The 57,671-nt window shown below is 38.5% G+C and carries 50 protein-coding genes, 1 pseudogene and 1 riboswitch (1 of these 52 running past the window's edge); of the genes and pseudogenes, 32 read left to right on the forward strand and 19 right to left on the reverse strand.

What is annotated here, in order from left to right; genetic code table 11:
• Positions 1-127 precede the first annotated feature (127 nt).
• On the reverse strand, positions 128-1,618 hold the full coding sequence (lysS, locus tag E0E02_RS03575; protein WP_074481456.1) for a lysine--tRNA ligase: 1,491 nt from the start codon (positions 1,616-1,618) through the stop codon (positions 128-130).
• Positions 1,619-1,819: 201 nt separating this feature from the next.
• On the opposite strand from lysS, the gene E0E02_RS03580 reads away from it, so the two are divergent.
• Entirely contained in the window at positions 1,820-2,731 is a 912-nt protein-coding gene (locus E0E02_RS03580; RefSeq protein WP_074560677.1) for an HAD family hydrolase, read from the forward strand.
• A gap of 43 nt (positions 2,732-2,774) precedes the next feature.
• On the opposite strand, the gene E0E02_RS03585 is transcribed toward E0E02_RS03580, so the two are convergent.
• The 6 genes from E0E02_RS03585 to pepF form a co-directional block, all read right to left on the reverse strand.
• Complete coding sequence (locus E0E02_RS03585; protein ID WP_039696539.1) at positions 2,775-3,398, reverse strand: histidine phosphatase family protein; 624 nt, start codon at positions 3,396-3,398, stop codon at positions 2,775-2,777.
• Between the two features lie 24 nt (positions 3,399-3,422).
• Positions 3,423-3,908, reverse strand: a complete 486-nt coding sequence (locus E0E02_RS03590; RefSeq protein WP_133017861.1) for an aminoacyl-tRNA deacylase — start codon at positions 3,906-3,908, stop codon at positions 3,423-3,425.
• A 79-nt stretch (positions 3,909-3,987) separates the two neighbouring features.
• Positions 3,988-4,977 (reverse strand): peptidoglycan recognition family protein, encoded by a 990-nt coding sequence (locus E0E02_RS03595; RefSeq protein WP_133017862.1) that lies wholly within the window; start codon positions 4,975-4,977, stop codon positions 3,988-3,990.
• Between the two features lie 59 nt (positions 4,978-5,036).
• Positions 5,037-5,894, reverse strand: a complete 858-nt coding sequence (locus E0E02_RS03600) for a glycoside hydrolase family 25 protein (RefSeq protein ID WP_133017863.1) — start codon at positions 5,892-5,894, stop codon at positions 5,037-5,039.
• A 147-nt stretch (positions 5,895-6,041) separates the two neighbouring features.
• Entirely contained in the window at positions 6,042-6,521 is a 480-nt protein-coding gene (locus E0E02_RS03605) for a glutathione peroxidase (protein WP_133017864.1), read from the reverse strand.
• Positions 6,514-8,313, reverse strand: a complete 1,800-nt coding sequence (gene pepF / locus E0E02_RS03610; protein WP_133017865.1) for an oligoendopeptidase F — start codon at positions 8,311-8,313, stop codon at positions 6,514-6,516. Before pepF ends, E0E02_RS03605 begins: the two co-directional genes overlap by 8 nt.
• 312 nt (positions 8,314-8,625) lie before the next feature.
• Here pepF and ppc point away from each other — a divergent pair, with 312 nt between their 5' ends.
• The 4 genes from ppc (at position 8,626) to tpiA (ending at position 15,258) form a co-directional block, all read left to right on the forward strand.
• On the forward strand, positions 8,626-11,448 hold the full coding sequence (gene ppc / locus E0E02_RS03615) for a phosphoenolpyruvate carboxylase (RefSeq protein WP_133017866.1): 2,823 nt from the start codon (positions 8,626-8,628) through the stop codon (positions 11,446-11,448).
• 114 nt (positions 11,449-11,562) lie between these two features.
• The gene (locus E0E02_RS03620) at positions 11,563-12,846 is read left to right on the forward strand and encodes an FtsW/RodA/SpoVE family cell cycle protein (protein WP_074564110.1); all 1,284 of its coding nucleotides are present in this window, start codon (positions 11,563-11,565) and stop codon (positions 12,844-12,846) included.
• 267 nt (positions 12,847-13,113) lie between these two features.
• On the forward strand, positions 13,114-14,310 hold the full coding sequence (gene tuf, locus E0E02_RS03625) for an elongation factor Tu (protein ID WP_074481466.1): 1,197 nt from the start codon (positions 13,114-13,116) through the stop codon (positions 14,308-14,310).
• Positions 14,311-14,499: 189 nt separating this feature from the next.
• Positions 14,500-15,258: a triose-phosphate isomerase gene (gene tpiA / locus E0E02_RS03630; protein ID WP_009854602.1), complete on the forward strand. Its 759-nt coding sequence runs from the start codon at positions 14,500-14,502 to the stop codon at positions 15,256-15,258.
• A gap of 99 nt (positions 15,259-15,357) precedes the next feature.
• On the opposite strand, the gene E0E02_RS03635 is transcribed toward tpiA, so the two are convergent.
• The 4 genes from E0E02_RS03635 to E0E02_RS03650 all read right to left on the reverse strand — a co-directional run bounded on the left by E0E02_RS03635 (position 15,358) and on the right by E0E02_RS03650 (position 20,088).
• Entirely contained in the window at positions 15,358-16,593 is a 1,236-nt protein-coding gene (locus E0E02_RS03635) for an aminoacyltransferase (protein ID WP_133017867.1), read from the reverse strand.
• Positions 16,593-17,807 carry an aminoacyltransferase gene (locus E0E02_RS03640; RefSeq protein WP_074564107.1) on the reverse strand — a complete coding sequence of 405 codons (1,215 nt, stop codon included), beginning with the start codon at positions 17,805-17,807 and terminating at the stop codon, positions 16,593-16,595. Before E0E02_RS03640 ends, E0E02_RS03635 begins: the two co-directional genes overlap by 1 nt.
• Entirely contained in the window at positions 17,807-18,616 is an 810-nt protein-coding gene (gene yidA, locus E0E02_RS03645; protein WP_074564106.1) for a sugar-phosphatase, read from the reverse strand. Before yidA ends, E0E02_RS03640 begins: the two co-directional genes overlap by 1 nt.
• Before the next feature lie 170 nt (positions 18,617-18,786).
• Positions 18,787-20,088 (reverse strand): HD domain-containing protein, encoded by a 1,302-nt coding sequence (locus tag E0E02_RS03650; protein WP_133017868.1) that lies wholly within the window; start codon positions 20,086-20,088, stop codon positions 18,787-18,789.
• A 95-nt stretch (positions 20,089-20,183) separates the two neighbouring features.
• Here E0E02_RS03650 and E0E02_RS03655 point away from each other — a divergent pair, with 95 nt between their 5' ends.
• From E0E02_RS03655 to ftsX, 7 genes are all read left to right on the forward strand, one after another.
• Positions 20,184-21,062, forward strand: a complete 879-nt coding sequence (locus E0E02_RS03655) for a sulfite exporter TauE/SafE family protein (RefSeq protein ID WP_133017869.1) — start codon at positions 20,184-20,186, stop codon at positions 21,060-21,062.
• Between the two features lie 70 nt (positions 21,063-21,132).
• Entirely contained in the window at positions 21,133-21,519 is a 387-nt protein-coding gene (locus tag E0E02_RS03660) for a DUF1934 domain-containing protein (protein ID WP_133017870.1), read from the forward strand.
• Between the two features lie 226 nt (positions 21,520-21,745).
• The gene (locus E0E02_RS03665; RefSeq protein ID WP_074564099.1) at positions 21,746-24,427 is read left to right on the forward strand and encodes a cation-translocating P-type ATPase; all 2,682 of its coding nucleotides are present in this window, start codon (positions 21,746-21,748) and stop codon (positions 24,425-24,427) included.
• Between the two features lie 97 nt (positions 24,428-24,524).
• Positions 24,525-25,172, forward strand: a complete 648-nt coding sequence (locus E0E02_RS03670; RefSeq protein ID WP_133017871.1) for an HAD family phosphatase — start codon at positions 24,525-24,527, stop codon at positions 25,170-25,172.
• A 378-nt stretch (positions 25,173-25,550) separates the two neighbouring features.
• A protein-coding gene (gene prfB / locus E0E02_RS03675; protein ID WP_133017872.1) for a peptide chain release factor 2 occupies positions 25,551-26,646 on the forward strand; the annotation gives its coding sequence in 2 pieces (ribosomal slippage) (positions 25,551-25,622 and positions 25,624-26,646; 1,095 coding nt in all).
• 47 nt (positions 26,647-26,693) lie between these two features.
• Complete coding sequence (gene ftsE / locus E0E02_RS03680) at positions 26,694-27,386, forward strand: cell division ATP-binding protein FtsE (protein WP_074481476.1); 693 nt, start codon at positions 26,694-26,696, stop codon at positions 27,384-27,386.
• The gene (gene ftsX / locus E0E02_RS03685; RefSeq protein WP_039696556.1) at positions 27,379-28,308 is read left to right on the forward strand and encodes a permease-like cell division protein FtsX; all 930 of its coding nucleotides are present in this window, start codon (positions 27,379-27,381) and stop codon (positions 28,306-28,308) included. The genes ftsE and ftsX overlap by 8 nt, the downstream gene beginning before the upstream one ends.
• 33 nt (positions 28,309-28,341) lie before the next feature.
• Here ftsX and E0E02_RS03690 read toward each other — a convergent pair.
• Together E0E02_RS03690 and E0E02_RS03695 are read right to left on the reverse strand one after the other, a co-directional pair.
• Positions 28,342-29,060, reverse strand: a pseudogene (locus tag E0E02_RS03690) (alpha/beta hydrolase).
• Positions 29,057-29,698 (reverse strand): MBL fold metallo-hydrolase, encoded by a 642-nt coding sequence (locus tag E0E02_RS03695; protein WP_133017874.1) that lies wholly within the window; start codon positions 29,696-29,698, stop codon positions 29,057-29,059. Before E0E02_RS03695 ends, E0E02_RS03690 begins: the two are co-directional and overlap by 4 nt.
• 125 nt (positions 29,699-29,823) lie before the next feature.
• Here E0E02_RS03695 and E0E02_RS03700 point away from each other — a divergent pair, with 125 nt between their 5' ends.
• The 6 genes from E0E02_RS03700 to E0E02_RS03725 all read left to right on the forward strand — a co-directional run bounded on the left by E0E02_RS03700 (position 29,824) and on the right by E0E02_RS03725 (position 36,283).
• Positions 29,824-32,307 (forward strand): bifunctional DnaQ family exonuclease/ATP-dependent helicase, encoded by a 2,484-nt coding sequence (locus E0E02_RS03700; RefSeq protein ID WP_133017875.1) that lies wholly within the window; start codon positions 29,824-29,826, stop codon positions 32,305-32,307.
• A 30-nt stretch (positions 32,308-32,337) separates the two neighbouring features.
• Complete coding sequence (locus E0E02_RS03705; RefSeq protein ID WP_074560656.1) at positions 32,338-32,808, forward strand: DUF5590 domain-containing protein; 471 nt, start codon at positions 32,338-32,340, stop codon at positions 32,806-32,808.
• On the forward strand, positions 32,805-33,986 hold the full coding sequence (locus E0E02_RS03710; protein ID WP_074564087.1) for a pyridoxal phosphate-dependent aminotransferase: 1,182 nt from the start codon (positions 32,805-32,807) through the stop codon (positions 33,984-33,986). Before E0E02_RS03705 ends, E0E02_RS03710 begins: the two co-directional genes overlap by 4 nt.
• Position 33,987: 1 nt before the next feature.
• A complete protein-coding gene (locus E0E02_RS03715; RefSeq protein WP_133017876.1) occupies positions 33,988-34,431 on the forward strand; it encodes a protease inhibitor I42 family protein in 444 nt (147 codons plus the stop codon).
• 18 nt (positions 34,432-34,449) lie between these two features.
• Positions 34,450-35,796: an asparagine--tRNA ligase gene (asnS, locus tag E0E02_RS03720; RefSeq protein WP_039696562.1), complete on the forward strand. Its 1,347-nt coding sequence runs from the start codon at positions 34,450-34,452 to the stop codon at positions 35,794-35,796.
• A 202-nt stretch (positions 35,797-35,998) separates the two neighbouring features.
• Complete coding sequence (locus tag E0E02_RS03725) at positions 35,999-36,283, forward strand: hypothetical protein (protein ID WP_074965161.1); 285 nt, start codon at positions 35,999-36,001, stop codon at positions 36,281-36,283.
• Between the two features lie 36 nt (positions 36,284-36,319).
• Here E0E02_RS03725 and E0E02_RS03730 read toward each other — a convergent pair whose 3' ends face one another.
• Both E0E02_RS03730 and E0E02_RS03735 read right to left on the reverse strand, forming a co-directional pair.
• Positions 36,320-36,877 carry an ECF transporter S component gene (locus tag E0E02_RS03730; protein ID WP_133017877.1) on the reverse strand — a complete coding sequence of 186 codons (558 nt, stop codon included), beginning with the start codon at positions 36,875-36,877 and terminating at the stop codon, positions 36,320-36,322.
• A gap of 3 nt (positions 36,878-36,880) precedes the next feature.
• A complete protein-coding gene (locus tag E0E02_RS03735) occupies positions 36,881-37,864 on the reverse strand; it encodes a nucleoside hydrolase (protein ID WP_133017878.1) in 984 nt (327 codons plus the stop codon).
• A gap of 109 nt (positions 37,865-37,973) precedes the next feature.
• A riboswitch (PreQ1 riboswitch) is annotated at positions 37,974-38,017 on the reverse strand.
• 156 nt (positions 38,018-38,173) lie between these two features.
• On the opposite strand from E0E02_RS03735, the gene E0E02_RS03740 reads away from it, so the two are divergent.
• Positions 38,174-38,554, forward strand: coding sequence for a RidA family protein (locus E0E02_RS03740; protein ID WP_006532694.1), 381 nt, complete (start codon positions 38,174-38,176; stop codon positions 38,552-38,554).
• A gap of 77 nt (positions 38,555-38,631) precedes the next feature.
• On the opposite strand, the gene E0E02_RS09550 is transcribed toward E0E02_RS03740, so the two are convergent.
• Together E0E02_RS09550 and E0E02_RS09555 are read right to left on the reverse strand one after the other, a co-directional pair.
• On the reverse strand, positions 38,632-41,208 hold the full coding sequence (locus E0E02_RS09550) for an acyl-CoA dehydratase activase-related protein (protein WP_346503559.1): 2,577 nt from the start codon (positions 41,206-41,208) through the stop codon (positions 38,632-38,634).
• A gap of 12 nt (positions 41,209-41,220) precedes the next feature.
• On the reverse strand, positions 41,221-43,002 hold the full coding sequence (locus E0E02_RS09555) for an acyl-CoA dehydratase activase (RefSeq protein WP_346503581.1): 1,782 nt from the start codon (positions 43,000-43,002) through the stop codon (positions 41,221-41,223).
• A gap of 296 nt (positions 43,003-43,298) precedes the next feature.
• Between E0E02_RS09555 and E0E02_RS03750 the strand changes: the two genes are divergently transcribed.
• From E0E02_RS03750 to E0E02_RS03785, 8 genes are all read left to right on the forward strand, one after another.
• A complete protein-coding gene (locus E0E02_RS03750; RefSeq protein WP_039696567.1) occupies positions 43,299-43,910 on the forward strand; it encodes a TetR/AcrR family transcriptional regulator in 612 nt (203 codons plus the stop codon).
• 72 nt (positions 43,911-43,982) lie between these two features.
• Positions 43,983-44,753 carry a DUF1003 domain-containing protein gene (locus E0E02_RS03755; protein ID WP_039696568.1) on the forward strand — a complete coding sequence of 257 codons (771 nt, stop codon included), beginning with the start codon at positions 43,983-43,985 and terminating at the stop codon, positions 44,751-44,753.
• A complete protein-coding gene (gene rapZ / locus E0E02_RS03760) occupies positions 44,746-45,636 on the forward strand; it encodes an RNase adapter RapZ (protein ID WP_039696569.1) in 891 nt (296 codons plus the stop codon). The genes E0E02_RS03755 and rapZ overlap by 8 nt, the downstream gene beginning before the upstream one ends.
• Positions 45,633-46,610, forward strand: coding sequence for a YvcK family protein (locus E0E02_RS03765; RefSeq protein WP_074626449.1), 978 nt, complete (start codon positions 45,633-45,635; stop codon positions 46,608-46,610). The genes rapZ and E0E02_RS03765 overlap by 4 nt, the downstream gene beginning before the upstream one ends.
• A complete protein-coding gene (gene whiA, locus E0E02_RS03770; protein ID WP_133017879.1) occupies positions 46,607-47,518 on the forward strand; it encodes a DNA-binding protein WhiA in 912 nt (303 codons plus the stop codon). The genes E0E02_RS03765 and whiA overlap by 4 nt, the downstream gene beginning before the upstream one ends.
• A gap of 18 nt (positions 47,519-47,536) precedes the next feature.
• Positions 47,537-48,934 (forward strand): C69 family dipeptidase, encoded by a 1,398-nt coding sequence (locus E0E02_RS03775; RefSeq protein ID WP_133017880.1) that lies wholly within the window; start codon positions 47,537-47,539, stop codon positions 48,932-48,934.
• A 136-nt stretch (positions 48,935-49,070) separates the two neighbouring features.
• Positions 49,071-50,591 (forward strand): zinc ABC transporter substrate-binding protein AdcA, encoded by a 1,521-nt coding sequence (locus tag E0E02_RS03780; RefSeq protein ID WP_133017881.1) that lies wholly within the window; start codon positions 49,071-49,073, stop codon positions 50,589-50,591.
• Between the two features lie 151 nt (positions 50,592-50,742).
• Positions 50,743-51,501, forward strand: a complete 759-nt coding sequence (locus E0E02_RS03785) for a glucosaminidase domain-containing protein (protein ID WP_039696574.1) — start codon at positions 50,743-50,745, stop codon at positions 51,499-51,501.
• 96 nt (positions 51,502-51,597) lie between these two features.
• Here E0E02_RS03785 and E0E02_RS03790 read toward each other — a convergent pair whose 3' ends face one another.
• Both E0E02_RS03790 and E0E02_RS03795 read right to left on the reverse strand, forming a co-directional pair.
• Positions 51,598-51,843, reverse strand: a complete 246-nt coding sequence (locus E0E02_RS03790) for a type B 50S ribosomal protein L31 (RefSeq protein WP_021142736.1) — start codon at positions 51,841-51,843, stop codon at positions 51,598-51,600.
• Positions 51,844-52,001: 158 nt separating this feature from the next.
• A complete protein-coding gene (locus E0E02_RS03795; protein WP_133017882.1) occupies positions 52,002-52,943 on the reverse strand; it encodes a bifunctional oligoribonuclease/PAP phosphatase NrnA in 942 nt (313 codons plus the stop codon).
• A 179-nt stretch (positions 52,944-53,122) separates the two neighbouring features.
• Here E0E02_RS03795 and E0E02_RS03800 point away from each other — a divergent pair, with 179 nt between their 5' ends.
• The 5 genes from E0E02_RS03800 to E0E02_RS03820 all read left to right on the forward strand — a co-directional run.
• Positions 53,123-54,274 (forward strand): iron-containing alcohol dehydrogenase, encoded by a 1,152-nt coding sequence (locus E0E02_RS03800; protein ID WP_074626461.1) that lies wholly within the window; start codon positions 53,123-53,125, stop codon positions 54,272-54,274.
• A 122-nt stretch (positions 54,275-54,396) separates the two neighbouring features.
• On the forward strand, positions 54,397-55,416 hold the full coding sequence (add, locus tag E0E02_RS03805; RefSeq protein ID WP_133017883.1) for an adenosine deaminase: 1,020 nt from the start codon (positions 54,397-54,399) through the stop codon (positions 55,414-55,416).
• A gap of 41 nt (positions 55,417-55,457) precedes the next feature.
• Positions 55,458-55,901 (forward strand): flavodoxin, encoded by a 444-nt coding sequence (locus tag E0E02_RS03810; protein WP_006532664.1) that lies wholly within the window; start codon positions 55,458-55,460, stop codon positions 55,899-55,901.
• A gap of 84 nt (positions 55,902-55,985) precedes the next feature.
• On the forward strand, positions 55,986-57,371 hold the full coding sequence (sufB, locus tag E0E02_RS03815) for a Fe-S cluster assembly protein SufB (protein ID WP_039696579.1): 1,386 nt from the start codon (positions 55,986-55,988) through the stop codon (positions 57,369-57,371).
• An 84-nt stretch (positions 57,372-57,455) separates the two neighbouring features.
• Positions 57,456-57,671, forward strand: partial view of a VTT domain-containing protein gene (locus tag E0E02_RS03820; protein WP_133017884.1) — the 5' end (the start) only. 492 nt of this gene lie beyond the right edge of the window; 216 of the gene's 708 nt are visible here — the first part of the coding sequence; its start codon is at positions 57,456-57,458; the stop codon falls past the right edge of the window.

Consider the following 57,671-nt stretch of genomic DNA (forward strand, 5'->3'; position numbering starts at 1 on the left):
ACTTCAGATTGAATTTTAAAAAATAGCGGAAAATTCTGCTTATTTTCTCTGTTCCTCAGTAAAGATTTTCTCATCATTAAAAAACCACTAGCTATGCCAGTGGTTCTTTTTATAATCTTAACGTAAATTATTTCATTGTAGGGAACAACAATGCGTCGCGGATTGTTGTTGTATCTGTAAGGAGCATGACAAGACGGTCGATACCGATACCAAGTCCACCTGTTGGTGGCATACCGTATTCAAGGGCTTCGACGTAGTCGTAGTCAACACCTGTTGCTTCGTCATCACCAAGTTCTTTGGCTTTAGCTTGTGCTTCGAAACGAGCCAATTGGTCGATTGGGTCGTTAAGCTCTGAATAAGCGTTACCGTATTCTTTAGTCATGATGAAGAGTTCGAAACGGTCAGTGAAGCGTGGGTCTTCTGCATTTTTCTTAGCAAGTGGAGATACTTCAACTGGGTGTCCGTATACGAATGTTGGTTGGATCAATGTTTCTTCAACAAATTCTTCGAAGAAGGCATTGATGATGTGACCAACTGAAGTGAAGTGTTTTTCAACTGGAACGTTTTTCTCTTTAGCAAGTTCTTGAGCTTCTTCAAGAGTCATTTCTTTCCAGAAGTCTACACCGGTAACTTCTTTGATAGCGTCAACCATGTGGATACGTTTGAATGGTTGGTCGATAGCAATTTCAGTACCTTGGTAAGTGATAGGTCCGTTACCGTTAACAGCAGCAGAAGCATTTTGGATGATACCTTCTGTGATGTCCATGATATCTTTGAAGTCAGCGTATGCTTCGTAAAGTTCGATCATAGTGAACTCAGGGTTGTGAGTTGCATCCATACCTTCGTTACGGAAGACACGTCCGATTTCGTAAACTTTTTCCATACCACCAACGATAAGACGTTTCAAGTGAAGTTCTAAAGCGATACGAAGAACCATATCCATGTCTTGAGCGTTGTGGTGAGTGATGAATGGACGAGCAGCAGCACCACCAGCTTCGTTGTGAAGAACTGGAGTTTCAACTTCTAGGAAGCCAAGTCCATCAAGGTAACGACGGATTTCTGAGATGATTTTTGAACGTGTGACAAAGCGTTCGAAGCTTTCACGGTTTGAAATCAAATCAAGGTAACGTTTACGGTAGATTGTTTCAACGTCTGTAAGTCCGTGGAATTTTTCTGGAAGTGGACGAAGTGCTTTAGACAAGTGAGTGATGTGAGTGGCTTTGATTGTCAATTCACCCATGTCTGTACGCATGATTTCACCTTCGATACCGAGGAAGTCACCGAGGTCTGCTTTTTTGAAAATTTGATAGTTTTCGTCACCAACAGCATCTTTACGGACGTAGATTTGGATTTGACCGTCGCGGTCTTGGATGTGTGCAAAACCAACTTTACCTTTACCACGTTTAGTCATTAGACGACCAGCGATAGTAGCTGTTTCGTTAATTTCATGTAATTCTTCTTTGGTTTTGTCAGAGTATTTTTCTTTTAATTGACCAGAAGTAGCTGTGCGTTCAAATCGAGTTCCGAAAGGATCGATGCCTTGTTCAGCCAAAGCTGCCATTTTTTCACGACGCACGATTTGTTGGTCGTTTAATTCTTCGATGTGTTCGTTTGACATGTTTTCCTCCAATATATATTCTTTCCTATTGTAACATAAATGACGCTAGAATTCACTTTATTTTTGCTTGTGTTAGGGTGGCTTTTGGCAAGAAAGTGTTTTCTGGTTGCAGAAATGACTTTAAATGACTTTAATTGAAAAGAAAGCCAAAAAATAGTATAATATGTGACGGTAAAAATAACTTAGAGAGAAAAGAGATTCATGATTACTTCAATTGTTTTTGATGTTGACGATACGATTTATGACCAACAGGCGCCTTATCGCATTGCCGTTGAGAAATGTTTCCCTGACTTTGATATGAGTAAAATCAATCAAGCTTACATTCGTTTCCGTCATTATTCAGATGTTGGCTTCCCACGTGTTATGGCTGGTGAATGGACAACTGAATATTTCCGCTTCTGGCGTTGTAAAGAAACTTTGCTTGAATTTGGTTACCGCGAAATTGATGAAGCGACTGGTGTGCACTTCCAAGAAATCTACGAAGAAGAATTGGAAAACATTACAATGCTTGACGAAATGCGCATGACGCTTGATTTTCTTAAAGAAAAAGGCGTTCCAATGGGAATTATCACAAATGGTCCAACAGAACACCAATTGAAAAAAGTTAAAAAACTTGGTCTTTATGACTACGTTGATCCAAAACGTGTTCTTGTCAGCCAAGCAACTGGGTTCCAAAAACCTGAAAAAGAAATTTTCAACCTTGCTGCTGAGCAATTTGATATGAACCCTGCGACAACACTTTACGTTGGTGATTCTTACGACAACGACGTTGTCGGTGCCTTCAATGGTGGCTGGCATTCAATGTGGTTTAACCACCGTGGACGTAGCTTAAAACCTGGTATCAAACCAGTTTATGACGTGGCTATCGATAACTTTGAACAATTATTTGGAGCTGTAAAAGTTCTCTTTGACCTTCCAGACAACAAGTTCATCTTTGACGTCAATGACAAGAAAAACCCAATTCTTGAAATGGGAATCAACAACGGCTTGATGATGGCAGCAGAACGTTTGCTAGAAAGTAACATGAGTATTGATAAGGTTGTTATCCTACTTCGTTTGGACAAACAACAAGAAAAAATTCTTCGTATGAAATACGCAAGAAACAGTAAATAATCAAAGAAAAGCTCTCCTTATGGAGAGCTTTTTTGTACTTAAATTATTTTTCTTTGTAGTAAGTATCATTCCATTTGATACAAGAGTATTGGTCGAAGTCAAAGGTTTCAATGACGGTAACACTGCCATTGTCCAAGCCACCATTAGAGCGTAGAACCGCAGGCTCATAACCAAGCAAACTTCTGATTGAAGCTGTGAAATTTGCACCGTGTCCAACAAGAAGAACATGTTGGTAAGGTTGGCCTTTCATTGAACGGATAAATCCCTCAACGCGTTTAGTGGTTTGATAAAGTGATTCAGCGTTGAAAATATCGTTGTCAAATTTCGCCAAATTGTGACGGAAGGCATCCATTTGTGTCGGATAGATGTCAGTCATTGTTGAGATTTTACTACCTTCAAGTCTTCCAAGATGCCATTCGCGTAGCGCTGGTTGAAAACTAATCGCTTTTGGATAATTGCTACGTGACATGATGATTTTACAAGTATCACTGGCACGTTTTAAATCGCTGGAAAAGACAGCATCGAATTTGATATCTTTGAGGTAGTCTCCTAATTTTTCAAGATCTCGAACAGATTCTTCCAGTAGTGGGGAGTCGCCATTTGCTCCTTGAAAACGCCCTTCGAGATTCCATTGTGTTTTACCATGGCGTACAAAATAAAATTTCATTCTTGTACCTTCTAATCTAAACCATTATTGGTGTGAGTCGTCGCGTAAGTCAGCAAAGCTTGCACCGACAAAATCAGCCAAGGTTTGGCTGTCGATGCGGATTGAGCGTCCAACTTCACCGGCAGAGACAATCATTGTTCCCATTTCAAGAGCGCGATTATCAATGAAAATTGGGAAATTGTGTTTTTGGTGGATGCCGACAGGATTGTTAGCGCCGTGAATGTAGCCAGTTGTTTTTTGAAGATTCTTTTGTGGAATCATGCTGACTTTTTTATTTCCAGAAACTTTGGCCAATTTCTTTTCGGAAAGGTGTTCGGTGATTTGAACAATTCCGATAAGTGGTCCAGTTTTGTCACCAGTCAAGGCTAGGGTTTTGAAAATATCTGATTTTTCAATGCCTTCAGGTAGCTCGTCTTTCAATGCGTTGATGGCTAAGCTATCGTGTTCAATTTTGGCTTTATCTAAAATTTGGTCGACCAAAGTCTTTTTAAGTTTTGTTTTTTTTGCCATATTCCCTCTCAATCTTTCTATTTCATTCTATTCACCTACTATTGTACTAAAAATAAAAAAAGGTACAAGTTTGCACCTTTTATAGTGTGTTGTAATATGCTTGGACGAGTTCGACAAAATCTTCAACGTCATAGTCACTACCAAAATAATCGTTAGCACTTTCTGACCAATAATCAGTTGGGTCAACATGGTCAGTTCCGCCAAGGTAGTTGCTAACCATTTCGTGTGTCCAAATAGTACCGTCGCCATTTTCTTGACCAAGTGTCACGGGAAGGTCATATTTTTTAAGCATGTAAGCCGTGTAATAAGCAGCGTTTGCTAATTGCTTTGCAAAGCCATCTTGTGAGGTTTCATGTGTTAATTCAAATTGAATGTAGTAAGGATTGGCTTTAGCACCAGCGCCTTGAGCTTCGTAATTTTCATCAGCAATACGAAGAATGCTAGCGTCGTCGATGAAAGAATGGACAAAAATGCCCTCATTATCATAATTTTGAACCATGTAATTCACTTCACTTTGGATGGTTGAATCATCAACGCCAGTATCGTGAATAATGATTCCACGAGGTTTACCATCAGAGGTTTTATAAGCGGTTTGTTCAAAGCTCTTTTCAATACTATCTGTAATCTCGCTGTGTGAATAAGCTAGAGTTTCAGCGATGTATTGGTTGATGGCGTTTGTTTGGCTTAGTGAAATATCTTTGGTGTCGATATAGTAAGTTTCACCATTCATGTCAAATTCTGCAAGGGTAACTTCTTTTTGATTGATTTTAGCCTTGTAATAATAAGCATCGATAGTCAGTTCAGTGTCTTTAGAAAGATTGGTACTTGAACCATTCTTGGTGTAAATGTTGGCTTTAGTATTTGAGACAATGGCCATTTGAGATGTAGTGTAGTTACTAGCTGATGACAAATCTAAGCCGTTATCTAGCGCGTGGGTAATAATTCCCGAAAAGAACAGTTTAGAAAAAATGATTATAAGTGCAGCAAAGGAAATGACTAAAACAGAAATGTTTAGGTAAACTGATTTTTGATGTCGTTTCCTTCGAGAGAGATGTTTCTTTATTGACATGCCTAAATTATAGTTTGATTGGCTTAAAGAAAAATAAAAGGCTAGCAAATGCTAGTCCTTTATTTGTTATCAGCTTTTCCGAAAAGTTTTTCGTACGTTTCTTTTCGATCTTTGGTAACGGCGATTTGGTTTAAATCAAGAGCAGAATCAAATCCGCCGAGGTAACCTTGTGATGTATATTGATGAAGATCGTAATCCAAGTCTGTTTGTGGAGCAGCATCATAGTAACCAGAGTCAGAACCATAAGCAGGAATCCATACGGCATCAAAACCGTCAACAGAGATTTCTTGCTCAGTCATGAAGTAAGTACCAATGTAGATACCAACTTTTTCAGCTCCAAGTCGTTTTAATTCGCTTAAGAATGCCTGTACACCTTTATTCATATCTGACATAGTTGCTTCCTCAACGTCAATCCAGTAGAAAGTAGGTTTGTAAGGTGAAGCATTTTCGTAGAAGGTTCTTGCTTCATTTTTCATTTCCTTGACGCTTTTTCCGAGGGCGTAACTGTAGACGGCTACAGGAACATTTCGTTTTTGAAATTCTTTAATATGTGTCTTAAACGATTTATCGATACCAGTTGTATAGGCAGCGTTGCTATCTTTACTGATTTGTGACCCTCCATAGACACGTACGATAGCACCAGAAATATTTTGAGATAAAGTGTCATAATCAATTTCATTTGGTAGTTGCCAACCTGAAACGTCGATAATCGGATTAAGAACGAATTCTTCATCAGTTTCTGAAGTTGATGTAGTAGTCGGTGTCGTGCTTGAGCTACTCATAGTTGGGATAGAAGCCTTAGCCGAAGCCAGTTGTTGCTTTCGTAAGCCGTCAGAGTGAGCTTTACCAATCACGAGAAGCAGCCCAAACAGGGCAAAGAAAACTACAACAACAATTGGTTTTAATCGTCTTCTCATTAGTCATATTTTAGCGTAAAAAGAATCAAAAATCAAAACAATGATCATTTTGTAATCAATTTGTCATATTTTTTAACAAATTATCTATGGACATTACGAGAGCTAGTAATGCCAGTAAATCCTACGTAAAAAGCTTTTTTAGGGATATTATTTGAAAAGGTTTTCTACTTCTGTAACAATTGTTTCAGGTTCTGTTTTAGCAGAAAAACGTTTGACGACATTTCCGTTTTGGTCAATGAGGAATTTGGCGAAATTCCATTCAATACGTTTGCCAAGAGGACCTTTTGCCTGACTTTTTAGCCAGTCATAAAGTGGATCGGCTTCTTTACCATTGACTTTGATTTTAGCAAAACGTGGAAACGTAGTCTGATAATTTAGTGTGCAGAAAGTGTTGATTTCATCAGCAGTTCCAGGCGCCTGATTCATGAACTGGTTACAAGGAAAATCTAAAATTTCAAAGCCTTTGTCATGATAAGTATCGTAGAGTTTTTGCAAACCTTCGTATTGTGGTGTTAAGCCACATCCAGTTGCTGTATTAACTACCAAAAGAACTTTGCCTTGGTATTTTGAAAGAGAAATATCAGTGCCGTCTTGAGCTTTGACGGTGAAGTCGTAGAGATTAGTCATGGTTGAGCTCCTCTGTGTATGCGATGATTTGGTCGACAGTATCACTTAAGAATTGGATAGTGTCGCGCAGTGGTTGAGCTGTTGAGATATCAGCACCGATTAATTTTGCGGTATCAAGCGGTGTGCGTGAGCCGCCAGATTTTAAGAAATTAAGCCAATCTTTGTCGCCGTTTGGATTGTTTTTCAAGTTAAGGTAACCAGTAGTTGAAATCACCATACCAGCTGAGTAAGTGTAGCTGTAAAGTCCCATGTAGTAGTGGCTTTGACGCATCCAAGTAAGCGCAGCGTCGTCATCAATTTCAACTGCATCACCCCAGAATTGACTTAGGACATCTTTCATAATGCTGTTAAGTTGTTCAGCGCCAAATGTTTTTCCTTCTTCAATTAAGTTGTAAACACGACGTTGGAAAGCAGCTTCCAATAAGTGTGTGATGAAGTTGTGGAAGTAAGTATCTGTCAAACGGTGCGCTAGCGCAAAGCGTTTTTGACGAGGATTATCAAACTGTTTTTCAAGATAATCGCTTAAAAGCAGTTCATTGAAAGTTGATGGGGCTTCAACATAGTAAGTTGACATATGAGTGTTGAAGTAGCTTTGGTTATTGTCTGAGAAGATAAATTGACCAGAGTGCCCGATTTCATGAATAAGTGTGTAAATATCAGACATACGGCCTGTCCAACTCATGAGGATATAGGGGTGAACTTTGTAAGGGTCAGCAGCATAGCCACCAGAATCTTTGTTAGCATTAGCAGCAAAATCGACCCAGCGTTCTTTTCTAAAACGAGAGACTTCGTTTGCATATTCTTCTCCAAGAGGTGCTACAGATTTCATGACTAAGTCATAAGCATCATCAATAGTAACTTCAGGATTAAGTTCAGCATCTAAGTCAAGCTTCCAGTCAGCAAAAGTCATTTTATCAAGACCATTGACTTTGGCAACGTGTTTGAGATATTTTTGAGCAACAGGAGCAAATTCAGTCATGATAAGGTCGATTTGTCGGTCGAACATGGCGCGATCAACCTCTTGTTCAGCTAAAAGATAATCAAAGACTGAGTCATAGCCGCGCATGTCGGCGATGAGTTTTTCAGATTTGACTTGGGCAAGATAAGCGCTAGCAGTGGCATTTTGGTGTTTACGAAGACCAGCTGAGAAAGAGCGAAAGGCTTTTTCACGTACTTCAGCATTTTCGTGGTTTTGATAGAAGTTTTCATAAGTGACAAAAGAATTTTTATAGATTTTGCCGTCAACTTCAAAATCGTCCATTTCAAAGTCACCTGCACGCATCTTAGTGTAAATATCTTGCGGTGCCCCAAAAACTTCGCCAAGGTTAGTCAATGTTTTTTCAACTTCTGGTGAAATAAAGTGACTTTTCTTGATTTTGGCCTGACGAATGGCTGCGCTAAAATGTGGATTCGCTTCAAGAGCATCAAGGATGTCAGAATCAGCAGTCGCAAGAGCAGTGTCAAAGAAGCTGAGCTCTACGTTAGCTTTGGTAAAGAAATCAGCTCCAGCTTTGGCAATTTGAGCAAATTCTTCATTGCTGAAATCTGTCGTTTGTGGCATAAAAGCGTAATTGTCAATGTGACTCATCTCGATGTAGATTTGCTCGATTTCATAAAGCGCACGAGTAAAGTCATCGACAGTTGAAAGTTTATCTTGGTAATTTTTCTTGAAAAGATTAATATCTTCTAGTGTCTTTTCGATGTGACGTAGAAAATCTTCGCGGTCTTGGTAAAGAGCGCTTAAATCCCACAGTTCGTTTTCAGGGAATTCAGAACGGTGTTTTAATTCCATGGTTTTACCTCTTCTTATAACATTATTATGGAACAGTATATCAGAAAAAAGCGGTTAACTGAAAAGAGAGCCACTATTTTTCTAAAAAAATTTTTTTAGCCAAGCTTGTTTTTTAGTAAAGCGGTGACATTGCTTATCTAACAAGCTTTGTCAGGAATTCTTGCTAACAAGTTTCTTTAAAAAAGTCAGAAAATTATATAAAATAATGTGCAATTTATAGAAATTGGGTTACATTTTCCGTAAAAAGTGGTATGATTAAATAGTACGCTTGTAATAAAGGATTAAAATCCGAACAAAAAAGGAGTGAAGAGTGTGACAATCCAAAAACTGGAGAACAATGATACCCAGTCGATCATTACCGAGGAAGTCAAAGTACTAAAAAGCTTACTCGATGAAACAACCCATCAAATGGTTGGTGATGAGGTATTCGCTAAAATTCAAAACATTGTTGAATTGTCAGCAAGTGATGAATACGGCAAACTTGAAGAACTAGTAGCTCAGTTAACCAACGAAGAGATGGTTGTTGTGTCTCGTTATTTTTCAATTTTGCCACTGTTAATCAACATTTCTGAAGACGTTGACTTTGCTTATGAAATCAACTACCAAAATAATACAAATCAGGATTATCTTGGCAAACTCTCTATGACTGTTGACATGGTTTCAGAAAGCGAAAACTCTAAAGAAATCCTTGAAAACGTAAATGTTGTACCTGTCTTGACTGCTCACCCAACACAAGTTCAACGTAAAACGGTTCTTGAATTAACAAACCATATTCACGACCTTTTGCGTAAATATCGTGATGTGAAAGCAGGAGTAGTTAATCGCGATAAATGGTACACTGACTTACGCCGTTACATTGAAATCATCATGCAAACGGACATCATTCGTGAGAAAAAACTTAAGGTAAAAAATGAAATTACCAATGTAATGGAATATTACAATGGATCCTTAATTCAAGCGATTACTAAGTTGACGTCAGAGTACAAACGTTTGGCTGCTGAAAAAGGTATCGACCTAACAAATCCAAAACCTATCACAATGGGTATGTGGATTGGTGGTGACCGTGATGGTAACCCATACGTAACTGCTGAAACTCTTCGTTTGTCAGCTACCGTTCAAAGTGAAGTTATCATCAATTACTACATTGAAAAATTGACAGGTCTTTACCGCACATTCTCACTTTCAACAACGTTGACTAAAATCAGCCCTGAAGTTGAACGTTTGGCAGAATTATCAAGCGATAAATCAATTTATCGAGAAAACGAACCATACCGTAAAGCTTTCAACTACATCCAATCAAAATTGATTCAAACATTGATTGAATTGAAAGCTGGTCCAACTATTTCACGTCGTGCACTTGAAAATAGTAAACTTGGTTCAGACGTTTACGCAAGCACTAACAACGCAAGTGTTATTGCTAAATATTTGCAAAACAAAGTTAATAAAGTTTCATCAGAACTTCAAGATGAAATTCCAAGTTATAAAACTGCTAAAGAATTTAAAGACGACTTGCTCATCATCAAACAATCATTGCTTGATAATGGAGATGATGCTCTCTTGACAGGTGACTTTAGCGAGTTGCTTCAAGCTGTTGATGTCTTTGGCTTCTACCTTGCAACAATCGATATGCGTCAAGATTCAAGCGTCAATGAAGCTTGTGTCGCAGAATTGTTGAAATCAGCAAATATCGTTGACGACTACAGTGCTCTTTCTGAAGAAGAAAAAGTTAAAGTCCTTCTTAAAGAATTGCAAGAAGACCCACGTACATTGTCATCAACAAATGCTGAAAAATCAGAACAACTTCAAAAAGAATTGGCTATCTTCCAAACAGCTCGTTACCTTAAAGATAAATTAGGTGATGAAGTTATCAAACAACACATTATTTCACACACTGAAAGTGTTTCTGATATGTTTGAATTGGCTATCATGCTTAAAGAAGTTGGACTTCTTGATAACCAAAAAGCGCGTGTTCAAATCGTACCACTTTTTGAAACTATCGAAGACCTTGAAAACTCACGTGGTATCATGGAAGAATTCCTTGATTATGATATCGTTCGTCGTTGGGTTACTGCTAATAAAGGTTACCAAGAAATCATGCTTGGTTACTCAGATAGTAACAAAGACGGTGGTTACTTATCATCTGTATGGACACTTTACAAAGCTCAAAATGAATTGACTCGCATCGGTTCAGAACGTGGTATTAAAGTGACATTTATCCATGGTCGTGGTGGTACTGTCGGTCGTGGTGGTGGTCCATCATATGAAGCAATCACATCACAACCATTTGGTTCTATTAAAGACCGCATTCGTTTGACAGAACAAGGTGAAATCATCGAAAACAAATACGGCAATAAAGACGTTGCTTACTACAACCTTGAAATGTTGCTTTCAGCGACAGTTGACCGTATCGTTACTCGTATGATTACAAATCCAGATGAAATCGATACTTTCCGTGAAACAATGGATGGCATTGTGACATATTCAAATGGCGTTTACCGTGATTTGGTATTTGGCAATCCACATTTCTACGATTACTTCTTCGAAGCTACTCCAATTAAAGAAGTATCAAGCTTGAACATTGGTTCACGTCCAGCTGCTCGTAAGACAATCACAGAAATCTCTGGTCTTCGTGCAATTCCTTGGGTATTCTCATGGTCACAAAGTCGTATCATGTTCCCAGGATGGTATGGTGTTGGTTCAGCTTTCAAACATTTCATCGATGCTGAAGAAGGAAACCTTGAAAAACTTCAACACATGTATGAAAAATGGCCATTCTTCCATTCACTTCTTTCAAATGTTGACATGGTATTGTCTAAATCAAATATGAATATTGCTTTCCAATATTCTAAATTGGCAGAAAGTGAAGAAGTTCGTAATGTCTTCAATGTTATTCTTGACGAATGGCAATTGACAAAAGATGTTATCTTGGCAATTGAAAAACATGATAACTTGTTGGAAGAAAATCCATCACTTCGCGCAAGTTTGGATTATCGTATTCCATACTTTAACGTTTTGAACTACATTCAAATTGAATTAATTAAACGTTTGCGCCACGATGAGTTGGACGAAGATTACGAAAAACTCATTCACACTACAATTAATGGTATTGCCACAGGATTACGTAATTCTGGCTGATATGTTTAACCAAGGTCAAGGTCTGGGATTAAGTTCTCAGACTTTGACTTTTTTTTAGTTCAGAAAGATGATATAATGTCATATGATAAATTCGAAGATATTATAGGTGACTCTATGAAAATTGATAAAAGGCATCTCCTAAATTACTCTATCCTAGTGCCTTATTTAATCCTTTCAGTAATTGGACTGATTGTTGTTTATTCAACAACTAGTGCGACACTGATTCAGTATGGTGTGAATCCCTTTATGTCAGTACTGAACCAGGGTGTTTTTTGGTTAATCAGTCTATTTGCAATTGGTTTTATATATAAGTTAAAATTAAACTTTTTGAAAAACTCTCGTGTTTTGACAATGACTATGATGGTAGAAGTAGTGCTTTTGTTGATTGCACGTTTTTTCACCAAGACCGTCAACGGTGCCCACGGTTGGATTGTCATTGGTCCTATTAGTTTCCAACCAGCTGAGTATTTAAAAATCATCATCGTGTGGTTCTTAGCCTTTACATTTGCAAGGCGTCAAGAATTGATTTCGACATATGACTATCAAGCTTTGACTAAGTGCAAATGGTGGCCAACTAAGCTTAACGATTTGAAAGATTGGCGCGTGTATTCGTTAGTTATGGTTCTTTTGGTTGCGGCGCAGCCTGACCTTGGAAATGCAGCTATCGTCGTTTTGACTGGTTTGATTATGTATTCTATCAGTGGTGTAGGTTATCGTTGGTTTTCAGCTATTCTGGCAACCATCACAGCCTTCTCAACAGTCTTTCTTGGCATAATTGCTATTGTCGGGGTTGATAAGATGGGGAAAGTTCCTGTCTTTGGTTATGTTGCTAAACGTTTCAGCGCCTTTTATAACCCATTTAAAGACTTGTCTGACTCAGGACACCAATTGGCACACTCTTATTATGCAATGAGTAACGGTGGCTGGTTTGGTCGTGGTCTTGGAAATTCTATCGAAAAAGGTGGCTATCTCCCAGAAGCAACTACAGACTTTGTTTTCCCAGTCGTGATGGAAGAACTTGGCATGATTGGTGCAAGCCTCATCCTAGCTTTGCTATTTTTCCTAATCTTGCGCATCATGCATGTTGGTATTAAGGCTAAAAATCCATTTAACTCGATGATTGCTCTTGGAATTGGTGGGATGATTCTAATGCAAACCTTCGTTAATATCGGTGGTATTTCAGGCTTGATTCCATCTACAGGGGTTACCTTCCCGTTCTTATCGCAGGGAGGAAATAGTGTTTTGGTCTTGTCGGTAGCGGTTGGTTTTGTTTTGAATATCGATGCTAATGAAAAACGCGAAGAAATTTATCGCGAAGCAGAAGCAGAATTACAAGCCAAGCAACGAGTTACCCAAATTCAAGAAGATAACGTTATTGATTTAGATAGCTTTTATTAATAAAGAGAAATCTCCTAAGAAATTAGGGGATTTTTTTGTTAAAGAAAAGAAGGAAAGTGAACTTGAAAATGGAAGTTTCTTTTATGTAAATACAAGTAAAAATGGTTATATTTTGTCTATTCACACCCTTACAAAATGAAGAAATCTTAAATTAAGCAGTAAAATACTTGCAATTCTTGCATAATTTGTTAAAATAGTAAGGTAAAGTTAGACTGTATTGCCTACTGTCTATCTATAAAATATATTTTATTGGAGGCTTTTACCCAAATGGCAAAAGAAAAATACGATCGTAGTAAACCACACGTTAACATTGGTACAATTGGACACGTTGACCACGGTAAAACTACTTTGACAGCTGCAATTACAACAGTTCTTGCTCGTCGTCTTCCAAGCGCAGTTAACACACCAAAAGACTACGCTTCTATCGATGCTGCTCCTGAAGAACGCGAACGCGGTATCACAATCAACACTGCACACGTTGAATACGAAACTGCTAAACGTCACTACGCTCACATCGACGCTCCAGGACACGCGGACTACGTTAAAAACATGATCACTGGTGCTGCCCAAATGGATGGTGCTATCCTTGTAGTAGCTTCAACAGATGGTCCAATGCCACAAACTCGTGAACACATCCTTCTTTCACGTCAAGTTGGTGTTAAACACCTTATCGTCTTCATGAACAAAGTTGACCTTGTTGATGACGAAGAATTGCTTGAATTGGTTGAAATGGAAATCCGTGACCTTCTTTCAGAATACGATTTCCCAGGTGATGAACTTCCAGTTATCCAAGGTTCAGCACTTAAAGCTCTTGAAGGTGACACTCACTACGAAGACATCATCATGGAATTGATGGACACTGTAGATGAATACATTCCAGAACCAGAACGTGATACTGACAAACCATTGCTTCTTCCAGTCGAAGACGTATTCTCAATCACTGGTCGTGGTACTGTAGCATCAGGACGTATCGACCGTGGTACTGTTAAAGTCAACGACGAAGTTGAAATCGTTGGTATCCGTGACGACATCCAAAAAGCTGTTGTTACTGGTGTTGAAATGTTCCGTAAACAACTTGATGAAGGTCTTGCAGGGGATAACGTTGGTGTACTTCTTCGTGGTATCCAACGTGATGAAATCGAACGTGGTCAAGTTCTTGCTAAACCAGGTTCAATCCACCCACACACTAAATTCAAAGGTGAAGTTTACATCCTTACTAAAGAAGAAGGTGGACGTCACACTCCATTCTTCAACAACTACCGTCCACAATTCTACTTCCGTACAACTGACGTTACTGGTTCAATCGAACTTCCAGCAGGTACTGAAATGGTAATGCCTGGTGATAACGTTACTATCGACGTTGAATTGATTCACCCAATCGCCGTTGAACAAGGTACTACATTCTCAATCCGTGAAGGTGGACGTACTGTTGGTTCAGGTATCGTTTCAGAAATCGAAGCTTAATTTTAGTTAATTAATTAAGTTCCCAGATAACAATTATTAGTCAGATAGTAATTGTGGAAAGAGTCCCGAAAGGGGCTCTTTTTTTGCAATTTCTTTCATGATTATGTGTAAAAATCCCCTCGAACCTTTAAAAGATGCTGAAAATATGATAAAATAAGGGGGTAAATAAAAATAGAAGAGGTATGTGAAATGTCACGTAAACCATTTATCGCTGGTAACTGGAAAATGAACAAAAATCCAGAAGAAGCTAAAGCATTCGTTGAAGCAGTAGCTTCTAAATTGCCTTCATCAGAACTTGTTGAAGCTGGTATCGCAGCTCCTGCACTTGACCTTTCAACAGTTCTTGCTGCAGCTAAAGGTTCAAACCTTAAAGTTGCTGCTGAAAACTGCTACTTTGAAAACGCTGGTGCTTTCACTGGTGAAAACAGCCCTAAAGTATTGTCTGAAATGGGAACTGACTACGTTGTAATCGGTCACTCAGAACGTCGTGAATACTTCCACGAAACTGACGAAGATATCAACAAAAAAGCAAAAGCTATCTTTGCTAACGGTATGCTTCCAATCATCTGCTGTGGTGAAACTCTTGAAACTTATGAAGCTGGTAAAGCTGCTGAATTCGTAGGTGGACAAGTTTCTGCTGCACTTGCTGGATTGTCAGAAGAACAAGTTTCTTCACTTGTTATCGCATACGAACCAATCTGGGCTATCGGTACTGGTAAATCAGCTAGCCAAGATGACGCACAAAAAATGTGTAAAGTAGTTCGTGACACAGTTGCAGCTGACTTCGGTCAAGCAGTAGCTGACAAAGTTCGCGTTCAATACGGTGGTTCAGTTAAACCTGAAAACGTTGCAGCTTACATGGCTTGCCCAGACGTTGATGGTGCTCTTGTTGGTGGTGCATCACTTCAACCAGAAAGCTTCCTTGCTCTTCTTGATTTCGTAAAATAATCAAGAATCATTGAAGCCATATTAAAAACTACTTGTCCTAGGACAGGTAGTTTTTTTTTGTACTAAAAAAGACTTGGATTTTATTTCCAAGCCTTTTATTTAATAACGTCTAAGAATTTTTTTGAGATTATGAATAAGTTTGTATTTGAGAGGATGTGGGTAATAACGGAATGTTCCCATCTTACGAGTAATATAGCCGTTATAGTTTTGTTTAAAGCGTAGAACGCCGTCAGAACCGTCGAATTCTCCTGTAATACCTAAGAGGTTATAAGTGGTAATACCGCGTTTAATAGCTTCTAACATGACGTATTCCTGAAGAAGAGCTGGTGCGTAGAATTTATTGAACTCAGGGTATGAACCAGAAAAGAGGTAGACAGCTTCTTGTTTGGTATAAACGAAGAGGCTACCCGCTAAGATAACGTTTTGTGAACCATATTTTTCAATGAATGTTTTGGCTTCTGCAATACGTGTATCAAATGTAGCTGATTGGCTTGATAATTCACGCAACTGATTTTGTTTCTTTTCAGAAGCATTATTATTTTCAATAGCTGTGCGAAGTTTCTCGATTCGTTTTTCGAGTTTAGCTTGGTCACTTTCAAGATGTTTGAGGTAATCTTGGAAATTAAGGCTTGCTACCATAAATTCACAAGCATCTCCAAAGCAATCATAGAAATCTTGATAGTAGTCTAGTGACTTATCGACATAGTCTCTTCGGTTAGATGTTGCAGAAGTGATTTCTTTGAAGAGTGGAAGTTCGCTACGATCAAGTTTTCGCAAGGTAATTCCAAATGTTTTAGCTTTCTTAACAAGTGGACGACCTTTTTTGCTAAATGATTTTAGTAAGGATTTTTCATCCAAATCGGTCAAATCTTTGACGTAATGCCAATCAGGCTCACCGCCAGGGTAACCTGTCATAAGGCCGTCGTGTTGATAGCCTAGTGATGTGAAATCTTCAATCAAGTTGATTCTTTCATCATCAGTTGCTTCACCATTGGTATCAAAGTGTTGATAGGTATCAAATGGTTTAACCAATAATTCGATGGCACCATTTTCTTTGGCGTAGCTTTGAAGGCCTTGGTAGAAGGCTTTTAGGTAAGACTGATCACGAGAAGCAGGACCAGAATTGATTTCCATATGAAGGCCGCCAGCTACTGGTATACTGTAAAGGACACCAGCAACTTGGAGTTCATCAGCTTCTTTTAAACCAAGAAAAGTGACTTGATAGCCACGTTTTTCAAGCAAATCTGCCATTTCGACAGATTGCATGAATGATTTGTAGTTGACGGTATTGCAAAAAGTCTCAAAAACTTTTTTATCGATAATCTCAAGAGACATTAATGGCTATTTCTCCTTTGTTTGCGAATGTTATAAGCCAAGTTTGATAGTTTGTAAAGCAAACCATTTACTGGAATGTTAAATTCACCGATGAATTCTTCGATTGTAGGGTTGAAGTTTGATTTGAATTTAGTCAAACCGTCATCGAGTGTCCCTTCAACACCACCCATATTTGCCCAGATGATGCCATCAGCGTAAGCATCTTCAAATACTTTTGGATAAAGTGAGTATTGAGGATAGAATTTCTTGAATTCATCGTTCATACCAGCGTAAAGCATTTCCATAACGTTACCGAATGACACTGATAAGATACCTGCGATGATTAATTCATCAGGGTATTTTTCAACGAATTCTTCAAACTCTTTGATGTATTTTGTAACAGAATTTTTTTGTTGAGTGAGTTTTGTCAAACGTTTCTTTTGGTGTTCAGCTGTTTCAGACAAGTCTTTCTCGATTTGAGCCAATTGTTCTTTGTATTCAGCCAAACGTTTTGGTAAGTTAACTTTTGCCAAGTGTAGGTAAGCATCATCACCATAAATTTCCATCATTTTACGGAAGTAATCTTCGTTACGAAGAGCAACACCTTTGCGGTTTTCTGTAAGGGCAACGACATCAGCAAAAGCTTTGACGTCATCGATTGTACCACGCGTAGTGATAACACCACGGTGAACGGCGTCTTTCATCAAACGTTTTGTGTGTTTAGGGAAAGTTGATGTCATGTCTTCTTGTGTGTAGACATTGGCTTGGAAACGAGGTTGGATGCTTTCAGCAATAGTTGTTGTGCGTCCAGTCCATTCACAGCCAGCAGCTTTTAAGTTGTCGATAGCAAGAAGTGTGTCTTTATTTTCATCAACTTCTTCACCGATTTTGTATTGTTTAAGCAACAAAGCTGGGTCCATTTTGATGAAAAGAGCGTGTTTTGTTTTACCGTATTTTTTAAGTGATTTGATGACAAATGCGACGAGTTCTTTGTCACTGTAATCCATAATTGGTCCACGTGGGATGTAAAGCATAGTGAAGCCAAGTGGCAATGCTTTGATTAGGATAGAAGCAGAAGCAACTAATTGGTCATCCTTGTAAAAACCAATACGTTCGTTGTCCCAATTGTCTTTAACTTTTTCCCAATTTGATGATTGTAAAAGGTTTGTTTGATTGCTTGATTTTGCAAAATTATCGTGTTCTTCAGCTGAGATACCGATTTTATAGCTATACATTATTTTAAGACCCACTCTCTAAGGGCGTGTGCAACGCCACTTTCTTCGTTTGATTTTGTAATATATTTAGCGATTTCTTTAAGTTCTGGTGTACCATTTTCCATAACAACTGGGTTTCCAACCGCTTCTAGCATGGCACGGTCATTTTCGGCATCACCGATAGCCATAGTTTGTTCAGCAGTAAGCCCCATTTTTTCAGCAAGGTGCTTGATGGCATTTCCTTTGCTGGCTTTTTTGTTCATGAATTCTAGGTAAAATGGTGTTGATTTAACAATCGTGTATTTATCGAAGAATTCTTGTGGAATTTTTTCGATGGCAGCATCAAGAACTTCAGGTTCATCGATGTACATCATTTTAATAATTTCTTTATCGCCCATTTCTTCTGGAGTGCGGTAAAAAATTGGCATATTAACCAAACTTGATTCGTGAACCGTGTATTTTCCAATGTTGCGGTTAGCCGTGTAAATACCTTTTTTCGTGATTGCATGCATGTGAACATCCAATTTACGGCTAAGGAATTCAATATCAAGATAGTCTTCGTAAGTCATGGTTTCCGTGATGATGTTTTCACCGGTTGACGTATCTTGGACTAGTCCACCATTGAAGGTAATAACATAATCGCCTTCTTCTCTTAGATTTAATTCGTTAAGAAGTGGCTGAACACCTGGGATAGGACGTCCAGTTGCGATAATGACCTTAACACCTTGTTTTTTAGCTTCTTGAACAGCCTCGAAAACTTCAGGCGTGACTTTACGGTCGTTGGTTAAGAGTGTGCCATCGATATCGACAGCGACTAATTTAATAGACATAAGGTTAATTTACCCCTCCTAAAGAATCTCTACCTATATATCTTACTAAAAAGTGGCTTATTTGTCATGGGGAACACAAGGAATTCTAAGAGGTACCGTTTTCATTTTAAAAAAAGAAAAGAAGCTAGGTGAAACCTAGACAATTTGTCATTAGTTTCATCTCTAACTTCTTAATTGGGTGAGACAAAATGATCATTTGAGATATAGCTCATAAATTCTTTTTTGGTATGAGCAAATAAGTCATCATCGCTGAGCATTTCTTTTGGAAAGTAGAAGCGTCTATCGCCATAAATTGTTCCTGTCAAAGTCTTTACAATCGGTGAGATGGTTGAGAGCTCAACAACTGAGCCATCTTTTTGAATCATATTAATCTCAGTACGTGGCTCTTTCTTTTCAGGGCGGTAAATGTCATAAGGAAGGTCAAAGTTAACATGAATACCAGTGTAATAGTCTGGGTCAAAACCAACAGATTTTACCAATTCAACTAAATGGCTGAGGTCCTTACGAGATTCTTCTTCGAAAGTTACGGATTTGAAAACCTTACGGTTAACAAAACGGCTGGCTAAATCTGCTAGAATGTCATCTTCAGCAGCCATCCAAGCTTGAAAATAAGTGTTCATCACACCATCATCCAGCGATAAATAATCGGCTAGACTAGCTTGATTAGCTAAAAATGGGATGAGATTTGGTGACGTTTTTTCAAAGAAGTGGCTATCAATGTGATAAAGGTATTTAGCACGTTTTAAGAGATTTTGCAGCAAGACTTCCATAGCTCGGCTAGCGGGGTGGAAATAGACTTGCATGTACATTTGAAATCGACTGACAATATAGTCTTCGACAGCGTGCATGCCGTTATATTCAAAGACAATGCCGTCAGCTGTTGGACGAATAACACGCAAGATGCGTGTCAAATCAAATTGACCATATCTTGCTCCACTGTAGTAGGAGTCGCGCAAAAGGTAATCCATCCGGTCGCAGTCAATCTGGCTAGAGATGAGTTGCACCACTTGCTTGTTATGGTAAGTGTGGTTGATGACACTTGCCACTTTTTCAGGAAAATCTGGGGATACTCGGCGTAAAATCGCATTAACTTCCGTGTCAGGACTAGTGATAATTTCTTGAGTAATAGCTTCGTGGTCAGTATCGAAAAGCTTTTCAAAAGTGTGTGAATAAGCACCATGCCCCACATCGTGTAAGAGGGCTGCTACCATGGTTAAAAGATTTTCATTAGAATCCCAAATCTCTGGAAATTTGGCATCAAAAATCTCAGTTACTCGTCTAGCAATTTCATAAACGCCTAAGCAGTGTGAAAAACGACTGTGCTCAGCGCCATGAAAGGTGAAAACAGTTGTCGAGACTTGTTTGACACGACGTAGACGCTGAAATTCTTTACTATTGATAAGGTCATAAATGACCGGATGATTGACGGTTATATAATTGTGAACAGGGTCACGAAATACTTTTTCATTCATAGTTTCATTATAACAAAAAAGCTAAAAATGCTAAGGGTTTAACTCTTGAAATAATCTTGTTTACGAAAGTTAAAAAATTGCTTATAATGGAGTCTATGACAAATGAACTTATCTTACGTTTAATCCAGATTTTTTTGGTTTTCTTAATTATTTGGATTTTTGGAAATATCATCTTGCATGCCAAGAAAGATAAAATTAATTTAAAGGAAAGATTCTGGACTGGTCTTTGGATAGGCTATCTGACAGACTTACTAGATACTTTAGGAATTGGAACGTTTGCGACTAGTACGGCGCTTTTTAAGGCAACAAAATTAGTCAAGGATGATAAACAGATTCCTGCGACCTTATCAACTGCTCACGTCATTCCAGTCTTGATTGAGGCACTTTGCTTTATCACGATTGTGAAAGTGGAATTGCCAACCTTGTTAGCGATGGCAACGGCTTCTTTTGTGGGAGCTCTTGTCGGGACACGTCTTACGAAAAACTGGGACACACGTCATGTGCAAAGAGCTTTAGGAACACTGTTGATTATTGCTGCGCTTATCATGGTTTATCGCATGATTGCAAATCCTGGTGCAGGAATGGGTGACGGTGTTCACGGTCTTCACGGCATTTGGCTTTTGGTTGGTATAGTGTTCAATTTTACGATTGGTATTTTGATGACCATGGGATTAGGAAACTATGCTCCAGAATTGATTTTCTTTTCAATGCTTGGGATTAATCCGTCGATTGCACTTCCAGTGATGATGCTTGACGCAGCAGTTATTATGTCAGCAAGTACGACAGAATTTATTAAATCTGGTCGTGTGAATTGGCCGGGGGTTCTAGGTATCATTATCGGTGGTTCTTTTGGTGTTTTGACAGCAGCATTTTTCCTCAGTCAGCTGGATATCAATAAATTTAAAATACTGATTGTTTTCATCGCTATTTTTACTGGAACAAGTTTGCTTCGTTCATCAGCGATTAAGCGTTAAACCAGCGTTATTATTAGCTTTACGAAGAAAGAATTGGTATAATTTTAGAGAAAGGAAGAAGCTTACTTAGATGAAACTTCATATTAAGAATAAAATTGATTTAGATGGACAAGTTGAGTTAGTTGAGCAATCATACCCAGTCAAATTAACCGAAAAAAATGGTCATATCTACCTTACCTATACCAATGAAGAAAAAGAAACGGTTATGCTTAAGTGTAATGACCAAGAGTTGATTATGACACGTTTTTCAACGCCAAAATCAATCATGCGATTTCATCGCGAACTGCCAGCTTTAGTTGCTATTCCAACTCCAGTTGGTATGCAACATTTACAAACACAAACCAGTGTTTATGAGTTGGATACCAAAGAGCAAAATCTTAAAATCCACTATCAACTAAAACAAGTTGAAGGAGATAATGTTTTTGCGAACTATCAGCTAGAAATCAAGTGGTTGTAAGCCTAACCAAAGCTTGATATATCAAGCCTTAAGACTCATGTGTTTAGTTGACAAATGGTTTTAAAATTGATATGATTACTCTGTATTCAAGGGAGTAGCAGACGGGTAAAGCCCGTGACATGGTCGTCATTACGAAAGAAATTTCCGGCCCTGTCTTAAACAGCGAGACTTGTTTTAAAAAAACAGGTCTCTTTTTCTATAGAGGAGACCATAGGAGGAAGTTATTTTGTCTAAAGAACAAAGTAAAGCTCTGTTTTATACACAGAGCAAAGATGAAACATTGGAAACTCTGAAGTCATCACGTGATGGTTTGTCTACAGCCGAAGCTCAAAAACGCTTGGACGAATTTGGTCACAATGAACTTGATGAAGGTGAAAAACGTGGTTTGTTTGCGAAATTCATCGATCAGTTCAAAGATTTGATGATTATCATTTTGTTGGTCGCTGCGGCTCTTTCTGTTATTACAGAAGGAATGCACGGATTGACGGATGCTTTAATTATTCTTGCTGTTGTCATCTTGAACGCAGCCTTTGGTGTTTACCAAGAAGGTCAAGCAGAAGCAGCGATTGAAGCACTAAAAGACATGTCTAGTCAGATTGCGCGTGTTCGTCGTGATGGTCATGTGGTGGAAATTGATTCACGCGAATTAGTGCCTGGTGATATTGTCATGCTTGAAGCTGGTGATGTTGTTCCAGCAGATATGCGTCTTTTAGAAGCTGCGTCATTGAAGATTGAAGAAGCAGCTTTGACTGGTGAATCTGTTCCAGTTGAGAAAGATTTGTCTGTTGATGTTCCAGCTGATGCAGGTATCGGTGACCGTGTGAATATGGCTTACCAAAACTCAAATGTTACCTACGGACGTGGTGTTGGTGTGGTTGTTAACACTGGTATGTTTACCGAAGTTGGTAAAATTGCTGATATGCTTGCAAATGCCGATGAAACAGACACACCACTTAAACAAAGCCTTAACCAATTGTCTAAAGTATTGACTTACTTGATTGTAGGGATTGCTGCTGTTACTTTCCTTATCGGTGTCTTTGTTCGTGGTGAAGCTCCGCTTAACGGATTAATGGTTGCCGTTGCACTTGCTGTTGCTGCTATTCCAGAAGGTTTGCCTGCCATTGTAACAATCGTTTTGTCAATGGGGACAACAACCTTAGCCAAACGTAATTCTATCGTTCGTAAATTGCCAGCTGTTGAAACACTTGGTTCTACAGAAATCATTGCCTCAGATAAAACAGGGACATTGACAATGAACCAAATGACAGTTGAAAAAGTGTACACAAATGGTCAATTGCAAAATGCTACTAGCGAAATTGCAGCTGATAACAACACACTTCGTATCATGAACTTTGCCAATGATACAAAAATTGATCCAAATGGTAAATTAATCGGAGACCCAACTGAAACAGCACTTGTTCAATTTGGTCTTGACCATAGTTTTGACATTCGTGAAGTTCTTAAAAAAGAACCACGCGTGGCAGAATTACCATTCGATTCTGAACGTAAATTAATGTCAACGATTCACAAAGAAGCTGATGGTAAGTACCTTGTTGCTGTTAAAGGTGCGCCAGATCAATTGCTTAAACGTGTGACTCGTATCGAAGAAAATGGTCAAGTTCGCGATATTACAGCAGATGAGAAGAAAGCTATTTTGCAAGTCAATAAAGACCTTGCTAAACAAGCTCTTCGTGTCTTGATGATGGCTTATAAATATGTTTCTGAAGTGCCAACACTTGAATCAGATATTGTTGAATCTGATTTGATTTTCTCAGGTCTTGTCGGAATGATTGACCCAGAACGTCCAGAAGCAGCGAAAGCTGTTGCTGTTGCTAAGGAAGCTGGTATTCGTCCAATTATGATTACTGGTGACCACCAAGATACAGCAGAAGCTATTGCTAAACGTCTTGGTATTATCGAAGAAGATGGTCAAGATCATGTTTTCACAGGTGCTGAACTTAATGAATTGTCAGACGAAGAATTCCAAAAAGTCTTCAAACAATATTCAGTTTATGCACGTGTGTCTCCTGAACACAAAGTTCGTATCGTTAAAGCATGGCAAAATGAAGGTAAAGTTGTTGCCATGACTGGTGATGGTGTTAATGATGCGCCATCGCTTAAAACAGCTGATATCGGTATTGGTATGGGGATTACTGGTACAGAAGTTTCTAAAGGGGCTTCTGATATGGTCCTTGCTGATGATAACTTTGCAACGATTATCGTTGCCGTTGAAGAAGGACGTAAGGTCTTCTCTAATATTCAAAAATCAATTCAATACCTTCTTTCAGCTAACATGGCAGAAGTCTTCACAATCTTCTTTGCCACACTATTTGGTTGGGATGTGCTTCAACCTGTTCATCTTCTTTGGATTAACTTGGTAACAGATACGCTACCAGCGATTGCGCTTGGTGTTGAACCAGCTGAACCAGATGTGATGACTCACAAACCTCGTGGACGTAAATCAAACTTCTTTGATGGTGGGGTTATGGGAGCGATTATCTATCAAGGTATTTTCCAAACTTTACTTGTTTTAGGTGTTTACGGATGGGCATTGATGTTCCCAGAACATGCTTCAAATCGTATGATGCACGAAGATGCTTTGACAATGGCATTTGCTACCCTTGGTTTGATTCAATTGCTTCATGCCTTTAACGTTAAATCTGTTTACCAATCAATCTTTACAGTTGGAGCTTTCAGAAATAGAACCTTTAACTGGGCAATTCCAGTAGCCTTCCTACTATTGATGGTAACTATTGCAGTACCTGGATTTAACCAATTATTCCACGTTTCACACTTGAGTGTGACACAATGGTTAGCAGTCATCATCGGAAGCTTGCTCATGGTTGTTTTGACAGAAATTGTCAAAGCTATCCAACGTGCCCTTGGTCAAGATGAAAAAGCTATTTAAAATATGCTAACTATTAGCTAGGACAAATTGTCCTAGCTTTTTTGCTTTCTGAAAATCTTTGAAAAAATTTATGGTAGAATATTCTGGGGAGGCTTTCATGATTAAAGCGATTATATTTGATATGGATGGTGTTTTATTTAACACTGAGAATTTTTATTTTGACCGTCGTGAGGCATTTTTAGGAAGTAAAGGCATTTCTATCAAGCATTTGCCACCTAAATTTTTTGTAGGTGGACGGATGGATCAGTTCTGGGAAAAAATTTTAGGCGACAAGATTTCAGACTATGATACAAAAGCTTTGGAAGCAGAGTACACTGCTTATAAAAATGTTCATCGACCAGATTATAGCCAATTAGTTTTTCCAGATGCTAAAAAAGTTTTAGCTGATTTAAAGGCAAAAGGATTTGTCTTAGCGTTGGCTTCAAACACTGTGCGAAAAGATGTTGAACGAGCTTTGACGAAATGTGGTTTGATTGAATATTTTACCTACATTTTGACAGGTGATGATTTTAAAGAAGGTAAACCAAATCCTGCAATTTACAATGCTGCTTGTGCTAAATTAGGATTCGATAAAGGTAATATTGTTATTATTGAAGATAGTCAAAAAGGAATTCAAGCTGGAGTAGCAGCAGGTGTGCGAGTGATTGCCATTCGTGATAAAGTATTTGGCATTGATCAATCACAAGCTAGTGTCTTGGTTGATAGCTTAACAGAAGTTATGCAAGTAATTGAAAAAGAAGTTTAAAGGCATTGTCATATTGAAAAGTAATTGTTTTAGGAGTAGTAGTCTAAGCTAGGTAAAGAAAATGGCTGCTAATGGTAGCCAATAGCAATTTTACAGCCTTTATGATAAAATAAAAAGGCAGTAAGGAAATCTATAAAAGCGTCAAAAAGTAAAGATAAACTGATTATAGATTTGATTAATTAAGTCTAAAAAGCAGAGTGAAAATTCCTATTTTCATCTTGCTTTCTTAACGAACTTAATATCTTATGTTAACTGAATACGTTCTACGAGTTGTGCAAAGAAGATAATTTTTCCTAGAGCTTAAGAGCTCTTCGTCAAAATTCCTATTTTTGTTATACTCGTTTAACGAACTTAATATCTTAATAAAGGAGTTATCTCATGGAAGTGGCTGAAATCCGCCAAAAAATAGTAGAAAATCAAGAGAAGTTGACTAGCTTCAGGAGGTCTCTTTGACTTAGATCGTTTGGAAGAAGACATTGCGCTTCTTGAAAATAAAATGACTGAGCCAGATTTTTGGAATGACAACATTGCAGCGCAGAAAACATCTCAAGAATTGAACGGTTTGAAACAAACCTATGAAACATTTAACGAGATGCAAGAATTGTCTGATGAGACAGAACTATATTTGGAAATGTTAGATGAAGACGACTCTGTTCAAGCTGAGTTAGAAGAAACTCTTGAAAAACTTGATAAAATCATGACAAGTTATGAAATGACACTTCTTCTATCAGAACCATACGACCGTAACAATGCTATCTTGGAAATTCACCCAGGATCAGGTGGTACGGAAGCTCAAGACTGGGCTGATATGCTTTTCCGTATGTACACACGTTATGGAAATGCCAAAGGCTTTAAAGTTGAAACCCTTGACTATCAAGCTGGTGATGAAGCTGGTATCAAATCAGTAACCCTTTCTTTTGAAGGACCAAATGCATATGGTCTTTTGAAATCAGAAATGGGTGTTCACCGTTTGGTTCGTATCTCACCATTTGATTCAGCTAAACGTCGTCACACATCATTCTCTTCTGTCGAAGTAATGCCAGAATTGGATGATACGATTGAAGTTGAAATCCGTGATGATGATATCAAGATGGATACTTTCCGTTCAGGTGGTGCTGGTGGACAAAACGTCAATAAGGTTTCTACCGGTGTTCGTTTGACCCACATTCCAACAGGAATCGTTGTTGCGTCAACTGTTGACCGTACACAATACGGTAACCGTGATCGCGCTATGAAAATGTTGCAAGCAAAACTTTATCAATTAGAACAAGAGAAAAAAGCGCAAGAAGTGGATGCTCTTAAAGGTGATAAAAAAGAAATCACTTGGGGAAGTCAAATCCGTTCATACGTCTTCACTCCATATACAATGGTTAAAGACCACCGTACAGGATATGAAGTTGCTCAAGTTGATAAAGTCATGGATGGTGACATTGACGGCTTCATCGATGCTTTCTTGAAATGGCGTATTGATTAACTCGAAAGTAAAATTTTAGGATAACAAAATCGTAAAGGAAAATACAAATGGCATTAATTGAAATGAAAGGTGTAACTAAAAAGTATCACCGCTCAACAACTGCTTTGAGAGATATCAATGTATCTGTCAACCCAGGTGAATTTGTTTATATTGTTGGTCCTTCTGGTGCTGGTAAATCAAGTTTCATTAAATTGCTTTACCGCGAAGAAAAAGTCTCTGCTGGAACACTTAAAGTTGGGGAATTTAACCTTACAAAAATGAAAAAACGTCAAATCCCAATTTTGCGTCGTAGCATTGGCGTTGTCTTCCAAGATTACAAACTTCTTCCTAAGAAGACTGTTTTTGAAAACGTTGCTTATGCCATGCAAGTAATTGGTGAAAAGCCACGTGAAATCAAAAAACGTGTGCCTGAAGTGCTTGAACTTGTCGGGCTTAAACACAAAATGCGTTCATTCCCTGATCAACTCTCTGGTGGTGAACAACAACGTGTGGCAATTGCGCGTGCCATCGTTAACAATCCAAAAGTTTTGATTGCTGACGAACCAACTGGTAACCTTGACCCAGAAATTTCTTGGGAAATCATGCAATTGTTAGAACGTATCAACCTTCAAGGAACAACCGTTCTAATGGCAACACACAACAAACAAATCGTTGATAACCTTCGCCATCGCGTTATCGCAATTGAAGAAGGACGTATTGTACGTGATGAAGAGGAAGGAGAATACGGATATAATGATTAGACACTTTTTCCGCCACTTATGGGAATCTATTAAAAGTTTAAAACGAAACATCTGGATGACCATTGCATCAGTCAGCTCAGTTGCGATTACATTGACACTTGTTGGTATTTTTGCAGCTGTGCTCTTGAACGTTGAAAAAATTGCTCAAGGTATTGAAAATAATATTCAAATTAGTGTTTATTTGGATGTTAACTCTGCTGATAATTCAGAAACAAAAACAAATGAAGTTGGTGAAACTGTTCAAAATGATGCTTATCACCAAGTTTATGACCAAATCAATGCACTTTCTGGTGTTAAATCAGTTACTTTCTCAAGTAAAGATGACCAATTAGCTAAGTTGAAAGAAACATATGGTGATGACTGGGCAATGTTTGATGGAGATTCAAATCCATTGCAAGATGTTTACGTTGTAGAAGCGACATCAGCATCAAAAGTTAAGAAAGTAGCTAATAAAATTTCTAAAATTGAAGGTGTTGAATCAGTTAACTATGGTGGTTCAAACTCAGATCAACTCTTCAAGATTTCTAAATTTATCCGCACATGGGGAGTTGCAGGTACTGTTCTTCTCGTTGTTGTAGCTATTTTCTTGATTTCAAATACGATTCGTATGACTATCATGTCTCGTCACCGTGATATTGAAATCATGCGTTTGGTTGGTGCGAAGAACTCTTATATCCGTGGCCCATTCTTCTTTGAAGGTGCTTGGGTTGGTTTGCTTGGGGCAATTGTTCCATCAATCATCATTTACTTTGGCTATAAGGCTGTTTACGCATCAGTAAATCCACAATTTGAAGTACAAGGATTGACTCTATATCCTGCGGATACATTCCTTCCAATGATTATTGGTGGTATGTTCGTTGTGGGTATTCTTATTGGATCACTTGGTTCAGTTATCTCAATGAGACGTTATCTTAAAATTTAATAAAAAAGCAACTTCTGATTTTCAGAAGTTGTTTTAATTTATAAAGCTTGTAATAGCTGTAGCAATTTCTTTTTCTTGTTCTTTTTGAGAAATACTTGCTTTTCCGTCTTTTGCTTGGTGACCATAATCTCCAAATTCGCTGTGATTACCTCCAGAGATATTGACGTATTTTGTATCTTGCGGAAGTCTCTTTTTAGCTTTGTTATACTGGTTCCATTTAAGGATTTTATCTTTGCTAGCTGTGATTGAGAGAACTTTTAGCTTGTCTTTTGATAAGTCTGTTTTCTCACTTGGATAGCTTGCAAGAAGAATTAAACCAGTAACGTTTGTTTTGGCTGCATCAGCGTTCATGCAGGCAACAACGCCACCTAGTGAGTGCCCAGCAAGGTAGACATTTTTTAAGTTTTTTTCTTTGATGACGGCTAAAGCTTTTTTACTCGATAGCACAGGTAGATTTAGGGGTGCTTTCAAGATGTAAACATTATATCCTGATTCGGCTAAATCATTTGCTAAATTAGCGTAGGCTTTTTCCTCAACGAGAGCACCTTGGTAAAAGATAATAGTTGCTTTTGCGCTTTCTTTACTTTCAAAGAGTAGATAGTCCAGTCCTTTGTGATTTTAGCGGATTTAGCAGCTGCCATAGAACTTTGATGCGCTTGGTAGGTTTTATAACGAATAAAACCAAGGCCTAGAACAAGCAGAGTTGTTAAACAAACTAAAAAGTAGAGTAGACATTTTTTAAGTTTTTTCATAGTGTGTTAAAATACGGGTTAAAATTCTTTTCATGTGCAATAGTCGTTTCACGACCATGACCAGGGTATACGGTGAAGTGATTTGGAAGACTAAAGAGTTCAGTTTTGATACTATTTAGTAATTGTTCTGCGTTACCAGTTGGCAAATCAGTTCGTCCAATGGTTTCACGAAAGAGCGCATCACCAGTGAGAACAAGGTCATCATCAGGGAAAACTAGCGAAACACTTCCCCATGAATGTCCTGGTGTTTGACGTGCTTGAAAACGAAAACCAGCTAATACATAATCTTCTTGATATTGAAAGTGGTACTCGGCAGGTTTTAAAATCACATCATCCATGTCAGCATGACGGTCTAAGCCTGAGAAATTATCTTTGGGTGAATAAAGCCAAGGCGCTTCTTTTTCAGAGATATAAACAGGAGGCTGTCCAAAAGCATCACGAATCACATCAAGCCCCATAATATGGTCATAATGAGCGTGTGTGATTAAGATAGCAGCTACGGGTTTATCAATAGCCGTAATTTTTTCTTTAATTTTATCTGTATTGCTACCAGGGTCAACAACAATGATAGCTTGGTCATTGACCAATAAGTAGGTATTTTCACGTGCAACGTGGTTTAATAATCTAAAAATCTTCATAAAAAAAGTGTATCAAAAAAGTCTTTAAAAGTCATACAATCTCTTTTGCCAAACGCAATTTTTTCGCTATCTTATTTTTGGGATTAGGTGAATGTGGGCTTTAAAAATGGTATAATTTAAATGTTATGATGCAAGTTAATTCTCAAAAATATGCTGTTGTGGATTTGGAGGCAACGGGTGCCCACGCAATGGCAGAAATTATTCAGGTTGGCATTGTCATTATTGAAAATAATCAGATTGTGAAGACCTATCAAACGGATGTTAATCCGCACGAGGCCTTAACTGAACACATTATTCATTTAACAGGGATAACAGATGAGCAATTGGCAAAAGCGCCAGATTTTTCACAAGTTGCTCAAGAAATTTATCACTTGATTTCGGACTGTGTATTTGTGGCTCACAATGTGAAATTTGATGCCAATCTTTTAGCAGAAAAATTATTCTTAGAAGGATACGAACTACGTACGCCGCTTGTCGATACGGTTGAGTTATCTCAAGTTTTCTATCCGACCCTTGAAAAATACACGCTAGGTCACCTAGCAGATGTTTTACAACTTGATTTGACGGATGCTCACACAGCGATTTCGGATGCTTATGCAACAGCTCAGCTATTGTTGAAGCTAAAAGAAAAAATGGAGAGTTTGCCAAAAGAATTGCTAGAACAACTCTTACCTTTTTCTGATAATCTCTTATTTGAAACGGGGATGTTGGTTGAGGAGAGCTTTAAAAAAGCGAAAGTCATGTCAAAAAAAGACTACCTAGAAGTTGGTGGCTTGATTTTACGACGTGCTAAAGCCATTGGCAGTGAACGTAAGTTGTCTGATGATTTTGAGTTAAATATGGCACTTCTAGGCTTGGATGCGCGTGAGAAGCAGAGCCGATTTGCTCAAATGGTTAAAGATGATTTTCAAAGTTCAAAAATCTCATTCTTAGAAGCTCAGGCTGGTCTCGGAAAAACTTATGGCTATCTTTTGCCACTTTTGCAGCTAGCACAAGATGAGCAAATTATTGTTTCAGTGCCAACAAAGATTTTACAAGACCAAATCATGGCTAATGAAGCTAAAAAGATTCAAGAAGTCTTTAACATTTCTTGCCAATCCATCAAAGGACCTGGCAACTATATTAAGTTGGATTCTTTTGCGGAAACCTTGCACCGAGAAGGGGACAATCGCCTAGTTAATCGTTATAAGATGCAATTGCTTGTCTGGTTAACAGAAACTTTAACGGGAGATTTGGATGAAATCAGACAGAAGCAGCGTTTTGAGGCTTATTTTGAACAGATTAAGCATGATGGTAATCTGAGTGAAAAATCCTTGTATAAGGATGTCGATTTTTGGAATCGTACTTATGAAAATGCTAAGCATAGTAAGCTTTTAATTATTAATCATGCGTATTTCTTAGAACGTGTTCAAGATGATAAGGCTTTTGCGGCTAAGAAAATTTTGGTATTTGACGAAGCGCAAAAATTGATTTTGAACCTAGAACAATTTTCACGACGTCGTGTTAATGTAACGCAATTGGTTCAAAAACTTGAAAAGCATTTGGATGCTGCCCTGCCAACGCTTGAAAAACGTTTGATTGAGAGTCTTTCTTTCCAATTGAGTCATCTTGCCACACGTTTTTATCAAAATCAAGAAATTTATGTGACGACAGAAGATGCTCACCGAGTAGAACAAGCTGCTAAAGAGTTGCTTGCTCTTAATCCTGAGTGGCGTTATCTGTGCTTGGAAGATTTGTTATCCTTATTTGCACAGCCATTTACGGATTTTTGGTTTGAGACAAGTTATGAAAATGAAAAACGTCAGACCTATTTGAATGCAAGTAGTGATGAACTCTTGAATTTTCAAGAATTCTTGCCAGAAACACGCAAGACTTACATGGTTTCTGCGACACTGCACATCAGTCCGCAGGTTAGTCTTGCAGATTTGCTTGGTTTTGAGCAGTACCATTACATGAGCATTGAGCGAGACAAGCAAACGTCACAACGTATTTGGATTGATGAAGAAATGCCAAATGTTGCTGAAATTTCAGATGAAGCATACGCTGATGCGATTGCTGAGCGAATTTATCAGATTAGGCAATTAGATGAGCAAATGCTAGTGTTATTTAACTCTAAGAAAGCCATGTTTGACGTTTCTGAACGTTTGGATAAGGTGGAGCTTCATCATCTGACACAAGAGAAAAACGGGACAGCTTACAATGTTAAGCGTCGTTTTGAACGCGGTGAAAGTCATATTTTACTTGGGACTGGTGCTTTCTGGGAAGGTGTGGATTTTGTACAATCCGATAAAATGATTGAGGTCATTACACGTTTACCATTTGAAAATCCAAAAGATTTATTCGTTCAGAAAATCAGTAATCATTTGCTAGCGCAAGCTAAATCACCGTTCAATGATTATTCTTTACCATTGGCTATTTTAAAACTAAAACAAGCTATTGGAAGAACCATGAGACGTGAAAATCAACGTTCGGCTGTGCTTTTGCTTGACCCACGAATTTTGACAAAATCATACGGAAAAATTATCAGTGATGCTTTATCTGAAGAATTTTACATTTCTCATCAAAAATTTTCAAAGAGTCTCACTGAAATAAAGAATTTTCTGCTATAATAAAAGAGATAAACAAAAAGGGAGAAGTAAATGAAAAAATTAACACCAGTAAAACAGTATTTACTTGGTTTTAGCTTGATTTTATTAGTTCTCTTGCTTTCTGCTGCGACTGTTTTGGATTTAGCGATTCAGCCAAAACGAAGAGCGGAAAAACTGGCGACCCAAGTAGCCATTGAAAAAGCTGATTTGGTTCAAACGTCTTCTGTTGACCTTTACAATGGTTCTAAGACATACTATAGTGTTTTTGGAACGACAGCATCAGGTGATCAGAAGATTGTTGCTGTAGGTGAAGACAATGGTAAGGTATTTGTCTATTCTGTAAACGATGGGATTAGTCGTAAACAAGCTGAGCAAGTAGCTGCAGCAAATGGGGCGACTGGTATTTCAAAAGTTGTTTATGGAATTGATGGTAAGACCCCAATTTGGGAAGTCACAGCTACTGATGGTTATTATCTTGTGAATTTTGAAACAAGTGAGCTCGTGAAGAAGGAGGGCATATGACAAACTTATCAAATCGCGTGTTGAACATGGAAGAAAGTGTGACTTTAGCAGCGAGTGCGCGTGCCAAAGCCTTGAAAGCGCAAGGACGTGATATTTTATCACTAACATTGGGAGAACCTGATTTTGTAACTCCTAAGAATATCCAAGATGCAGCAGTTGAAGCTATTCAAAATGGTAAAGCAAGCTTCTACACTGTCGCTTCTGGTCTTCCAGAATTGAAGGATGCAATCAACAATTACATGGAAAATTTCTACGGTTACTCAGTTAATCGTAATCAAGTGGTTGTTGCAACAGGTGCTAAATACATTCTTTATACTTTCTTTACAACTGTTCTTAATCCAGGCGATGAGGTTATTATTCCAACACCATGTTGGGTGTCTTATGTCGATCAAGTTAAAATGGTTGATGGTGTTCCTGTAACAGTTGCGACAACTGAAGCAAATGACTTCAAAGCTACTGTAGAACAACTTGAAGCTGCTCGTACAGATAAAACAAAAGTTCTTTTATTGAATTCACCATCTAATCCAACTGGTATGATTTACAGCCGTGATGAATTAGAAGCAATTGGTAATTGGGCTGTTGAACACAATATCTTAATCTTGGCAGACGATATTTATGGTCGTTTGGTATATAATGGAAATGAATTCACACCAATTTCAACAATTTCTGAAGCTATCAGAAATCAAACAGTTGTTGTAAATGGTACTTCAAAAACTTATGCTATGACTGGTTGGCGTGTTGGTTTTGCGGTTGGTAATGAAGAAATCATCTCAGGTATGGCAAAAGTTATCAGCCAAACCACTTCAAACTTAACGGCAGTGTCACAATACGCAGCAATTGAAGCATTTACTGGTTCACAAGATTCTATTGAAGTTATGCGTAAGGCTTTCGAAGAACGTCTTAATACCATTTATCCATTGCTTTGCGAAGTTCCTGGTTTTGAAGTGATTAAACCTCAAGGTGCTTTCTATCTTTTCCCTAACGTGAAAAAAGCGATGGAAATGAAAGGCTTCACTGATGTGACTGCTTTTACAACAGCTATTCTTGAAGAGGCAGAAGTAGCTCTTGTTACTGGTGCTGGTTTCGGTGCTCCTGAGAATGTTCGTTTGAGCTATGCGACTGATATGGATACTTTGAAAGAAGCTGTAAGACGTTTGAAAGCATTCATGGAAAAATAAGATGTCCAAAAAACGAAAACTTATTATTGCATTAGTTGCTTTTTCAGGAATTGTTGCAGTTGGACTTGGCATTCATTTTAAACCAACTTCCCCAGAATTAACCAAACTGGGGGATTACTCGGTTACTTCCAAGGGCATGCGTTTTGAGATTGATCTGGCTAGCAACAGCACGACTGGTTATTGTTGGACTGCCAGTGATGTGGATAAGGAAAATTGCACCTTAGATGATATTGTTTATCAAGCTTATCCTAGTAAAGACAATCGAGTCGGGTCTGGTGGCTACAGTCGTGTGACCGGAAAAGTCAAAAAAGCTGGTCAGACGCAATTTCATTTAACCTATTGCCAAGATTGGGAAGGCGGTAAAAAAGAATTGACTTACCGCGTAACTATCAGTAGCTCTAAAACTAAAATTAATAAGATTAAACTGACAAAAGTGTCAGAGTAATATTTGAAAAGAGGAATTATGTCTAAAGATTACGTATCAATTATTGATGTTAAAGATCATGTTGGTGAAGAAGTCACAATTGGGGCTTGGGTAGCTAACAAATCAGGAAAAGGAAAAATTGCTTTCTTACAACTTCGTGATGGGACAGCATTCTTCCAAGCAGTTGCTTTCAAACCAAACTTTATCGAAAAATACGGTGAAGAAGAAGGAACTGAAAAATTCAATACAATTAAACACCTTAGCCAAGAAACTTCTATCCTTATCACTGGTATCGTTAAAGAAGATTCACGTTCAAAATTTGGTTACGAACTTGATGTGACTGACCTTAAAATCGTTGGTCATTCAGAAGATTACCCAATCACTCCAAAAGAACACGGTACTGATTTCTTGATGGATCACCGTCACTTGTGGTTGCGTTCACGTAAACAAATGGCTATCATGCAAATCCGTAACGCTATCATCTACGCTACATATGATTTCTTTGATAAAAATGGTTTCATCAAATTTGATAGCCCAATCTTGTCAGGAAACGCTGCTGAAGATTCAACAGAATTGTTTGAAACTGACTACTTTGGTACACCTGCTTACTTGAGCCAATCAGGTCAATTGTACCTTGAAGCTGGTGCTATGGCACTTGGTCGTGTCTTTGACTTTGGTCCTGTATTCCGTGCTGAAAAATCAAAAACTCGTCGTCACTTGACTGAGTTCTGGATGATGGATGCTGAATATTCATTCCTATCACACGAAGAATCTCTTGATCTTCAAGAAGCTTATGTTAAAGCACTTATCCAAGGTGTTCTTGACCGTGCTCCACAAGCTCTTGAAATCTTGGAACGTGATGTTGATTTGCTTAAAAAATACATTGCAGAACCATTCAAACGTGTTTCTTACGATGATGCTATCGATCTTCTTCAAGAACACGAAAACGATGAAGATGCTGATTATGAACACCTAGAACACGGAGATGACTTTGGTTCACCACACGAAACTTGGATTTCAAACTACTTTGGTGTGCCAACATTTGTTATCAACTACCCAGCAAGCTTCAAAGCCTTCTATATGAAACCAGTTCCTGGTAACCCAGAACGCGTCTTGTGTGCTGACCTTCTTGCACCAGAAGGATACGGAGAAATCATCGGTGGTTCAGTTCGTGAAGATGACTACGATACACTTGTTGCTAAAATGGATGCTCTTGGTATGGATAAATCAGAATATGAATTCTACCTTGACCTTCGTAAATACGGTTCAGTGCCACACGCTGGATTCGGTATTGGTATCGAACGTATGGTAACATTCGTAGCTGGAACTAAACACATTCGTGAAGCTATTCCATTCCCACGTATGCTACACCGCATTAAACCTTAGAAAGCTAGTCAGTTAGTCAGTCCTTTAGCTAAGTTCCAATAGGGCTTAGCGTGTCAAATCAGCGGAGCGAAGTGAGGCGAGATTTGACTAAGGAGTGGTATTAAACCTTAATAAATATTATTAAAGCCTGAACTTTTGTGTTCAGGCTTTTTAAGTTTATTTAAGAAATGTTTGCTAAAATCTCTCATGAGAGGTGATTAACATGATAACTTATATCGCGAAAATTACCTTTTTTGATAAGACATTTTGTATTGCACTAGACCTAAAAAGGGTGTCTCACCCGCTTCTAGAACAGATTAAACGACAAGTAGGTTTAGTTGAGCATGATTTACAAATCTGGCAAGAAACTCTTTCAGATAGCTTTAAAAGCTTAGCAAGAGATACTTTCTTTAGTAAAACGTTTTTTATCAGAGCTTTGCAGGAACACTTTTCAGATTTAGGGAAGCATGAGGCAATTGCTTCGATTACTTGCCAGACCTTGACATAAGTTAAAATCCCAGCCTAATTGGTTGGGATTTTTGTTTTAGTTTTTAGCAGTCATAAGGTTTGGCGCAAAAGTTTTGAGTGATTTGATGATAGCAAGCACCAAAGCAAGGCTAATAAGACGGTCAGCGTAATCAGTAATGGCTTGAACCAAGACTAAGCTCGCTGTCATGTCAATGCCTAAGCCGTGAAGAATTTGTGCCAAGATACCAGAACCACTTGAAGTGATACCATGGAAAAGAATGACTGTGATACTTGATGAAACAACTGTTCCAGGAAGTGAGACAAGTAAGCTTTTCCAGACTAAGTCTTTTGATTTGCTTGTTTCTTTAACTAAGAAACCTGTAATAAAAGCAGCTACGATAGCTACAGGTGCAAAGTAAATAGCAAAGATATCAGTCGTCATCCAGCTGATTAATGCGCTGACAATAGCAGCACCAGCACCAAGCCATGGTCCAAAGACCACAGCGACTAACAATGTTCCAATCATATCAAGGTAAATTGGCAGACGTAAGAATAAAGCGATATTTGCGCCAATATAGTTAATTGCAATGGCAATTGCCATAAAAGAAATGATACGAATTGATGAATTTTTCATAATTTAACTTTCTAACTTTAGATTTTTGAGATCATCTTGAATGATGTCTTTTTGTGCATCTAAAAGTACGGTTAGAAAATCTTCCCAGAATAGGCTTGGGTTAACCTGAGTCAAAATAGTACTGTTCTTAGGTTTGTGGTAAAAATCGTATTGATCGACGACAGTTTGCCCAATAGCGATGCCGTCAGTAACAACATCAGTGTAAGCGTCAAATCCTGAGCAGACCTCGCTGTTGACAAAATATGCCAATGCAAGAGGGTCATTAATCACACAGCCAATGATATGTTCGTATTGCCAGTGGAAATCAAAATAAAAACGGGTAATTTTGGTGATGAATGCTGTCATTTCAGCGTTTATACGACTCATATATTCTAAATGGTTTGGTGTTAAGACAATATGGCGAGTGACATCGAGTCCAACCATTTCGACTTTGCGACCTAAACGTTCAAAAGTGATTTGTGCCGCATGAGGGTCACACCAGTAGTTGTATTCAGCAACAGGTGAACAATTGCCGTGTGATTTGAAATTTCCTCCCATGCTGACAAAACGGTGACAGTTTTCGCCGAGCTTAGGATTTAGTTCAAGAGCTTTTGCGATATTGGTTAACGGACCTAGGGCAATGATAGAAGTATCTGTAGGGGTTTTAAAGTAATCGGCTAAAAATTGCTCTGCTGACTTATCTTGAATATGAGGAGTGTGTTTGAGTTGGAAATTATTTTCGCCAAGCCCGTCCATACCATGAGTATCTTGGGCAGAAACGTAATCTCGTATTAGCGGTGTACTAGCTCCTTGGTAGACAGGAACATCTAGTCGATCAAGCAGCTCTAGGCTTGTAAAAGTATTTTTTACTCCGAGATCTGTTGGACAATTTCCAGCGACGATGGTGATTGCAACGACTTCTAAATTTGGATGTTTAAGGGCATAAAGTAGTGCAAGTGTATCGTCGATACCAGGATCACAATCGATAATAATTTTTTGCTTAGTCATCCTTTCCTCCTTTCTTAAAAATAATTATAGAAAATAAAAAATGACCTTGTTTTCTAAAAAACAAAGCCACTCAAAAAAGACGCTCAACAAAGAGCAGGTCTCAATTTGTAGATAGCTAGTTTTTTATTCTGGGAGTTTTCGAACCAGTCCAAAAGTAGTACTTTTGATTATGCACGCCTTCTATTATATAAACAAATCGCCTTTTTGTAAATATTTGAAAATAAATGCATTTTTATTTATTAATATGTTTCAATTTTCAGAATATTTTGTTATAATAATCCTAATCTATTTGAGAGAAGGTGAAAATTTATGGCGAAAACAATTCACACGGACAAAGCGCCAGCAGCAATTGGTCCTTACGTTCAAGGAAAAGTTGTTGGTAACTTCCTTTTTGCTTCAGGTCAAGTTCCTTTGTCACCTGAAACTGGTGAAGTTATTGGGACAAGCATTCAAGAACAAACCAAACAAGTCCTTAAAAATATTTCTGCGATTTTAGCAGAAGCAGGTACTGATTTTGACCATGTGGTTAAAACGACATGTTTCTTAAGCGACATGGATGACTTTGTTCCATTTAATGAAGTTTATGCTACGGCTTTTAAAGCTGATTTCCCAGCGCGCTCTGCTGTTGAAGTTGCTCGTTTGCCAAAAGACGTCAAGGTAGAAATTGAAGTCATCGCTTATCTCGACTAGATGTTCTCTTAATATTATTTGACACGAAAAAAGTTCGCTACTCTCTCGGCGAACTTTTTTCTATTGTGTTAAATTGATTAATTTGCTTTTTGCATTTTTTTGGCGGTTGTCATCATCAAACGAATACGGTTCAATTGGTTAACTTCTGATGAACCTGGGTCGTAATCGATTGGTGAGATATTGGCACCTTTGAATTGTCGGCGGAGTTCTTTTAACATCCCTTTTCCGACGATGTGGTTTGGAAGGCAACCAAATGGTTGAAGACAAACGATATTTTTAACACCGTTATTTAGTAATTCAATCATTTCACCAGTCAAGAACCAACCTTCACCAGTGTGGTTACCGATTGAAACGACTTTTTCAGCACCTTTAGCGATGTCATAGATTGACTCGATTCCATCGAAACGCTTAGATTTTTCAAGAGCTTTGTTCATTGGTTTTTCAAGAAGGTTGATGGCATCGATACCAAGTTTTGCTAGGCGTTTTGATTTTTGGCTCATGTTGAGCTCGTCAGCTTTCCAAATTTGGTTGAAGAGTGAGTAGTTCATAAAGCCAATCAAGTCTGGAACAACGGCTTCGCCACCTTCGTTTTCAATGATAGCGACAATGTCGTTGTTGGCTGTTGGAGCGTATTTGACAAGGATTTCTCCGACTACACCAACACGTGGTTTTTGACCGAAGTTGATAGTTTCAAGGTTATCAAAGTCTTTGATAATGCGTTTCATGTTGTGGTTGAATTCGAAGTAAGAGCCTGATTTGACATTCTTACGAGCGACTTCAAGCCATTTCTTGTATAAGGCATTGGCAGAACCAGGAACAGCTTCATAAGGACGAACGCGGTAAAGCACTCGTTCAAAAAGGTCACCATAGAGCACGCTGATAAGCAGACGTTTGACAAATGGTAAGGTTAAGTTCCAACCAGGTGTTTCTTCGGTACCTTGATTTCCCATAGAGACAGAAACCACAGGAATTTGAGGATAGCCAGCATCTTTTAAGGCTTTTCGCAAGAGCGGAATGTAGTTGGTTGCACGGCAACCTCCACCAGTTTGAGTCATCATGACGCTGGTATTGTTGAGGTCGTATTTACCACTTTGAAGTGCTTCAAGTAATTGTCCGATAGTGATGATAGCAGGGTAGCAAGCATCGTTATGGACAAATTTTAGACCGACATCAACAGCCTTTCTGTCCATAGCTGGGAGAATCACAACGTTGTAGCCAGCTTGTTTGAAGGCTTCTTCAATCAAACCATTTTGGTGAATTGGTGAAAGCATTGGCATGAGAAGGGTGTGTTTCTTCTTCATATCTTTTGTAAAGATAGGTTCTTTACTTTCTTCAACAGCTTGGCTGGTAAATTGTGGAGCTTGGTTGAAAATGTGACTGAGATTAGCTTTTTTAGCTTTCTTGTCACGTTCTTCAACAGCAGCTTTAAGAGAACGAAGACGAATGCGGATGGCACCGAGGTTGCTTCCTTCATCGATTTTTAGCACAGTGTAAAGTTTGTTGTGAGCTCGCATGATTTCCTCGACTTGGTCAGTTGTGACAGCATCAAGTCCGCAACCAAAGCTGTTTAATTGGACTAATTCAAGGTTAGGATTTTTAGAAACGACTTTAGCAGCAGCATAAAGTCGTGAGTGATAAACCCATTGGTTAACCACGCGCAAACCTGAAACTTCTTCAAGTCCAGCTACCATATCTTCTGTTAAAACGTGGAAACCTTCTTGGGTGATGATGTTAGCAATCCCGTGGTTGATTTCAGGGTCAAGGTGATATGGACGACCAGAAAGCACAATCGCTTTTTCATTGTTGAGGGCTAGCTTGCTAAGGAGCTCATCTGCCTTGTCTTGCAAATCTTTCTTGAAGTCAGCTAAGACTTGGTAACCATGTTCAACGGCTTCGCGAATATCAGCCTCTGTAATGTCATCATAATCAGCAAAGCTTTTGACAAGTGATTTGACAACAGATTCATGGTCGGCCAAGTTAACAAATGGATGGAAGTATTTGACCTCACCATTGCGGATAGGGTCCATGTTTTTTTCGATGACTTCTGGATAACTTTGGACGATTGGGCAGTTGTAGTGGTTAGGTGCTTTGCTATTTTCAATTTGTTCGTAAATGACACTAGGGTAGAAAATGGCGTCCACTTTGCGGTCGATTAAACTTTGAATGTGACCGTGCACCATTTTGGCAGGGTAACAAACCGTATCACTTGGGATGGTTTCGATTCCCTTTTCAAATAAACGTTTGTCTGATTTTGGTGAGATTTGAACACGAAACTTCAAGTCAGTAAGGACCGTGTGCCAAAGTGGGTAATTTTCGTACATGTTGAGCACACGTGGAACTCCAACGACACCGTGGACAGCGTCACGTTTTGAGAGTGCTTTAAATTTAAAGAGTTTTTTATATTTGTAATCAACCAGATTTTCTTTTTGGTTGCTGCGGTCGAATTTGATTTTAGTTACTTTTTCAGCACCGCGTTCGCAGCGGTTACCAGTAACGAATTTTGAGCCGTCGTTGAAGATGGTAACAGTCAGTGCACAGTTGTTTTCACACATGCCGCAACGAGTGAATTCTTTTTGAGTAGTAAATTGATCGAGTTCTTCAAGCCCCATCAAACTTGACTTAGTGCGATTGGCTGTAAGTGATGTTTCAGTCATGCAATCCCTCCTTTACTGTACCACGCTGACTTCAAGAGTAGCTTCTTGGTTGGCTAGTTCATCTTCGTATTTTTCTTTAGCGATAATAGCGCAGCCATAAGCTCCCATAAGTCCAGCAATGCTTGGTCGAACGACTTCGCGTTCGCTGACGAGTTCAAAGGCACGAAGAACAGCTTCATTGTAGAAAGTTCCACCTTGAACGACGATTTTCTCACCCAAATCTTCGGGACGTTTTAATTTGATAACTTTGTAAAGGGCGTTTTTGATGACAGAGTATGAAAGTCCTGCTGAAATATCAGCAACCGTAGCCCCTTCTTTTTGAACTTGTTTTACCTTAGAGTTCATAAAGACTGTGCAGCGTGAGCCGAGGTCAACGGGGTGCTTAGCAAGAAGAGCGACTTTGGCAAAATCTTTGACATCGTATTTAAGAGATTTGGCAAAGGTTTCAATAAATGAGCCGCAACCTGAAGAGCAAGCTTCGTTTAGTTGGATACTCGATAAAGCGCCATCGCGAACACTCATGGCTTTCATATCTTGACCACCAATATCAAGGATAAAATCAACTCCTGGGTTGAAGTAGTTAGCTGCTTTAAAGTGAGCAACGGTTTCAACTTCACCGTAGTCAACGTGAAGAGCAGCTTTAATCAAATTTTCACCATATCCAGTCACGCAAGAACGAGCAATGAAAGCATCTTCTGGCAATTGGTGGTAAAGTTCTTTTAGGATGGCAATGACATTTTCAAGAGGTTGCCCTTGGTTATTGCCGTAGTGTTGGAATAAAATAGCTCCTTTAGGATCTGTGAGGACAACTTTTGAAGTGGTTGATCCTGCATCGATACCAAGGAAAAGAGGCCCAGAAGCAGTGGTAATGTCTTTGTATTCAACGCTAGCTTCATCGTGACGGGCGCGCCAAGCATCCAGTTCAGCTTGATCTTTGAAAAGAACATCAAGAGTATTTTTAGGAACTAGGGATTTTGAAGTATTATTTTCTAAATTATGAATGATTCCAGATAAGTTGATTTGGGTTTGGTTCTCATCAAGAGCAGCTCCCATGGCAACGAAAAGTTGCGGATTTTCAGGGAAAATCACATGTTCTGGTTTGATATCAAGGGTTTCGATGAAACGCTTACGAAGTTCACTCATAAAAAAGAGCGGTCCACCAAGAAAGGCGATGTTTCCAGTGATTTTACGCCCAGAAGCTAATCCAGCAATGGTTTGATTGACAACAGCTTGGAAAATCGAAGCTGCAATGTCTTCTTTTCTGGCCCCTTCATTAATTAAGGGTTGGACGTCAGTTTTAGCAAATACCCCACAACGACTGGCAATTGGGTAAATGGTTTCGTAACCTTTGGCAAGTTCATTGACCCCGTTGGCATCTGTTTTTAAAAGTCCAGCCATTTGGTCGATGAAAGCTCCTGTACCGCCGGCACATGTTCCGTTCATGCGTTGTTCAAGAGTATCACCAAAGAAGGTCATTTTGGCATCTTCACCACCAAGTTCGATTACCACATCAGTTTGTGGAATGAATTTTTCAACGGTAGTAGTCGCAGCAATAACTTCTTGGACGAAAGGAATTTCAGCCACATCAGCTAAGCCCATACCCCCAGAACCAGTAATGGCAATACTGACAGTTTGGTCGCCAATTTCAGAAATAGCTTCATTTAAAACCTTGATAGTTGCTGTTTTGACGTCTGAAAAGTGACGCTCATAACGTGAAAATAGTAACTGATAATTATCGTCGAAAATGACAACTTTAACAGTGGTCGATCCGACATCTATACCTGCTTTATACATTAATAAAAAACCTAAAAGTGTTAGAAGGTAGTAGATAAATATCATTCCTAAAAATGACTCATTATCTAGCAACGAATAATGTAGTTACGTCGACAGTTCTTTAACACTATTTCAATCCTTTCTTACTTATCTCACACGCTGTTAATGTCACAACAGAATGTTGCTTATTCAACAGAGTGTTTGTTATAATAGTATTATAAAACACTCATTGTCAATTGCAATCGCTAATTTTTTAACTTGTGTTGTTTAAGCAACACATTCCCGACAATCTGTTGTTTATCTCGGAGGAATAGCTCATGAAACTTACTGATATTCGTTATTTGAGAACAGAAAAATTGATTTTTGATGCCTTTGCCAAACTTCTCAGCGAGAAACCTTATGAGAAAATTACAGTGCAAGATATTGCTGATGAGGCCATGATTAATCGTGCCACTTTTTATGCGCACTATGCTGATAAAGATGACCTTCAAAAAGGTATTCAACAACAAGTTCTAGAGCAAATGTCTGACATGATTGATGCAGCACAGATTACAAACGGTGAACGTGTAAAAGTTAAGCGAGCTGAGAAACTTTTAACGGAGTTTTATCATGGATTGGAAAAAAATGCTGCGATTGCTAAAATTGTTCTAAAAAGCATCTCTCAGGAAGTTATGCAAGAAGAATTTGGAAGTTTGGTACATGAAAAATACGACCATTTGCTTGCAAAACTAAATGTCACTGAATCTGGCGAGCAAGTGCCAACAGAATTTATCGTGGCCTATCTGACCAGTATTTTTTCAGGGACTTTACTTTGGTGGATTAAGTCAAATTTTTCAATGCCTGCAAAAGAACTAGCCCGCTTGGTTTTGACCTTGGTTAGTAACGGACACCTTACCGTTATGGGTGTCATCATCGACCGAGAAGATTAGCAGAAAAGAGCTGAGAAGTCAGCTTTTTTGTTTTATTTCTGGTATAATGGAACAGACAGAAAGAAGGATCTTATGAGTCAAAAACAGCTAATGCAAGATAGCATTGATCATCGCGATTATCCAATTGAAGAGGGAGTTATCATCGATTCTCTGGATATTAGATTACAAGAGATTATCAAAAAGCAGCATCCTGATATTGCTAGTGGTGCCTTTATTAGCCATAAGAATCTGACTTATTACCGTCTTCTTTTTTTAGAGGAGATTATCGATAAAGCTAATCGTAAAAATGACTACGTCCGTGAAGCTGTCTACGACGCGACTAAGCACCAAGGTTATACAGCTTTAGATGTCCAAGACCAATTGGACAGAAAGATCACATTTGGACAAAAAATTGCGGATGATGTGGCTCGTTTTGGTGGATCTTGGACCTTTATTATTACCTTCATCTGCTTTATGGGAGCTTGGATGGCTTTGAATGTTTTGAAGCCTTTTGGCATTGTATTTGATAAATATCCATTTATTTTGTTAAATCTCGCCTTGTCAACGCTAGCAGCGATTCAAGCCCCTTTGATTATGATGAGCCAGAATCGTGCTTCTGACTATGATCGCCTGCAAGCTAAGAATGATTACAATGTTAACAAGGTATCAGAAGAAGGCATTCGATTGTTACATACAAAATTGGATCACTTAGTTCAGCAAGATCAGTCGGATTTACTAGAAATTCAGAAATTACAAACGGAAATGTTAGCTTCTTTGACAAAACAACTAGTGAGTATGCAGGAAGAACAGGCACGTTTAGTGGGGCAAATTGAAAAAATGAGAAGGAGCGAAGAAAATGTCTGATAAAGAGATTAACTTAGTTATTGTAACTGGGATGAGCGGTGCTGGTAAGACAGTTGCCATTCAATCCTTTGAAGATTTAGGGTATTTTACCATCGATAACATGCCACCGACTTTGGTGCCAAAATTTATTGAATTAGTTGAAAAAACAAGTGACAATAATCGTGTTGCTCTTGTGGTGGACATGCGTAGTCGTCTTTTCTTCAACGAAATTACTTCTGTTCTAGATAAAATTGATTCAAATCCAAAAATTGACTTCAAGATTCTTTTCTTGGATGCAACAGATGGCGAACTGGTAGCTCGTTATAAAGAAACACGTCGCAGTCACCCATTGGCAGCTGATGGACGTATTTTAGATGGAATCAAGTTAGAACGTGAGTTGCTTGCACCTTTGAAAAACTTGAGCCAAAATGTGGTTGATACAACAGAATTAACCCCTCGTCAATTGCGTAAGACAATTTCTGAACAATTTTCAAGTGATGAAAATCAAGCTTCATTTCGTATTGAAGTCATGAGTTTTGGTTTCAAATATGGCTTGCCACTCGATGCAGACTTGGTATTTGACGTACGTTTCTTGCCAAATCCATACTACAAACCAGAGCTTCGCAATCAAACAGGTCTTGAAAAAGATGTTTATGATTATGTCATGAATCATGAGGAATCAGAAGATTTCTACCAACATTTGATTGGTCTCATTAAACCTATTTTGCCAGGATACAAAAAAGAAGGAAAATCTGTATTGACCATTGCTATTGGGTGTACAGGTGGTCAACACCGAAGTGTTGCCTTTGCTCATCGCTTAGCTGAAGAGTTAAAAGCGGATTGGGTGGTTAATGAAACCCACCGCGATAAAAATCGTCGCAAGGAGACAGTGAACCGTTCATGAGAAAACCTAAAATTACCGTTATCGGTGGAGGAACAGGGATTCCCGTTATTTTAAATAGTTTAAGGCACGAAGAGGTCGATATTACAGCCATCGTAACGGTCGCTGATGATGGCGGTAGTTCTGGAGCTTTGCGTTCGGTCATGCAATTGACACCACCAGGAGACCTTAGGAATGTCCTCGTGGCTATGAGTGATATGCCTAAGTTTTACGAAAAAGTCTTTCAATATCGCTTTGCTGAAGGAGATGGTCCGCTTGCTGGCCACCCTCTTGGAAACCTTATTATTTCAGGAATCGCTGAAATGGAAGGCTCTACTTACAGCGCTATGCAGATTTTGACAAAATTTTTTCACGTTACTGGGAAAATTTACCCAGCAAGTGAAAATCCATTAACCTTGCATGCTGTTTTTAAAGATGGTTATGAAGTCGCTGGTGAGAGTCATATCGCTGGTTATCAAGGAATGATTGACCATGTTTATGTGACCAATACTTACAATGACGATGAACCAACTGCCAGTCGCAAAGTAGTTGATGCAATCATGGATAGTGACATGATTGTTCTTGGACCTGGTTCTTTATTTACATCAATTTTGCCAAACTTGGTTATTCCTGAAATCAAGCAGGCACTTATTGATACCAAAGCTGAGGTTGCTTATGTTTGTAACATCATGACGCAATATGGTGAAACCGAACATTTCACTGATGCTGACCACGTCGAAGTGCTCAATCGTCATCTTGGTAAAGATGTTATTGATACGGTTCTCGTCAATATTGAAAAAGTGCCGCAAGATTACATGGACCACAATAAATTTGATGAGTATTTGGTTCAAGTTGAGCATGATTTTGCAGGACTTCGTAAGCAAGTCAAACGAGTGATTTCATCTGATTTTCTTCGTTTGGAAAATGGCGGAGCTTTTCACAATGGCGACTATGTCGTTGAAGAATTAATGAACCTTGTGAGGATGAAGAAGCGATGAGTTTTACAGTAAAAGTTAAAGAAGAATTGTTGAATTTGTCGCGATTTGATAAGAGTGAACTATCAGCTATTATCAAAATGTCAGGAAGCCTTGGTTTAACAGGTGCTGGACTGACCTTATCAATCACAACAGAAAATGCCAAGGTAGCCCGTCATATCTATGAACTGATTGAAACGATTTACCACGTCCAGCCTGAAATCAAGTATCATCAAAAGACTAATTTACGAAAAAATCGTGTCTACAATGTTTTTGTGGCGACAAATGTCAGAGAGATTTTAACAGATTTGCAGCTGGCTGATTCTTTCTTTGGGATTGAAATGGGAATTACCCCAAGTATCCTAGAAGATGATGATAAGGGACGAGCTTATCTGCGTGGTGCTTTCTTGGCGACTGGAACCATTCGTGATCCAGAATCAGGAAAATATCAACTGGAAATCTTTTCAGTTTACCAAGATCACGCTGAAGATTTGGCAAACTTGATGCGAAAATTTATCCTTGATGCCAAGGTTATTGAACATAAAAATGGAGCAGTGACCTATTTGCAAAAGGCTGAAGATATCATGGATTTCTTGATTGTCATCGGAGCGATGGAATGTAAAGAAAGCTTTGAAGAAGTTAAGATTATGCGTGAGACGCGCAATGACGTCAACCGTGCCAATAATGCGGAAACAGCTAACATTGCAAAAACCGTGACAGCCAGCATGAAGACTATCAATAATATCATTAAAATTATGGATACCGTTGGACTTGAGACCTTACCAATTGAATTGCAACAAGTGGCTAAGATTCGTGTAGAAAATCCTGATTACTCGATTCAGCAAATCGCAGACCACTTGGAAGGAACCTTGACCAAGAGCGGTGTTAATCATCGATTGCGTAAAATCAATAAAATTGCAAATGAATTATAAGAAAGAGGAGAGTTTACTATGAGTTGTACTACAATTCTTGTCGGTAAAAAAGCGTCATATGATGGTTCAACCATCATTGCTCGAACTGAAGATTCACAAAGTGGTGATTTCACACCGAAACAATTTATCGTGGTTAACCCAGAAGACCAACCACGTCATTACAAATCAGTTCTGTCTTCATTTGAGATTGACCTGCCAGACAACCCAATGCGTTACACATCAGTGCCAGATGCTTTGCGTAAAGATGGTATCTGGGGAGAAGCTGGTATCAACGAAGCAAATGTTGCCATGAGTGAGACAGAAACCATCACGACAAATGCGCGTGTCTTGGGTGCTGACCCGCTTGTTGAATCTGGTATTGGTGAAGAAGATATGCTAACATTGGTGCTTCCATATGTCCGCACAGCGCGTGAAGGGGTAGAACGCCTCGGTGCGATCTTAGAAGAATACGGAACATACGAATCAAATGGTGTGGCTATTTCAGACGTTGATGAAATTTGGTGGTTAGAAACTGTCGGTGGACACCACTGGATTGCTCGTCGTGTGCCAGATGATTGTTATGTCACAAATCCAAACCAACTTGGTATTGACCATTTTGAATTTAACAATCCTGATGATTACATGTACTCAAGTGACTTGCGTGAATTCATCGAAGATAATAACTTGGATTTGACATACTCAAATGAACACTTCAATCCACGCTATGCTTTTGGTAGCCAACGTGATAAGGACCGCCACTACAACACACCACGTGCTTGGGCAATGCAACGTTTCTTGAATCCAGAAATCGAGCAAGATCCACGTAGTTTCTTTATTCCTTGGGCTCAAAAACCTTATCGTAAAGTCACTATCGAAGATGTCAAATACGTCTTGAGCAACCACTATCAAGACACTGAATTTGACCCATATGGTCCAGAAGGAAATGCTGTGACACAACGTACATTCCGTACAATTGGTATCAACCGCACAAGTCAAACAGCTATTCTTCAATTACGACCTGACCAACCACACGATACAACAGGTATCCAATGGTTGGCATACGGTTCAATGCCATTTGGAACAATGGTGCCATTCTTTACTCAAATTTCAACTACACCAGCTTATTTTGCAAATACTGGCGAAAATGCCTCAACAGATTCATTCTACTGGGTAAATCGTTTGATTGCGGCGATTGCTGACCCACACTTCCACCAACACGAAGGTGATATTGAAGCTTACGTGGAAAAAACAATGGCAGCAGGACATGCGCGTATCAAACGTGTTGACGAAGCTTTAGCTAATGGCGAAAGCGTTGATTTTGATGCTGAAAACCAAGCTATGAGTGATTACATCCAAGAAGAAACACAAAAACTATTGAATAAAATCCTCTTTGATGCAAGTAACCTCATGACAAACCGCTTCTCAGTAAGCGACTAATAATGAATCCTCTGAATATTTTTCAGAGGATTTTTTGTATGAAAGCGAAAAAATTTACAAAAAAAGCTTGCAAAAAGTTGAAAGTTTGGATATACTTTACTGGTAAACTATTAACTAGTTAAGAAAAGGAGCCATCATGAAGAAGAAATTTCTTTTGTTGATAAATGTACTTGCACTTTTGCTTGCTTGGCAAGTTAGCCACATTAAGCATGTTGCAGCAGATGACAAGATTAAAGTGGTAACAACTTTTTATCCTGTCTACGAATTTACCAAGGCTGTTTCTGGTGATACAGCTGATGTATCAATGCTGATTAAAGCAGGGACTGAACCACATGATTTTGAACCATCTACTAAAAATGTAGCTACGATTTCAGATGCTGATATGTTTGTCTACATGGATGATAGCATGGAAACATGGGTTAAGAAAGTCAAAAAATCAATTGATTCTGATAACCTAACTATCGTTCGAGCAAGTGGAGATATGCTTCTCATGGCTGGTACAGCTGAAGAAGAAGGCGAAGACCATGACGAGCATGAAGGACATAGTCATGAATATGACCCACATGTCTGGCTCTCACCAAAACGCGCGGTTACTTTGGTTGAAAATATCCGTGATGCTTTTGTTGCTAAATACCCTGATAAAGCTGATACTTTTAAAGCTAACAGTGCAGCTTACATTAAAAAACTCAATGACTTAGATAAAGCCTACACAGATGGACTTTCAAATGCTAAACAAAAAAGCTTCGTCACTCAGCATGCTGCTTTTGGTTATTTAGCACTTGATTATGGTTTGAATCAAATCTCGATTGCTGGAATTTCACCAGAAGTAGAACCTTCAGCAAAACGTATTGCAAGTCTTACAAAATACGTTAAAAAATACGATATCAAATACATTTACTTTGAAGAGAATGCGTCAAGTAAAGTTGCTGCAACGCTAGCAGATGAAGCTGGTGTAAAAACAAAAGTTTTAAATCCGCTAGAAAGCTTAACTAACAAACAAATCAAAGCTGGCGAAGATTACTTCTCAGTCATGAAAGAAAATCTGAAAGCTTTGAAATTGACAACTGACGTCAAAGGTAAAGAAATCAAAGCTGAAACAGATGACACCAAAACTGTTCAGCACGGCTATTTCAAAGATAAAGACGTTACTGATCGTAAATTAAGTGATTGGACAGGAAAATGGCAATCTGCTTACCCATACCTTCTTGATGGTACACTTGATCCTGTCTGGGATTATAAAGCCAAAGCTTCAAAAGGTGAACAAACTGCTCAAGAAGTAAAAGACTATTACACAAAAGGTTACCAAACGGACGTTGAACAAATCATCATTGATGGTAAGAAAAACAAAGTTACTTTTGTTCAAAATGGTGAAAAACATACCTACACTTACAAATACGTTGGTCACAAAATTTTGAAATACAAGAAAGGTAACCGTGGTGTTCGTTATTTGTTTGAAACAGATGACAAAGATGCTGGCGAATTCAAATACATTCAATTCAGCGACCATAATATCACATCAACAGACGTTGAACACTTCCATCTCTTCTGGGGTAACAGTAGCCAAGATGAAATTCTAAAAGAAATGGAACATTGGCCAACTTACTTCCCAGCTAAAGAATCTGGTCAAGAAATTGCCCAACACCTTGTTGCTCACTAAAATAATGAAAGGTTTGAATCAAATGATTCAAGTCTTTTCTTTTTAAGGAAAGTGGTAAAAAGCTGATTTTTGAGAGCAGGAACTCGCGTTGCCAGCTTATGAAAACTTTGCTATAATGGGTTAAGATAGCACTTACATTTTAGGAGGCCACGTGAAAGACAAGCAAGTGACAAAATTCTTTTTAGCTTGTTCGACCTTAGTTACTTGTATAACATTGGGAATTAACCTCACTTTCAGACATGCAGCTCACGCTGTTATTGCTGAATCAGGACAAGTTTCCCCAACAGCGACAGCTGATTTTATTACAAGTATTGGCGAAACAGCTCGACAAATTGGTCAAGAAAGAAATCTTTATGCTTCAGTGATGATTGCTCAAGCTGTTTTAGAATCAAGTAGTGGCCAATCAGCACTTAGCCAAGAACCTTATTATAATTTCTTTGGGGTAAAAGGGGCTTATAATGGTAATTCAGTCGTCATGCAGACTTGGGAAGATGATGGCAGTGGAAACACTTATGAGATTGATCAAGCCTTTCGCTCATACAACAGCTTAGCAGATTCGCTCAATGACTATGCTAATTTATTAAGTTGGAATCTTTATGCGGATACTTGGAAGTCAAATACCTCTTCCTATCAAGATGCCACAGCAGCTCTGACTGGTCGTTATGCCACAGATACTGCTTACGCTGATAAGTTAAATGCCTTAATTGAGCAATACGGCTTAACAAGCTACGATGAGCCGTTGGTAACCGATGAAGCTCAAGAAACTACCGAACAAGATAACCAAACTCAACAAACCAATCAAGCTACTGAAACCGTTAATCCGAACCACGTTTGGAACAAATATCGTGGTTCATACACTAGTTCAGATATTCTAGCAGAAGACGAAGCTTGGTTAGCTTATATTAGATAAAAAGAGCGTAAGCTCTTTTTTTGTTACCCTATTTACGGAAAAACAAAAAAGCCATTTCGATTGCTCGAAATGACTTCTTGTAATAAATACAATTTCTTATTTTGTGAAACCGTATTTTTTGTTGAAGCGATCCACACGACCATCTGCTTGAGTGAATTTTTGGCGACCAGTGTAGAATGGGTGAGAATCTGATGAGATTTCCACACGTACAAGTGGGTAAGTAGCGCCTTCAAATTCTACAGTTTCGTCAGAAGCTTTTGTAGAACCGCTAAGGAATTTGTAACCAGTAGTTGTGTCCATGAATACTACTGGACGGTATTCTGGGTGGATATTTTGTTTCATTGTTAAAAGATTTCCTTTCTGCCATGGTGATTTTTTACGCACCATAGTTATTTTGACTTTTATAGTTTATCAAATAATGCGATATTTGACAAGACTTTTGTGCAAATTAATTGAATTGAAATATAATTGTTAAAAATCGCTCTACAGCAGGCTTGAGCTTAGTTTTTTGAGGCTAGTAAATCTTTGATTTCTTGATAAATTTGCTCGTTTTCCTCAAGGCTGTAAGAATTGGCTCCGCTGGCAAGTGGGTGCCCTCCTCCGTCGTGACGTTTAGCAATCTCGTTGATGACCTGTGTTTTACTACGCAAGCGAACACGGTAGTTACCGTCAGCTTGTTCAACGAAAATTGCCCAAGATTGAACACAATCAATACGACCTGGAGCTCCAACAATAGCAGAAGTTTCAGCTTCAGTGACATTGTATTTTTTCATAGTTTCTTGTGTTAACACCACACGCGCAGCCCCATTATCATCAACTTCTAAGTTATCATAGACAAAGCCTTGAAGTTTGGCAATTTTAAATGAAATAGAATCCATTTGGCGAGCTAGACTTGAAAAATCAAAGTCATATTCGCGAAGTTTACTTGCAATCATGAATGTTTTGCTGCTTGTAGATGGGTATAAGAAACGTCCTGTGTCTCCGACAATACCAGAGTATAGAAGACGTGCAGCTTCGCTAGAAACTTTTAGACCGGTTGAAAAGGCGAAGTCTGAGATGATTTCACTGGCACTTGATGCTTTAGTATCCACATAGAGCAAGTCACCATAAACATCGTCGTTGGGGTGGTGGTCAATCTTGATGAGGCAATCGCCGTTTGTGTAGCGGTCATCATCGATACGAGGGGTGTTGGCTGTATCTGTGACGATAACCAAAGCACCATCGTAATCGCTGTCTGTAACCTCGTCCATGCTAGTCACCCAAGCAAGTGTTGGCTCATTAAAACCTGTTGCTAAAACTGTTTTATTTGGGAAATTATGCTTAATTAATTCACGAAAACCTGCTTGACTACCAAGAGCATCTGGGTCAGGTCTTTGGTGACGGTGAATGATAATAGTATCGTAAGCTTTAATTTTTTCTAAAATTTCTTCAAATGTATTCATATCTAAATTCCTTTGTAAGCTAGAGATTTACCCTATTATAGCATGAAATGACCGCGAGGTGGTAATGAGGATTTTTGAAATAAATCAAAGGTTTTATTTTTAATTTTTAGAAGCAAAGTGCTAGAATAATATATGTAAACGTTTTCTAAAAAACAAAAAATCATAAGGAGGTTATGCTCATGTCAGTATTTTATGTTCCATCTCAAAACCTTATTGGTCGCGGAGTGGTTAAAGAAATTGGTGGTTACATCAAGAGATATGGTTATAAGAAAGCTCTTTTGGTAACTGACCATTTTATTGCTAAGAGTGATATTTTGCCTAAAGTAACGGCACCGCTTGATGCTGAAAACATTGACTATGTTGTCTATAGTGATGTTGACCCGAACCCAACCGTTAAAAACGTTGAAGAAGGATTAGCAGCCCTAAAAGAAAATGGTTGTGATTTCATCATTTCTCTTGGAGGAGGTTCCCCTCAAGATGCTGCCAGCAGTATGTCCATCCTAGCTACTAATGGGGGTCGTCCTCAGGATTACGAAGGCGTTCATAAATCAGAAAAACAAGGTTTGCCAGTCATTGCTATTAATACAACGGCAGGAACATCAGCTGAAATTACGATTAATTACGTTATCACTGATGAAGAACGTAAAGTCAAAATGGTTATGGTTGATAAAAATAGCTTGGCTTTGATGTCAGTCAACGACCCAGAATTAATGGTTTCAATGCCTAAGTCATTAACAGCAGCAACTGGTATGGATGCATTGACTCACGCTATCGAAGCATTGGTAACACCAGGTGCTTATGCTGCAACGAAAAAACTTTCAGTTGGTGCGATTGAGTTAATCAAAGAATATTTGCCACGTGCAGTTGCTGATGGTCATGACCTGGAAGCGCGTGAAGCCATGGTTAATGCTATTTTCTTAGGTGGTATGGCATTTAATAATGCAGGACTTGGTTACGTGCATGCGATGGCTCACCAACTTGGTGCTGTTTATCATTTACCACATGGTGTTTGTTGTGCGATGATTTTACCAATTGTAGAACGCGAAAATGCCAAACATGTTCCAGCAGCTTTCCGTGATGTGGCTAAAGGACTAGGGCTTCATACCGAAGATAAAAGCGACCAAGAATGTGCCGATTACGCTATTGCAGAAATTGAAAAATTGTCAGCAACCGTTGGTATTCCTAAGAAATTGACAGAACTTGATATCAAGGAAGAAGAATTCGACTTCGAATTTCTTTCTAAAAACGCTTTGCTTGATGCTTGCGCACCAGGCAATCCATTTATGCCAACATTGGAAGAAACAATCGCTCTTTACAAACAGCTATTTTAAGCTAAAACTTGGATAAGTTGCAGGAAAAATCCTGTGACTTATTTTTTTAAGAAAAATTTCTTTGCAAAGTAAAAAGAATATGTTAAGATAGTAGCTAAAAAAATTTAATTAGGGAGGCTAACTTGGATACAACAACATTAAAAGAATTGGCAAAAACAGAACTTCATTGTCACTTGGATGGTTCCATCTCATTGGAGACAATTCGTCAATTAGCAGATATGGCAGGTATTGCTGTTCCAGCAGCAGATGAAGATTTGAAAGACTTAGTTACCGCACCTGCTGAGGCAGAATCTTTGATGGATTATTTAAAAGCATTTGATTTTGTCCGTCCGCTTTTGCAGACGAAAGAAGCTCTTCATTTGGCTGCTTATGATGTTGCTAGACAAGCTGCGCAGGAAAATGTGATTTATACTGAAATTCGCTTTGCGCCTGAATTTTCAATGGACCAAGGCTTATCAGCTTCTGAAACCGTTGAAGCTGTACTTTCAGGTCTTAAAAAGGCAGAAGAAGATTTTGGCATTGTGGCTAAGGTTCTTGTCTGTGGCATGAAACAATCGCCTGCACATGTGACACGTGATATTTTTGACCATGTTATCCAGTTAGCTGACAAAGGATTAGCTGGTTTTGATTTTGCAGGAAATGAACTAGATTTTCCACCTGCAGAATTAGAGGCCATTATCAAGCACACTCAGGAGTTAGGACTTCCTTTGACATTTCACGCTGGTGAGTGTGGTTGCGCTCACTATATTGCAGATGCTATCGCCCTTGATATCAAGCGCCTTGGTCATACCACAGCTATTTATGACCAACCTGAATTGATTCAAGAATTTGTCAAAAAAGGTGTGACAGCTGAGTTATGCTTGACAAGTAATCTCCAAACCAAAGCTGCGAAATCTTTGGAAGAATTTTCTTTTCTTGCCTTGAAAAATGCTGGTGCTAAGATTACCATTAACACTGATAACCGTACGGTTTCTGATACTAACTTAACAAGAGAATACGCACTCTTTGTCAAACACTTTGGTGTTGGCATCGATGATTTCCTAACATTTAATAAAAATGCTATCCAAGCATCCTTTACAACAGAAGCCCAAAAAGCTGATTTATTATCGAAAATTGACAATTTATATAAAACATTTCTGTAAAAATATGCTACAATAGTGGTAATTTATGTTTGGAGGGAACTATGGCTTTAGTTAAGATTGTCTATGCCAGCATGACAGGAAATACTGAAGAAATTGCTGACATTGTTGGAAATAAGTTCGAAGAACTTGGACACACTGTCGAAGTAGACGAATGTACAACAGTTGATGCAGCTGATTTTGAAGATGCTGATGTTGCGATTGTTGCATCATACACATACGGTGATGGTGAATTGCCAGATGAAATCGTTGATTTTTACGAAGATCTTGCAGATGTTGATTTGACAGATAAAATCTTCGGTGTTGTTGGATCTGGTGATACTTTTTACGATTACTTCTGTAAAGCAGTTGACGAATTTGAAGCACAATTTGCTTTGACTGGTGCAACAAAAGGTGCGGATTCAGTTAAAGTTGACTTAGCTGCAGAAGATGAAGATATTGCAAATCTAGAAGCTTTCGCAGAAACTATTTCTGAAAAAGTAAACTAAATAAGAAACTGAGGTTGGAGTGTGCTCCAATCTCTTTTTTTCTCTTCCTTTCATAAAGATTTTTTTATAAAGTGAGGTGTCATTATGACTAAAAATAGAGATTACGATTATGGTTTTCACGATGATCTTACTCCGACTTATTCGACGGGTAAGGGGTTAACAGAAGAAATCGTGCGAAATATATCTGCTTACAAGCATGAACCCAAATGGATGCTTGATTATCGTTTGAAGAGTTTGGAGCTGTTTTATAAATTGCCAATGCCAGACTTTGGACCAGACTTGTCAGGAATTGATTTTGATGATGTGATTTATTTCCAAAAGCTAGCAGATAAGAAGGTTAATGACTGGGATGATGTTCCAGATAAGATTAAAGAAACTTTTGAGCGTTTAGGGATTCCACAAGCAGAGCGTGACTATCTTTCTGGTGCTGTAGCTCAGTACGAGTCTGAAGTGGTTTATCATAATATGAAAGAAGAGTTCCAAAAACAAGGAATTATCTTTACCGATACTGACACAGCTCTGCAAGAATATCCAGACTTATTTAAGGAGTATTTTGGAAAAATTGTCTCAAATAGTGAGCATAAATTTGCCGCTTTAAATGGTGCTGTTTGGTCAGGTGGAACTTTTATTTACGTGCCAAAGGGCGTGCAGTGTGATATTCCAGTACAGACTTATTTTCGTATTAATGGTGAAAATGCAGGACAATTTGAACGTAGTTTGATTATTGTCGACGAAGGAGCTTCAATTCAATACATTGAAGGTTGCACCGCTCCCAATTACACAACCAATAGTCTTCACGCAGCAACGGTAGAAATTATTGTCAAACGTGATGCTAGTTTTCGTTACACGACCATGCAAAATTGGTCTGATAATGTCTACAACCTAGTAACTGAACGTGGTAAGGTCGAAGAAAACGGCATGTTAGAATGGATTGATGGTAACCTTGGAAGTAAGGTCAATATGAAATATCCATGTTCGATTTTAGACGGTCCACACGCCAAAACGTCAGTGCTTTCCATGGCATTTGCCAATTATGGTCAACACCTAGATGCTGGCTGTAAAGTTTATCACAATGCTCCACATACCTCATCAACCTTGATTTCAAAATCAGTAGCTAAGGATGGTGGCAAGACAGACTATCGTGGTTCAGTTTACTTTGGCAAGCATAGTGAAGGCTCAAAATCACACATTGAATGTGATACGATTTTAATGGATGATTTATCAAGTTCAGATACTATCCCATTTAATGAAATTCATAACTCAAATGTATCTTTGGAACACGAAGCTAAGGTTTCAAAAGTTTCTGAGGAACAACTCTATTACATGATGAGTCGAGGAATTTCTGAAGAAGAAGCAACAGCCATGATTGTTAATGGCTTTATGGAGCCAATTACCAAAGAACTTCCTATGGAATATGCCGTTGAAATGAATAGTTTGATTACTATGAGTATGGAAGGTTCTGTTGGATAAATGTTTGAAAATTCTAAAAAACAATCTTTTTATCTCTTGAGTCTTCTTGTCAAGCTATAAACTTTTCTTTATAATGGAAACGATATGAAAAAACATGAGTACAAATATGGTCAGCTACGCAAGTTATTAGTAATTCTTGGTTTGCTTAGTATTTGTGGCTATTTTATGATTTATGTCATCAGGCACTGGCAATTGATTGTTTCTTTTTGGCAATCTAGCTCAAAGACAGCTTTGACACAGTTTTTGATGCAGTTACGAACAAAAAATCTGCTGAATATCACTATTTTGCTATTTTTGACA

Origin of the sequence: Streptococcus sp. KCJ4932, from assembly GCF_004352745.1 — a bacterium.
Taxonomy (GTDB): domain Bacteria; phylum Bacillota; class Bacilli; order Lactobacillales; family Streptococcaceae; genus Streptococcus; species Streptococcus ruminicola.

What these genes read in the sequence shown, in the direction of transcription:
- E0E02_RS03780 (WP_133017881.1), top strand. Translation starts at nt 49,071, where the DNA reads ATGAAGAAGAAATTTCTTTTGTTGATAAATGTACTTGCACTTTTGCTT.
- E0E02_RS03650 (WP_133017868.1), bottom strand. Translation starts at nt 20,088, where the DNA reads ATGAATGAAAAAGTATTTCGTGACCCTGTTCACAATTATATAACCGTC.
- E0E02_RS03595 (WP_133017862.1), bottom strand. Translation starts at nt 4,977, where the DNA reads ATGTCAATAAAGAAACATCTCTCTCGAAGGAAACGACATCAAAAATCA.
- E0E02_RS03655 (WP_133017869.1), top strand. Translation starts at nt 20,184, where the DNA reads ATGACAAATGAACTTATCTTACGTTTAATCCAGATTTTTTTGGTTTTC.
- tpiA (WP_009854602.1), top strand. Translation starts at nt 14,500, where the DNA reads ATGTCACGTAAACCATTTATCGCTGGTAACTGGAAAATGAACAAAAAT.
- tuf (WP_074481466.1), top strand. Translation starts at nt 13,114, where the DNA reads ATGGCAAAAGAAAAATACGATCGTAGTAAACCACACGTTAACATTGGT.
- E0E02_RS03620 (WP_074564110.1), top strand. Translation starts at nt 11,563, where the DNA reads ATGAAAATTGATAAAAGGCATCTCCTAAATTACTCTATCCTAGTGCCT.
- E0E02_RS03765 (WP_074626449.1), top strand. Translation starts at nt 45,633, where the DNA reads ATGAGAAAACCTAAAATTACCGTTATCGGTGGAGGAACAGGGATTCCC.
- E0E02_RS03660 (WP_133017870.1), top strand. Translation starts at nt 21,133, where the DNA reads ATGAAACTTCATATTAAGAATAAAATTGATTTAGATGGACAAGTTGAG.
- E0E02_RS03810 (WP_006532664.1), top strand. Translation starts at nt 55,458, where the DNA reads ATGGCTTTAGTTAAGATTGTCTATGCCAGCATGACAGGAAATACTGAA.
- ftsX (WP_039696556.1), top strand. Translation starts at nt 27,379, where the DNA reads ATGATTAGACACTTTTTCCGCCACTTATGGGAATCTATTAAAAGTTTA.
- E0E02_RS03740 (WP_006532694.1), top strand. Translation starts at nt 38,174, where the DNA reads ATGGCGAAAACAATTCACACGGACAAAGCGCCAGCAGCAATTGGTCCT.
- sufB (WP_039696579.1), top strand. Translation starts at nt 55,986, where the DNA reads ATGACTAAAAATAGAGATTACGATTATGGTTTTCACGATGATCTTACT.
- lysS (WP_074481456.1), bottom strand. Translation starts at nt 1,618, where the DNA reads ATGTCAAACGAACACATCGAAGAATTAAACGACCAACAAATCGTGCGT.
- rapZ (WP_039696569.1), top strand. Translation starts at nt 44,746, where the DNA reads ATGTCTGATAAAGAGATTAACTTAGTTATTGTAACTGGGATGAGCGGT.
- ftsE (WP_074481476.1), top strand. Translation starts at nt 26,694, where the DNA reads ATGGCATTAATTGAAATGAAAGGTGTAACTAAAAAGTATCACCGCTCA.
- E0E02_RS03585 (WP_039696539.1), bottom strand. Translation starts at nt 3,398, where the DNA reads ATGAAATTTTATTTTGTACGCCATGGTAAAACACAATGGAATCTCGAA.
- asnS (WP_039696562.1), top strand. Translation starts at nt 34,450, where the DNA reads ATGTCTAAAGATTACGTATCAATTATTGATGTTAAAGATCATGTTGGT.
- E0E02_RS03600 (WP_133017863.1), bottom strand. Translation starts at nt 5,894, where the DNA reads ATGAGAAGACGATTAAAACCAATTGTTGTTGTAGTTTTCTTTGCCCTG.
- E0E02_RS03710 (WP_074564087.1), top strand. Translation starts at nt 32,805, where the DNA reads ATGACAAACTTATCAAATCGCGTGTTGAACATGGAAGAAAGTGTGACT.
- E0E02_RS03755 (WP_039696568.1), top strand. Translation starts at nt 43,983, where the DNA reads ATGAGTCAAAAACAGCTAATGCAAGATAGCATTGATCATCGCGATTAT.
- E0E02_RS03695 (WP_133017874.1), bottom strand. Translation starts at nt 29,698, where the DNA reads ATGAAGATTTTTAGATTATTAAACCACGTTGCACGTGAAAATACCTAC.
- E0E02_RS03730 (WP_133017877.1), bottom strand. Translation starts at nt 36,877, where the DNA reads ATGAAAAATTCATCAATTCGTATCATTTCTTTTATGGCAATTGCCATT.
- pepF (WP_133017865.1), bottom strand. Translation starts at nt 8,313, where the DNA reads ATGGAATTAAAACACCGTTCTGAATTCCCTGAAAACGAACTGTGGGAT.
- whiA (WP_133017879.1), top strand. Translation starts at nt 46,607, where the DNA reads ATGAGTTTTACAGTAAAAGTTAAAGAAGAATTGTTGAATTTGTCGCGA.
- E0E02_RS03640 (WP_074564107.1), bottom strand. Translation starts at nt 17,807, where the DNA reads ATGTATAGCTATAAAATCGGTATCTCAGCTGAAGAACACGATAATTTT.
- E0E02_RS03775 (WP_133017880.1), top strand. Translation starts at nt 47,537, where the DNA reads ATGAGTTGTACTACAATTCTTGTCGGTAAAAAAGCGTCATATGATGGT.
- E0E02_RS03635 (WP_133017867.1), bottom strand. Translation starts at nt 16,593, where the DNA reads ATGTCTCTTGAGATTATCGATAAAAAAGTTTTTGAGACTTTTTGCAAT.
- E0E02_RS03590 (WP_133017861.1), bottom strand. Translation starts at nt 3,908, where the DNA reads ATGGCAAAAAAAACAAAACTTAAAAAGACTTTGGTCGACCAAATTTTA.
- E0E02_RS03715 (WP_133017876.1), top strand. Translation starts at nt 33,988, where the DNA reads ATGTCCAAAAAACGAAAACTTATTATTGCATTAGTTGCTTTTTCAGGA.
- E0E02_RS03705 (WP_074560656.1), top strand. Translation starts at nt 32,338, where the DNA reads ATGAAAAAATTAACACCAGTAAAACAGTATTTACTTGGTTTTAGCTTG.
- E0E02_RS03795 (WP_133017882.1), bottom strand. Translation starts at nt 52,943, where the DNA reads ATGAATACATTTGAAGAAATTTTAGAAAAAATTAAAGCTTACGATACT.
- E0E02_RS09555 (WP_346503581.1), bottom strand. Translation starts at nt 43,002, where the DNA reads ATGTATAAAGCAGGTATAGATGTCGGATCGACCACTGTTAAAGTTGTC.
- E0E02_RS03700 (WP_133017875.1), top strand. Translation starts at nt 29,824, where the DNA reads ATGATGCAAGTTAATTCTCAAAAATATGCTGTTGTGGATTTGGAGGCA.
- E0E02_RS09550 (WP_346503559.1), bottom strand. Translation starts at nt 41,208, where the DNA reads ATGACTGAAACATCACTTACAGCCAATCGCACTAAGTCAAGTTTGATG.
- E0E02_RS03605 (WP_133017864.1), bottom strand. Translation starts at nt 6,521, where the DNA reads ATGACTAATCTCTACGACTTCACCGTCAAAGCTCAAGACGGCACTGAT.
- E0E02_RS03790 (WP_021142736.1), bottom strand. Translation starts at nt 51,843, where the DNA reads ATGAAACAAAATATCCACCCAGAATACCGTCCAGTAGTATTCATGGAC.
- E0E02_RS03580 (WP_074560677.1), top strand. Translation starts at nt 1,820, where the DNA reads ATGATTACTTCAATTGTTTTTGATGTTGACGATACGATTTATGACCAA.
- E0E02_RS03750 (WP_039696567.1), top strand. Translation starts at nt 43,299, where the DNA reads ATGAAACTTACTGATATTCGTTATTTGAGAACAGAAAAATTGATTTTT.
- E0E02_RS03670 (WP_133017871.1), top strand. Translation starts at nt 24,525, where the DNA reads ATGATTAAAGCGATTATATTTGATATGGATGGTGTTTTATTTAACACT.
- E0E02_RS03725 (WP_074965161.1), top strand. Translation starts at nt 35,999, where the DNA reads ATGATAACTTATATCGCGAAAATTACCTTTTTTGATAAGACATTTTGT.
- E0E02_RS03800 (WP_074626461.1), top strand. Translation starts at nt 53,123, where the DNA reads ATGTCAGTATTTTATGTTCCATCTCAAAACCTTATTGGTCGCGGAGTG.
- yidA (WP_074564106.1), bottom strand. Translation starts at nt 18,616, where the DNA reads ATGTCTATTAAATTAGTCGCTGTCGATATCGATGGCACACTCTTAACC.
- E0E02_RS03735 (WP_133017878.1), bottom strand. Translation starts at nt 37,864, where the DNA reads ATGACTAAGCAAAAAATTATTATCGATTGTGATCCTGGTATCGACGAT.